50 protein-coding genes, 4 tRNA genes, 2 pseudogenes and 1 riboswitch are annotated in these 56,169 nt (G+C 66.8%); of the genes and pseudogenes, 37 read left to right on the top strand and 19 right to left on the bottom strand.

Features of this window, described 5'->3' with window-relative positions:
• Positions 1–43: 43 nt before the first annotated feature.
• Together htpX and OK17_RS04835 are read right to left on the bottom strand one after the other, a co-directional pair.
• The gene (gene htpX / locus OK17_RS04840) at positions 44–901 is read right to left on the bottom strand and encodes a zinc metalloprotease HtpX (RefSeq protein ID WP_232715771.1); all 858 of its coding nucleotides are present in this window, start codon (positions 899–901) and stop codon (positions 44–46) included.
• A gap of 203 nt (positions 902–1,104) precedes the next feature.
• Positions 1,105–1,596 carry a YajQ family cyclic di-GMP-binding protein gene (locus tag OK17_RS04835; RefSeq protein WP_005199629.1) on the bottom strand — a complete coding sequence of 164 codons (492 nt, stop codon included), beginning with the start codon at positions 1,594–1,596 and terminating at the stop codon, positions 1,105–1,107.
• A gap of 269 nt (positions 1,597–1,865) precedes the next feature.
• Between OK17_RS04835 and OK17_RS04830 the strand changes: the two genes are divergently transcribed.
• From OK17_RS04830 to OK17_RS04810, 5 genes are all read left to right on the top strand, one after another.
• Positions 1,866–1,946: transfer RNA gene (locus OK17_RS04830), tRNA-Tyr, on the top strand.
• Positions 1,947–2,065: 119 nt separating this feature from the next.
• Positions 2,066–2,138: transfer RNA gene (locus OK17_RS04825), tRNA-Thr, on the top strand.
• A gap of 21 nt (positions 2,139–2,159) precedes the next feature.
• Positions 2,160–2,233, top strand: a tRNA-Met gene (locus OK17_RS04820).
• 93 nt (positions 2,234–2,326) lie between these two features.
• A complete protein-coding gene (gene rpmG / locus OK17_RS04815; RefSeq protein ID WP_003929651.1) occupies positions 2,327–2,494 on the top strand; it encodes a 50S ribosomal protein L33 in 168 nt (55 codons plus the stop codon).
• A 237-nt stretch (positions 2,495–2,731) separates the two neighbouring features.
• The gene (locus OK17_RS04810; protein WP_232715772.1) at positions 2,732–3,829 is read left to right on the top strand and encodes a fused (3R)-hydroxyacyl-ACP dehydratase subunits HadA/HadB; all 1,098 of its coding nucleotides are present in this window, start codon (positions 2,732–2,734) and stop codon (positions 3,827–3,829) included.
• A 66-nt stretch (positions 3,830–3,895) separates the two neighbouring features.
• Here OK17_RS04810 and OK17_RS04805 read toward each other — a convergent pair whose 3' ends face one another.
• The 3 genes from OK17_RS04805 to OK17_RS04795 all read right to left on the bottom strand — a co-directional run bounded on the left by OK17_RS04805 (position 3,896) and on the right by OK17_RS04795 (position 7,743).
• The gene (locus tag OK17_RS04805) at positions 3,896–5,116 is read right to left on the bottom strand and encodes a cupin domain-containing protein (RefSeq protein WP_232715773.1); all 1,221 of its coding nucleotides are present in this window, start codon (positions 5,114–5,116) and stop codon (positions 3,896–3,898) included.
• 30 nt (positions 5,117–5,146) lie between these two features.
• Positions 5,147–5,968 (bottom strand): alpha/beta fold hydrolase, encoded by an 822-nt coding sequence (locus OK17_RS04800; RefSeq protein WP_461416822.1) that lies wholly within the window; start codon positions 5,966–5,968, stop codon positions 5,147–5,149.
• 119 nt (positions 5,969–6,087) lie between these two features.
• Positions 6,088–7,743 (bottom strand): sensor histidine kinase, encoded by a 1,656-nt coding sequence (locus OK17_RS04795; protein ID WP_461416826.1) that lies wholly within the window; start codon positions 7,741–7,743, stop codon positions 6,088–6,090.
• A 229-nt stretch (positions 7,744–7,972) separates the two neighbouring features.
• On the opposite strand from OK17_RS04795, the gene OK17_RS04790 reads away from it, so the two are divergent.
• Entirely contained in the window at positions 7,973–8,353 is a 381-nt protein-coding gene (locus OK17_RS04790; protein WP_232715775.1) for a response regulator transcription factor, read from the top strand.
• A gap of 8 nt (positions 8,354–8,361) precedes the next feature.
• Here the strand turns inward: OK17_RS04790 and OK17_RS04785 are convergent, their stop codons facing one another.
• Positions 8,362–9,015: a response regulator gene (locus tag OK17_RS04785; RefSeq protein ID WP_232715776.1), complete on the bottom strand. Its 654-nt coding sequence runs from the start codon at positions 9,013–9,015 to the stop codon at positions 8,362–8,364.
• Between the two features lie 390 nt (positions 9,016–9,405).
• Between OK17_RS04785 and OK17_RS04780 the strand changes: the two genes are divergently transcribed.
• The 12 genes from OK17_RS04780 (at position 9,406) to OK17_RS04725 (ending at position 20,475) form a co-directional block, all read left to right on the top strand.
• Positions 9,406–9,478 (top strand) — tRNA-Trp (locus tag OK17_RS04780).
• Between the two features lie 39 nt (positions 9,479–9,517).
• The gene (gene secE, locus OK17_RS04775; RefSeq protein ID WP_232715777.1) at positions 9,518–9,997 is read left to right on the top strand and encodes a preprotein translocase subunit SecE; all 480 of its coding nucleotides are present in this window, start codon (positions 9,518–9,520) and stop codon (positions 9,995–9,997) included.
• Between the two features lie 67 nt (positions 9,998–10,064).
• Complete coding sequence (gene nusG, locus OK17_RS04770) at positions 10,065–10,910, top strand: transcription termination/antitermination protein NusG (RefSeq protein ID WP_232715778.1); 846 nt, start codon at positions 10,065–10,067, stop codon at positions 10,908–10,910.
• Between the two features lie 97 nt (positions 10,911–11,007).
• Positions 11,008–11,442, top strand: a complete 435-nt coding sequence (gene rplK, locus OK17_RS04765) for a 50S ribosomal protein L11 (protein WP_005199637.1) — start codon at positions 11,008–11,010, stop codon at positions 11,440–11,442.
• Positions 11,443–11,542: 100 nt separating this feature from the next.
• On the top strand, positions 11,543–12,259 hold the full coding sequence (gene rplA, locus OK17_RS04760) for a 50S ribosomal protein L1 (protein WP_232715779.1): 717 nt from the start codon (positions 11,543–11,545) through the stop codon (positions 12,257–12,259).
• Between the two features lie 106 nt (positions 12,260–12,365).
• Positions 12,366–13,256: an ABC transporter substrate-binding protein gene (locus OK17_RS04755; RefSeq protein ID WP_461416821.1), complete on the top strand. Its 891-nt coding sequence runs from the start codon at positions 12,366–12,368 to the stop codon at positions 13,254–13,256.
• A 1-nt stretch (position 13,257) separates the two neighbouring features.
• Positions 13,258–14,280: a FecCD family ABC transporter permease gene (locus OK17_RS04750; protein ID WP_461416820.1), complete on the top strand. Its 1,023-nt coding sequence runs from the start codon at positions 13,258–13,260 to the stop codon at positions 14,278–14,280.
• On the top strand, positions 14,277–15,068 hold the full coding sequence (locus tag OK17_RS04745; protein WP_461416819.1) for an ABC transporter ATP-binding protein: 792 nt from the start codon (positions 14,277–14,279) through the stop codon (positions 15,066–15,068). Before OK17_RS04750 ends, OK17_RS04745 begins: the two co-directional genes overlap by 4 nt.
• Entirely contained in the window at positions 15,065–16,396 is a 1,332-nt protein-coding gene (locus OK17_RS04740; RefSeq protein WP_461416818.1) for a bifunctional adenosylcobinamide kinase/adenosylcobinamide-phosphate guanylyltransferase, read from the top strand. Before OK17_RS04745 ends, OK17_RS04740 begins: the two co-directional genes overlap by 4 nt.
• A 163-nt stretch (positions 16,397–16,559) precedes the next feature.
• Positions 16,560–18,047 carry an NAD-dependent succinate-semialdehyde dehydrogenase gene (locus OK17_RS04735; RefSeq protein ID WP_461416817.1) on the top strand — a complete coding sequence of 496 codons (1,488 nt, stop codon included), beginning with the start codon at positions 16,560–16,562 and terminating at the stop codon, positions 18,045–18,047.
• Positions 18,044–19,156 (top strand): phosphotransferase, encoded by a 1,113-nt coding sequence (locus OK17_RS04730; RefSeq protein ID WP_461416816.1) that lies wholly within the window; start codon positions 18,044–18,046, stop codon positions 19,154–19,156. The genes OK17_RS04735 and OK17_RS04730 overlap by 4 nt, the downstream gene beginning before the upstream one ends.
• Entirely contained in the window at positions 19,153–20,475 is a 1,323-nt protein-coding gene (locus tag OK17_RS04725) for an aspartate aminotransferase family protein (protein WP_232715787.1), read from the top strand. Before OK17_RS04730 ends, OK17_RS04725 begins: the two co-directional genes overlap by 4 nt.
• A gap of 73 nt (positions 20,476–20,548) precedes the next feature.
• On the opposite strand, the gene OK17_RS04720 is transcribed toward OK17_RS04725, so the two are convergent.
• A complete protein-coding gene (locus OK17_RS04720) occupies positions 20,549–21,244 on the bottom strand; it encodes a GntR family transcriptional regulator (protein WP_232715788.1) in 696 nt (231 codons plus the stop codon).
• A gap of 211 nt (positions 21,245–21,455) precedes the next feature.
• Between OK17_RS04720 and OK17_RS04715 the strand changes: the two genes are divergently transcribed.
• From OK17_RS04715 to OK17_RS04675, 9 genes are all read left to right on the top strand, one after another.
• Complete coding sequence (locus OK17_RS04715) at positions 21,456–22,964, top strand: sugar ABC transporter ATP-binding protein (RefSeq protein ID WP_461416815.1); 1,509 nt, start codon at positions 21,456–21,458, stop codon at positions 22,962–22,964.
• Positions 22,961–24,043, top strand: coding sequence for an ABC transporter permease (locus OK17_RS04710; RefSeq protein ID WP_232715789.1), 1,083 nt, complete (start codon positions 22,961–22,963; stop codon positions 24,041–24,043). The genes OK17_RS04715 and OK17_RS04710 overlap by 4 nt, the downstream gene beginning before the upstream one ends.
• Positions 24,043–25,014, top strand: a complete 972-nt coding sequence (locus tag OK17_RS04705) for an ABC transporter permease (protein ID WP_461416814.1) — start codon at positions 24,043–24,045, stop codon at positions 25,012–25,014. Before OK17_RS04710 ends, OK17_RS04705 begins: the two co-directional genes overlap by 1 nt.
• A gap of 133 nt (positions 25,015–25,147) precedes the next feature.
• Positions 25,148–26,380, top strand: a complete 1,233-nt coding sequence (locus tag OK17_RS04700) for a sugar ABC transporter substrate-binding protein (protein WP_461416813.1) — start codon at positions 25,148–25,150, stop codon at positions 26,378–26,380.
• A gap of 175 nt (positions 26,381–26,555) precedes the next feature.
• Positions 26,556–27,326: a 5-oxoprolinase subunit PxpA gene (locus OK17_RS04695; RefSeq protein ID WP_461416812.1), complete on the top strand. Its 771-nt coding sequence runs from the start codon at positions 26,556–26,558 to the stop codon at positions 27,324–27,326.
• Positions 27,323–28,249, top strand: a complete 927-nt coding sequence (locus OK17_RS04690; RefSeq protein ID WP_232715793.1) for a 5-oxoprolinase subunit B family protein — start codon at positions 27,323–27,325, stop codon at positions 28,247–28,249. Before OK17_RS04695 ends, OK17_RS04690 begins: the two co-directional genes overlap by 4 nt.
• Positions 28,246–29,214 (top strand): 5-oxoprolinase subunit C family protein, encoded by a 969-nt coding sequence (locus OK17_RS04685; protein WP_232715794.1) that lies wholly within the window; start codon positions 28,246–28,248, stop codon positions 29,212–29,214. Before OK17_RS04690 ends, OK17_RS04685 begins: the two co-directional genes overlap by 4 nt.
• Positions 29,215–29,242: 28 nt before the next feature.
• Positions 29,243–29,482 carry an acetyl-CoA carboxylase gene (locus tag OK17_RS04680; RefSeq protein ID WP_232715795.1) on the top strand — a complete coding sequence of 80 codons (240 nt, stop codon included), beginning with the start codon at positions 29,243–29,245 and terminating at the stop codon, positions 29,480–29,482.
• Positions 29,482–30,858, top strand: a complete 1,377-nt coding sequence (locus tag OK17_RS04675) for an acetyl-CoA carboxylase biotin carboxylase subunit (RefSeq protein ID WP_232715796.1) — start codon at positions 29,482–29,484, stop codon at positions 30,856–30,858. Before OK17_RS04680 ends, OK17_RS04675 begins: the two co-directional genes overlap by 1 nt.
• 138 nt (positions 30,859–30,996) lie before the next feature.
• Here OK17_RS04675 and OK17_RS04670 read toward each other — a convergent pair whose 3' ends face one another.
• Entirely contained in the window at positions 30,997–31,572 is a 576-nt protein-coding gene (locus OK17_RS04670; protein WP_461416811.1) for a TetR/AcrR family transcriptional regulator, read from the bottom strand.
• Positions 31,573–31,647: 75 nt separating this feature from the next.
• Between OK17_RS04670 and OK17_RS04665 the strand changes: the two genes are divergently transcribed.
• Positions 31,648–32,049, top strand: a complete 402-nt coding sequence (locus OK17_RS04665) for a VOC family protein (protein ID WP_232715798.1) — start codon at positions 31,648–31,650, stop codon at positions 32,047–32,049.
• A gap of 18 nt (positions 32,050–32,067) precedes the next feature.
• Here OK17_RS04665 and OK17_RS04660 read toward each other — a convergent pair whose 3' ends face one another.
• From OK17_RS04660 to OK17_RS04650, 3 genes are read right to left on the bottom strand one after another with little or no spacing between them, the layout of a single operon-like run.
• Positions 32,068–33,129: an ABC transporter substrate-binding protein gene (locus OK17_RS04660; protein WP_232715799.1), complete on the bottom strand. Its 1,062-nt coding sequence runs from the start codon at positions 33,127–33,129 to the stop codon at positions 32,068–32,070.
• Positions 33,129–33,953, bottom strand: coding sequence for an ABC transporter ATP-binding protein (locus tag OK17_RS04655; RefSeq protein WP_461416810.1), 825 nt, complete (start codon positions 33,951–33,953; stop codon positions 33,129–33,131). The genes OK17_RS04660 and OK17_RS04655 overlap by 1 nt, the downstream gene beginning before the upstream one ends.
• Positions 33,953–35,005: a FecCD family ABC transporter permease gene (locus OK17_RS04650; RefSeq protein ID WP_461416824.1), complete on the bottom strand. Its 1,053-nt coding sequence runs from the start codon at positions 35,003–35,005 to the stop codon at positions 33,953–33,955. The genes OK17_RS04655 and OK17_RS04650 overlap by 1 nt, the downstream gene beginning before the upstream one ends.
• Positions 35,006–35,077: 72 nt before the next feature.
• Positions 35,078–35,259, bottom strand: a riboswitch (cobalamin riboswitch).
• 133 nt (positions 35,260–35,392) lie between these two features.
• Between OK17_RS04650 and OK17_RS04645 the strand changes: the two genes are divergently transcribed.
• From OK17_RS04645 to OK17_RS04630, 4 genes are all read left to right on the top strand, one after another.
• Positions 35,393–36,346 (top strand): L-lactate dehydrogenase, encoded by a 954-nt coding sequence (locus OK17_RS04645; protein ID WP_232715801.1) that lies wholly within the window; start codon positions 35,393–35,395, stop codon positions 36,344–36,346.
• A gap of 179 nt (positions 36,347–36,525) precedes the next feature.
• The gene (locus tag OK17_RS04640; protein WP_232715802.1) at positions 36,526–36,798 is read left to right on the top strand and encodes an excalibur calcium-binding domain-containing protein; all 273 of its coding nucleotides are present in this window, start codon (positions 36,526–36,528) and stop codon (positions 36,796–36,798) included.
• A gap of 231 nt (positions 36,799–37,029) precedes the next feature.
• Positions 37,030–37,488, top strand: a complete 459-nt coding sequence (locus tag OK17_RS04635; protein ID WP_232715803.1) for a VOC family protein — start codon at positions 37,030–37,032, stop codon at positions 37,486–37,488.
• Between the two features lie 76 nt (positions 37,489–37,564).
• Positions 37,565–38,395 carry a DUF2786 domain-containing protein gene (locus OK17_RS04630; RefSeq protein WP_232715804.1) on the top strand — a complete coding sequence of 277 codons (831 nt, stop codon included), beginning with the start codon at positions 37,565–37,567 and terminating at the stop codon, positions 38,393–38,395.
• Between the two features lie 20 nt (positions 38,396–38,415).
• On the opposite strand, the gene OK17_RS04625 is transcribed toward OK17_RS04630, so the two are convergent.
• Positions 38,416–39,318, bottom strand: a complete 903-nt coding sequence (locus OK17_RS04625) for a hypothetical protein (protein ID WP_461416809.1) — start codon at positions 39,316–39,318, stop codon at positions 38,416–38,418.
• A gap of 48 nt (positions 39,319–39,366) precedes the next feature.
• Here OK17_RS04625 and OK17_RS04620 point away from each other — a divergent pair, with 48 nt between their 5' ends.
• Positions 39,367–39,885, top strand: a complete 519-nt coding sequence (locus OK17_RS04620; protein WP_461416808.1) for a TIGR04338 family metallohydrolase — start codon at positions 39,367–39,369, stop codon at positions 39,883–39,885.
• 3 nt (positions 39,886–39,888) lie between these two features.
• Here OK17_RS04620 and OK17_RS04615 read toward each other — a convergent pair whose 3' ends face one another.
• From OK17_RS04615 to OK17_RS04600, 4 genes are all read right to left on the bottom strand, one after another.
• A complete protein-coding gene (locus OK17_RS04615) occupies positions 39,889–41,166 on the bottom strand; it encodes an oxygenase MpaB family protein (protein ID WP_461416806.1) in 1,278 nt (425 codons plus the stop codon).
• A 197-nt stretch (positions 41,167–41,363) separates the two neighbouring features.
• On the bottom strand, positions 41,364–42,986 hold the full coding sequence (locus OK17_RS04610) for a purine-cytosine permease family protein (RefSeq protein ID WP_461416805.1): 1,623 nt from the start codon (positions 42,984–42,986) through the stop codon (positions 41,364–41,366).
• A 125-nt stretch (positions 42,987–43,111) separates the two neighbouring features.
• Positions 43,112–45,124, bottom strand: a complete 2,013-nt coding sequence (locus OK17_RS04605) for a hydantoinase B/oxoprolinase family protein (protein WP_461416803.1) — start codon at positions 45,122–45,124, stop codon at positions 43,112–43,114.
• 34 nt (positions 45,125–45,158) lie between these two features.
• On the bottom strand, positions 45,159–47,210 hold the full coding sequence (locus OK17_RS04600) for a hydantoinase/oxoprolinase family protein (protein WP_461416802.1): 2,052 nt from the start codon (positions 47,208–47,210) through the stop codon (positions 45,159–45,161).
• Positions 47,211–47,513: 303 nt separating this feature from the next.
• On the opposite strand from OK17_RS04600, the pseudogene OK17_RS04595 reads away from it, so the two are divergent.
• Positions 47,514–48,929 (top strand): annotated as a pseudogene (locus OK17_RS04595) (helix-turn-helix domain-containing protein); the annotation flags it as partial.
• 47 nt (positions 48,930–48,976) lie between these two features.
• Here the strand turns inward: OK17_RS04595 and OK17_RS04590 are convergent.
• The 3 genes from OK17_RS04590 to OK17_RS04580 all read right to left on the bottom strand — a co-directional run bounded on the left by OK17_RS04590 (position 48,977) and on the right by OK17_RS04580 (position 53,636).
• On the bottom strand, positions 48,977–50,107 hold the full coding sequence (locus OK17_RS04590) for a transporter substrate-binding protein (RefSeq protein ID WP_461416823.1): 1,131 nt from the start codon (positions 50,105–50,107) through the stop codon (positions 48,977–48,979).
• Between the two features lie 92 nt (positions 50,108–50,199).
• Entirely contained in the window at positions 50,200–52,224 is a 2,025-nt protein-coding gene (locus tag OK17_RS04585; RefSeq protein WP_461416801.1) for a CocE/NonD family hydrolase, read from the bottom strand.
• 224 nt (positions 52,225–52,448) lie between these two features.
• A complete protein-coding gene (locus OK17_RS04580) occupies positions 52,449–53,636 on the bottom strand; it encodes a glycoside hydrolase family 76 protein (protein WP_461416800.1) in 1,188 nt (395 codons plus the stop codon).
• A gap of 273 nt (positions 53,637–53,909) precedes the next feature.
• Between OK17_RS04580 and rplJ the strand changes: the two genes are divergently transcribed.
• From rplJ to OK17_RS04565, 3 genes and pseudogenes are all read left to right on the top strand, one after another.
• The gene (rplJ, locus tag OK17_RS04575; RefSeq protein WP_006865201.1) at positions 53,910–54,434 is read left to right on the top strand and encodes a 50S ribosomal protein L10; all 525 of its coding nucleotides are present in this window, start codon (positions 53,910–53,912) and stop codon (positions 54,432–54,434) included.
• 81 nt (positions 54,435–54,515) lie between these two features.
• Positions 54,516–54,905: a 50S ribosomal protein L7/L12 gene (gene rplL / locus OK17_RS04570; protein WP_006865200.1), complete on the top strand. Its 390-nt coding sequence runs from the start codon at positions 54,516–54,518 to the stop codon at positions 54,903–54,905.
• A gap of 201 nt (positions 54,906–55,106) precedes the next feature.
• Positions 55,107–56,100, top strand: a pseudogene (locus OK17_RS04565) (hypothetical protein).
• Positions 56,101–56,169: the final 69 nt, after the last annotated feature.

Raw genomic sequence — 56,169 nt, 5'->3', positions numbered from 1 at the left:
GAGTAGCGCCGACCGAGCGAAGCGAGGACGACGCGTATCGAGGTCAGCGCCCGTTGCGGGCCATCTCCTGAAGCCGCCGGATGCGTTCGGCGGTCGGCGGGTGGGTGGAGAACATCTTCGCCATGCGATCACCGGCGCGGAACGGGCTCTCGATCATCATGTGCGACTGCGCGGCGATGTCGGGCTGCGGCGGCAGCGGTGCGGCCTGGACGCCGCCGGAGATCTTCGCCAGGGCGGAGGCGAGTGCCAGGGGATCACCGGTCAGCTCGGCGCCCGACTGGTCGGCCTGGAATTCGCGTGACCGCGACACGGCCATCTTCACCAGCGTTGCCGAGATGGGTCCCAGGAATGCGATGAGGAGCATCGCGAGCGGATTGGGGCCGTTGCCGCGGCCGCCGAAGGCGCCCATGAACATCGCGAAGTTGGCCAGGCCGCTGATGACCGCGGCCATCGCGCCGGCGATGGAACTGATGAGGATGTCGCGGTTGTAGACGTGAGACAGCTCGTGACCCAGCACCGCACGCAGCTCCCGCTCGTCGAGCAGCTGCAGGATGCCCGTCGTGCAGCACACGGCGGCGTTCTTCGGGTTGCGGCCCGTCGCGAAGGCATTGGGGGACTCGGTGGGGGAGATGTAGAGGGCCGGCATCGGCTGGTGGGCGGCCGTGGCCAGTTCGCGCACGATCCGGTAGATGACGGGTGCCTGCAGTTCGGTGACGGGCTGGGCGTGCATCGCCTTCAGCGACATCTTGGCGCTGTTGAAGTACACGTAGGCGTTCATGCCCACGGCGACGATCACCGACCCCCAGAGGATCAGGGGACTCTGGAACAGCGCACCGATTCCGACGATGATCGCCGACATCACACCCAGCAGGGCTGCGGTCTTCAATCCGTTGAAATGCATCGGGGGTCCTCGTCTGTCGTGCGCCGAACCGGGGGATGAAGGCGCCTCGTTCAGTCAAACGACGCAATGTCCGTTTTGGTTTCCGACGGCCCGCGATGCGATCTTGCACACATCCATGGTCGTCGGGTGTCGTGCTCGATGGGGGTGAAGAGCTCTCATCCCCGCCCGGCTGGGATCGCGGGCGGGGATGAGAGTTGTGGAGGTCAGCGGTAGTTGACGAACTGCAGGGCGATTCCGAAGTCCTCGCCCTTGAGCAGGGAGATCACGGCCTGGAGGTCGTCGCGCTTCTTGCTCGAGACGCGCAGCTCGTCGCCCTGGATCTGCGCCTTGACGCCCTTCGGGCCCTCGTCGCGGATCTTCTTGGAGATCTTCTTCGCGTGCTCGGAGTCGATGCCCTGGACCAGCTTGCCGCTGATCTTGAAGGTCTTGCCGGACCCGACGACCTCACCGGCGTCAAATGCCTTCAGCGAGATGTCGCGGCGGATCAGCTTCTCCTTGAACACCTCGAGACCGGCCTGTGCGCGCTCCTCGGCGTCGGAGGTGATCACGATCGTCTCCTCGCCGGACCACTCGATACCGGTGTTTGTGCCGCGGAAGTCGTAGCGCTGCGACAGCTCCTTGGCAGCCTGGTTGAGGGCGTTGTCGACCTCCTGGCGGTCGACCTTGCTCACCACGTCGAACGATGAATCAGCCATGTCCGACAGGTTATGTCATCGCCTCAGGTGGACCGGGGGTGTGGCGGGGTTTCGACGTGGCTCAACCGACGAAGGGCGTGGCTCAACCGACGGAAGGGCGTGGCGCAACCGACGGAAGGACGCGGCTCAACCGATGGCGGTGCGACGGGGCCGGCCGGGAGCCGCCAAAACTGCCCCGCTGACCAGCCGGTTTGCATGCGGACGTATGGTTCGTTGTATTCTTCACCGCGTTGTTCGAACGACCGTCACGGCGGCCGTGGGAGCAGCACGGCAGGTTGCCCGAGCGGCCAAAGGGAGCGGATTGTAAATCCGTCGCGCAAGCTACATAGGTTCGAATCCTATACCTGCCACGAACGTGGTGAACGTTCATGAAAACTGCCTGACAGCGGGTCTCTGACCTGCGATTTGTCTAGCACGGACATGAGTGTGTAACCTCGTTAAGGCTCTCGAGCAGAAATGCCCGGGGCACGCCCCCTTAGCTCAGTCGGCAGAGCGTTTCCATGGTAAGGAAAAGGTCGACGGTTCGATTCCGTCAGGGGGCTCGCTGGACGACAAGTCCGCGGGGCGGTGTAGCTCAGCTGGTTAGAGCGCACGACTCATAATCGTGAGGTCGAGGGATCGAGTCCCTCCACCGCTACACATCGGGTCCGACCGGAACCGAGCGCAAGGGTCGCAAGCCCTGAGGGAACTGCCGAACCCGACCACGTACCACTCGAAAGAAGGCAATCAAGTGGCCTCCTCAACAGATGTTCGCCCCAAGATCACCTTGGCATGCGAGGTGTGCAAGCACCGTAACTACATCACCAAGAAGAACCGCCGCAACGATCCCGATCGCCTCGAGATCAAGAAGTTCTGCCCGAACTGCGGCAAGCATCAGGCGCACAAGGAATCGCGCTAGACGACGTCAGTCGGCGATTCCGGTACAAGAACCAGCACACGGGCTGCCTCTGAGAAGAGGCAGCTCGTTTTGCTTGTACCGGGCCAGGGGGTCGCCCGGCGCAGGATGTTCCGCACAACTCAATAAATCCAATCGAGACAACACGCGCAGCGCGGCGCGGGTGGGTCGTCGACTTTCGGCCCACGTAGTCCGGTCCGGGCCCCTCCCGGTCGGTCATGCGAAGGGAGCAGTAGTCAGATGTCAGACGCGAGTGGAACAGACCTCCGGGAGCGGATCGCCGAGTCGAAGAACGGCGGCGCCAAGCTCACCCCCGAGGAGATCGCCGCGCACACACAGTCGCTGGTCGGCTTCCACTACACCGTCGACGACTACTACGAGATCGGTCGCGAAGAGGTCCGCAAGCACGCGATGGCCGTGCAGGACGCGCACCCCACCCACTGGAGTGAGAAGGGCGCCCGCGAGTACGGCCACGAGACGCTGATCGCCGCACCCACCTACGTCTCCGTCCTCGGCATCATCGCCCAGCGCAAACTCTTCGAAGACGTGATCACCGGCTACGACATGTGGCAGATCATGCAGACCGACCAGCGTCTCGTCTACCACCAGCCGATGAAGGTCGGCGACCGCCTGATCTGCGACGTCTCCCTCGAGTCGTTCCGCCACGTCAGCAGCCCCGAGATGATCGACCTCATGGTCACCAAGAACGTCATCTGGAACCAGCACGACGAGCCGGTCATGACCACCTGGACCTCGCTGGCCGCACGCCCCGGTATGGACGTCGACCCCGAGCTCGAGGCCTCTCTCGATCACGTGATGATCAAGATCGACGCCATCGGCGATCCCGGGCACACCGTCGAGGCCAAGGCCGGTCGCTACGACCTGCCCGATCCGACCCAGAGTCCCGGTGCGTACGCCGCGGTGAACTTCGACACCCTGTCCGTAGGGCAGGAACTGTCGCCGAAGCGGTATTTCCTCACGCGCGGCAATCTGTCGAACTATGCCGGCGTCGCCGGCGACCCGAACCCGATCCACTTCTCCGACCACGTGATCAACGCGGCCGGGATGGACAACGTGGTCGCCCACGGCATGCAGACGATGGGCCTCGGCGCGAGCTTCGTGTCGGAGTTCATCGGCGACCCGGCCGCTTTCTGCGAGTACAGCGTCCGCTTCACCAGCCCCGTGTACGTCCCGGCCGACGACAGCGCCGCCGTCGACTTCACCGGCAAGGTCAAGTCGCTCGACCCGGAGACCCGCCGCGGCACCATCGCGATCACCGCGAAGCAGGGCGACCGCCGGATCTTCGGCCGCGCCACCGTGGTCGTCCAGTTCAACTGACGCACCGAACAGACAACGACGGCGACGACCATTGTGGTCGTCGCCGTCGTCGTTCCACCTGTTCCCTCATCGCAGGGGAGTGATCCCCTGCGCACCCCTCGGGAACGTGGCCAGGGTGACCTCGTCGATGTTGAGGTGCTGCGCCAGCAGCTTCGGCGGTACGTGGCTCAGCCACTGGGCCAGTGACACCTCCTCGTACTTGTCGGCGCGGAACACCTCGAGGAACTGCAGCACCTCGTCCCCGGTGTTCTCGACGTAGTGGCCGTAGTTGCGTCGGACGACCCCGACGTCGCCGGCCCGGAAGTCGGTGGTGTTGGCGTGCGGGCCGGTGTTGAACACCGTCATCCGGCCCTGGCCCCGCAGGTAGTACTGCCACTCGTCGGCATTCGGATGCCAGTGCAGTTCGCGCATGGACCCTGGTTCGATGCTCACCAGTGCGGCCGCGACCGTGTTCGACACCGGGAAGTTGGTGCTGTCGGCGATCTGGATGCTGCCGCCGCTGTTCTCGACGACCGGCTTGGTCCGCGACAACCGGAAGATGACCGGTTCGCTCGCGCCCCACTCGACTCCGGCGGCGTCCTGGTCGGCCGCGAGATCGCCGGGTTCGTCGCCGGGGAAGATCCACAGGTTGTGCAGCGGGATGTCGTCGAAGACTTCTTGCGCGACACCGAAGTTCTTGGCCAGCACCTCCGGTGGGGTGTGTGCGAACCAGTCGGTGAGCAGCAGCGTGTTGCTCTCCGACTGCTCGCCGTCGTCGAAGGCCAGGACGAACTCGCCGCCGTCGGGCCCGAGGCCCTGCAGTGAATGAGGCGTGCCGGCCGGGAAGTACCAGAGATCGCCTTCCTCGACGTCCTCGACGCTGGGCTTGCCGGACCTGCCGAGGGTCGTGACACGGACCTTGCCGCGGGTCATGACCGCCCACTCGGAGGTCTGGTGCCAGTGCAGTTCGCGGATGCCGCCCGGCTCGAGATACATGTTGACCCCGGCGATCTCGTCGGAGATCGCGAAGTCCTGCTGTGTGAGTTCGCGAGCCCAGCCGCCGGCCTGGATGCGTCGCGACGAGATGTTGAACGACGACCAGAAGAAGGGCTGCGTGCTGACATCCGTCGCGGGCGGGTCCATCTGGTCGGCGAACTGGCTGTCGATCGCCGGATTCCGGGGACCGCGCATCTCGGTGCTGCGCGGGTGGTCGACGGTGTTGATGCTGCCCTCCGGTGGCAGGTCCGGATTGCCGACGGTGGGGGTCTCGTGGCCGATGGTCGCGGTGGTGTTGTTCGGCGAGTTCATTGATCTGCTCCCGGGGTGGATACGGCGGGCTCAGCCGGCGATGAACTCGAGGATGTCGGAGTCGAGCTCGTGCTGGTAGTCGCCATAGATGCCATGCGGCGCACCGGGGTACACCTTCAGGGTGCCCTCGGCGACCAGCTTGATCGCCTTTTCTGCAGCGGCCGCGATCGGCACGATCTGATCGTCGTCGCCCTGGGCGATGAAGATCGGCACGTCCAGCGCCTTCAGGTCCTCGGTCTGATCGGTCTCGGAGAACGCCTTGACGCAGTCGTAGACGGCGGAGAGGTTGGCCATCATGCCCTGCCGCCAGAAGTCGTCCTTGGCGCCCTGGGACACGTTGGCGCCCTCGCGGTTCGCGCCGTAGAACGGCTCGGCGAGTTCCTTCCAGAACTGGGACCGGTCGGCCAGCACGTTGGCGCGGATCTCGTCGAAGGCCTCGACGGGAGTTCCCTCCGGGTTGTCCGGTGTCCGGAGCATCAGCGGCGGGATGGCGCCTGCGGTGATGACCTTGGCGACGCGACCCTTGCCGTACTTCGCCGCGTACCGCACCACCTCGCCACCACCGGTGGAGTGGCCGACCACCACGAGGTCGCGGAGATCGAGCGCCTCGACGAGTTCGGAGAGGTCCCGGGCGTAGGTGTCGATGTCGTGGCCGACAGCGGTCTTCGACGACCGGCCGTGTCCGCGACGGTCGTGGGCGATCGCCCGGTACCCCGCGTCGCTGAGCAGCTTGAGCTCGACCTGCCAGGCGTCGGACGACAGCGGCCAGCCATGGCTGAGCAGCACGGGCTGCCCGCTGCCCTGCTCCGTGTAGTAGATCTCGGTTCCGTCGGCGGTGGTGATGTACGGCATCGGATTCCTCCTGGGTGAGTGCTTGTTTCGGTGATCTCAAGACTCGTCCGATGCGACGCCGATGTCGTCGATGCTGGCGGCCAACCCGGCCGGAGGCTGGCGGGAGGCCCCTCTACCGGCTAGCCGGTAGTCGAGGTCTCGGTGAGCGGGATGCGCGCCCGCACCGTGGTGCCCTCACCCGGCGGGCTGTCGATGACGAGTTCGCCCTCGACCGCCTCCACCCGGTCGCGGAGACCGAGGAGCCCGGAACCCTGGTCGGGTAGGGCGCCGCCGATGCCGTCGTCGGTCACCGACAGAGTCAGGGTGTCCTCGTCGACGTGTGCCGAGATGACCACCTCGGATGCCTCGGCATACTTCGCGGTGTTCGTGAGTGATTCGGCCACAACGTAATACGCGGTCACCTCGACCGTCTTCGGCATCCGTCCGAGGTCGGTTGCCTGCAGTGCCACCGGCACCGACGACCTTCTGGCCAAGGTTTTCAACGCCGGCCCGAGTCCGCCGCGGGAGAGGATCGCGGGATGGATTCCCCGGGACAGCTCCTGGAGGTCCCGATGGATGTGTGCGAGGGAGTCGACGACGGTGTCGAGCCGATCCCGTACGTCGGTCTGGTCGTCGGGAACCGCGGCCTGTAGGGCGCGGATGTCGAGCCCGAGGGACACGATGCGCTGCTGTGCACCGTCGTGGAGGTCGCGCTCGATGGTGCGTCGGGCCTGATCGGCGGCGGCGATGACGCGGGCGCGCGAACGGGTCAGCGCCGCCCGCGCCTCGCTGTTGTAGATCGCCGTCGCCACCAGATCGGCGAAATCGCCGAGCCGCAAACGCAACTCCGACGGCACGGATCGGTGGGCGGTGCCGATGATGACTGCGCCCCACGGACGTTCGTCGACGGTGATCGGCGCGCCCACCCCGGTACGGAGACCGCGGGGTTCGAGACGGTCGGCGATGGGGCCGTCGGCTGACGAGTAGTCGAGGACCGACATCTCGCCGGTATCGGCGACGAGGGTGGAGACGTTGGTGCCGCCGAGGGGCAGTCGTTCTCCGACGGCAAGGGTCAGATCTGACGAATCATCGCGCGTGGCAAGGACTTCGCACTGTGTGTCATCGACGAATCGAATGACCGTGACGTGTTCGACGCCCAGCTCGTCGGCGAGCTCGGCGGCGACGATCCCGCAGACCTCACCGGGTTCGGCGCGTGAGGCGACCGCGGTGGCGACCCGCCGCAGGGCCACCTGCTGGCGGGCGAGCGTGATTGTCCGGTCGTTGAGTGCCTGGCGGTCGAGAGCGGCGGCGAGGAGTGCTTCGAGGCTGGGCACCATGCGCGTGACGCGACGCCGGTCGGCGGGGTCGAGGTCGGCCGGCACCAGCAGGGCACCGACCGAGCGTCCGCGGTCGAGCAGAGCGATGCGCTGCTGCCCCGGACCCGGTGTGGTGTCGGGGTCGTCGAGAACAGCTCCCGGTGCCGGCAGGTCGAGCACCTGGGTCAGGCGAGCACTCGCCGCGGTCAACGCCTCCGGCAGATCCACGGCGCGCAGCACGGTCCGGGCGAGATCGGCGGACAGATTCGCCTCGCGGCGACGCTGATCGGACTCGAGCGCGTGCAGGCGCGCCTGCCCGACGAGGGCGTTGGCGAGCAGCGCGAGGACCAGGAAGACGACGACCGCGGGGGCGGCACTGTCGGTGCTCTGGCTGGCGTGGAACCACGCATAGGCCGCGGCACTGGCCACCGAGGTGCCCACCGCGAGGGGAAAGCCCCAACGGGCGGACACCACCAGCACGCCGAACAGGAAGACGGCGCCGAAGGCGTTCTGCGGGAGGATCTCTCTGAGGACCTGCACCACGACGACCTCGACGGCGATCAGCACGAGCGCGGTCGCCACGCCCCACTGCCAGGGCGGCGACGTCGGCCGGAGCACCACCGCGACGACCCGGTCCCTCAGCGGACCGCGGTCGTTCTTCCAGCTAGCGGGAATGCCTCGCCCTGCTGCTTCTGACACGCTAGTCAGTATGGAACCCACCCGCCTGCGCTGCCTGATAGTCGACGACAGTGCCGACTTCCGGGCCTCGCTGCGCGGAACGCTCGAAGCCGGCGGGATCACGGTGGTCGGGTCGGCCTCGACGCTCGACGACGCGGTCCGCGAATCGCGATCGACGCGACCCGACGTCGCGCTCGTCGACATCGATCTGGGGGAGGAGAACGGCTTCGCCGTCGTCGAGGCCCTCCACGATTCGGGTCTCGATCCGGCGCCCGCGGTGGTGCTGGTGTCGACCCACGACGAGGAGGAGTTCGCCGACCTCATCGACCTCAGCGCTGCTGTCGGCTTCGTGCCGAAGTTCGGTTTGTCCGCGGACCGGGTGCGCAAGGTGTTGGCCGCAACTGCTCCCTGAACGGTCAGTCAGGTCGTGGCGTCGAGGAACAGGATCACCGCGCGGACCCGGCGGTGATCGTCGGCGGTCTCGGCGAGGTCGAGTTTGGTCAGGATCGATCGGACGTGTTTCTCAACCGTGCCCTCGGTGATCCACAGCCGGCGCCCGATGCCCGCGTTGGAAAGCCCCTCGGCCATCAGCGTCAACACCTCGCGTTCGCGTGCGCTGAGCTGTTCGAGCGGGTCGTTTCGGCGCCGTGCGGCAACGAGCTCCTGGACCAGCGCGGGGTCCATCACCGACGCGCCGGCGGCGATGCGCTGCACGGTCTCGACGAACTCCGCGACGTCGGTGACGCGGCTTTTCAGCAGGTAGCCGACGCCGCGGCCGCCGTCGAGCAGTTCGAGTGCGTGGTCGACGTCGACGTGCGCGGAGAGCAGCAGGATCGCGACGTCGGGGTAGTCGCGTCGGATGCGCAGGGCGGCGTCGAGGCCTTCGGCGGTGTGGGTCGGGGGCATGCGGATGTCGACGACCGCGATGTCTGGGCGGTGCTCGGCCACGAGGGCGAGCAGCCCGTCGGCGTCGCCCGCCTGCCCGACCACGTCGATGCCTGCGGACGTGAGCAGACTCGCGAGCCCTTCCCGGAGCAGGACGTCGTCGTCGGCGAGCGTCAGGCGCAGGGGCATGTCGGCACCATGCTTCCGTCTGTGATGTCGGACGTGAGCCACTCGTGTCGTGCCGATCCGGACACGACAAGGGAACTCTACCGTGACGTCCGCGCTGTTTTCGCAGGTCGGAGCATGAAGTCGTCCGCTCGGTCGGTGAGTGCCGACCGCGAGGAACGCCATCGCGGGCTGTCGTCGGATGCGCAGCGTGTACGGTCGTCGAGGGAGCACGTGGAGCGCGTTTTGGGTCCACAGCCCCGGTGATCTACACTGAAGTGTCTGATTGATTCAGACTTGCGCGCTACCCATAGGGTGGCGCGTTGGTTTTGTCGGCGATGAAACGCTGGCACCGGTCGTGAGGCCGGGATTCGATGAGATGGCAGCGGAACCACTCCGGTGGGGACGTCGCAAAGGGGCGTAGCTCAATTGGCAGAGCAGCGGTCTCCAAAACCGCAGGTTGCAGGTTCAAGTCCTGTCGCCCCTGCCCTGGTGAAGGGCACACGTTGACGAGAGGACCGCGAAGTTGAGCAAGCGAGACCGGGCTGCCCGCGCCAAAGAAGCCGCTGAGGGTTCTGCGGCCGATTCGGCTGCGGCTGAGCTCGACGGTCGCGACGAGGCCACCGGCGGTTCGGACGACGAGACGTCGACCGGCGCCGCCAAGGAGCTGCGTCCGTCCGGCAAGCGCTCGGCTCGTGGTCGTCGCTCGTCAACCGGTGCATCCGGAACCGACGGAGACACCGACTCCGCCACGGGGTCGGCAGTAGCCGTCAAGGAACGCAAGAAGAAGAAAAAGGCCTCTGCTGAGGAGAGTCGGAATCCGTTCGTTCGGATCTGGCTGTTCCTCACGCAGGTCGTCGCCGAGCTGAAGAAGGTCATCTGGCCGACGCGGCGCGAGATGATCACGTACACGATCGTCGTGCTCGTGTTCGTCATCGTGATGACCGCGTTCATCTCCGGCCTCGACCTGGCCTTTGCCAAGGGCGTCCTCTGGTTGTTCGGCTGACCCACGCGGTGGGTGGCCGGGCGAGCGGGAGCCGACCGGAGATGAACCATAAGGAGCGTGGGCTGCAGTGAGCACCCCGGAGAACGAACTCGCATCGACCGACGCCGTCGACGTGGCTGATGCCGACGTCGACGCGGCCGTGACCGACGAGGTCGACGAGGCTGCAGTCGACGAGGCCGGTGACACCGACGTCGAGGCGGCCGCCGAGGGCGACGAAGCTCCCGCGACCGACGTCGACTCCGAGGACGCCGACGAGACCCCTGCCGAAGAGGCCCCTGAAGAAGAGGTCGACCCGGTCGAGGAGCTGCGCAAGCAGCTGCGTCGCGCCCCCGGTGACTGGTACGTGATCCACAGCTACGCCGGTTACGAGAACAAGGTGAAGGCCAACCTCGAGACCCGCGTGCAGAACCTCGATGTCGGCGACTACATCTTCCAGGTCGAGGTTCCGACCGAAGAGGTCACCGAGATCAAGAACGGCCAGCCCAAGAAGGTGAACCGCAAGGTCCTGCCGGGCTACATCCTGGTTCGCATGGAGCTCAACGACGAGTCGTGGGGCGCCGTGCGCAACACCCCGGGTGTCACCGGGTTCGTCGGGATGACCAGCAAGCCGTCGCCGCTGTCGCTCAACGAGGTGCTGCAGTTCCTGATGCCGCGCGCCGAGGCGAAGAAGACCCCCGCCAAGGGTGGTTCGGGCGCCGAGGGTGTCGAGGCCGCAGCTGCCGCCGCGTCGAACGTCATCGAGGTCGACTTCGAGGTCGGCGAATCGGTCACCGTCATGGACGGCCCGTTCGCGACGCTGCCCGCGTCGATCAGCGAGGTCAACGCCGAGCAGCGCAAGGTCAAGGTGCTCGTGTCGATCTTCGGTCGCGAGACCCCGGTCGAGCTCGGGTTCAACCAGGTCGAGAAGATCTGACGGCGGCCGCTCGAGTAGCGGTTGCAGATCAGATAAACACAGACTTTCACGTCTCCAGCGGGCGTGAATTCGCAAGGAAACAAGCAAGGACAAAAAGATGCCTCCCAAGAAGAAGAAGCTCGCCGGGATCATCAAGCTCCAGATCCAGGCAGGCGCGGCCAACCCGGCCCCGCCCGTGGGTCCGGCGCTCGGTCAGCACGGCGTGAACATCATGGAGTTCTGCAAGGCGTACAACGCCGCGACGGAGTCGCAGCGCGGCAACGTCATCCCGGTGGAGATCTTCGTGTACGAAGATCGTTCCTTCGACTTCAAGTTGAAGACCCCGCCGGCAGCGAAGCTCCTGCTCAAGGCCGCAGGCCTGCAGAAGGGCTCCGGCGAGCCCCACACCAAGAAGGTCGGCAAGGTGAGCATGGACCAGGTCCGTGAGATCGCCAAGACCAAGGCCGAAGACCTGAACGCCAACGACATCGACCAGGCCGCGAAGATCATCGCCGGTACTGCTCGGTCAATGGGCATCACGGTCGAGGGCTAGACCCCAGAACAGGGTCAGACCTACACAGTCATCTCGTGGGAGGGCCGGCTCGGCCCGCACCACACACCCCGCCGACTCAGTGCGGAGAAGGAACAGAGCAATGAGCAAGAAGAGCAAGGCCTACGCGGCCGCGGCCGAGAAGGTCGACAAGTCCAAGCTGTACAGCCCGCTGGAGGCTGTGGAGCTGGCGAAGGAAACCTCGTCGAAGAACACCGACGCGACCGTCGAGGTTGCGATCCGGCTGGGCGTCGACCCCCGTAAGGCAGACCAGATGGTTCGAGGCACCGTCAACCTGCCGCACGGCACGGGTAAGACCGCCCGCGTGATCGTGTTCGCCGCCGGCGACAAGGCCGCCGAGGCCAGCGCCGCCGGTGCCGACGAGGTCGGCGCCGAGGACCTGATCGAGCGTATCCAGGGCGGTTGGCTGGACTTCGACGCCGCGATCGCCACCCCGGATCAGATGGCCAAGGTCGGCCGCATCGCGCGTGTCCTCGGACCGCGTGGCCTGATGCCGAACCCGAAGACGGGCACCGTGACCACCGATGTCACCAAGGCCGTCAACGACATCAAGGGCGGCAAGATCAACTTCCGCGTCGACAAGGCAGCCAACCTGCACTTCGTCATCGGCAAGGCTTCGTTCGACCCGGCCAAGCTGGCCGAGAACTACGGTGCCGCGTACGACGAGATCATGCGTGCGAAGCCGTCGGCAGCCAAGGGCCGCTACATCAAGAAGGTCACCGTCTCGACCACCACGGGCCCGGGCATCCCGGTCGACCCGGCGGTCAGCCGCAACTTCGCCGAAGCTCCCCAGGCCTGATCCTGGCGCTCGCGCGTAACTAGAGACACCCACGAGGGGCCTGGCAGTCGATGCCGGGCCCCTCGTTCTCTGTCTACTCAGTTCTTCCATCGGAGGTCAGTGGCTCGTGGTGAGAATCCGTCTCGGAACCCGTCGTCGTGGTGCAGCGGTCGCTGCCGCGGTGCTGTCGATGCTGATGGTGGTCGCCGGCTGTGGCCCGGCCGGGAACGAGAGCAAGGCTTCCGGCACCCCCTCGACAATCGTGTCGCTCAGCCCCACGACCACCGAGATGCTCTTCGCCGTCGGCGCGGGTGACCAGGTGGTCGCCGTCGACGATCAGTCCGACTTCCCGGCCGAGGCGCCGCGGACCACACTGTCGGGTTACACCCCGAACCTCGAGGCCATCCTCGCCTACGACCCCGACCTCGTCGTCCTCACCGACGACAACAACGACATCATCGCCGGTCTCGACCGCGTGGGCGTCGAGGTGCTGCAGATCCCGGCCGCGAAGAACCTCGACGAGACCTATGCGCAGATCCAGCAGGTCGGCAGTGCCACCGGCCATGCTCGGGAAGCCGACGAACTCGTCACCTCGATGCGCGCCGAGATTGAGCAGATCGTCCGCACCGTCCCGCTGCGCGAGGTGCCGCTGACCTACTTCCACGAGCTCGACGACACGTACTACACGGTCACCGACGACACCTACCTCGGCCAGATCTACGGCCTGCTCGGTCTGCGGTCGATCGCGACGGGCCAGAACGGTTATCCGCAGCTGTCGCCCGAGTACATCCTCGAGCGCGACCCCGAAGTGATCTTCCTCGCCGATTCCCAGTGCTGTGGGGTCACACCGGAGAAGGTCGCCGCGCGTGCCGGCTGGGGTGACCTGCGTGCCGTGGCGAACCGGCAGATCCACGTCCTCGACGAGGACATCGCCAGCCGCTGGGGTCCGCGCGTCGTCGACCTGGTCCGCGACGTCGCGCAGATCGTCTCCGGCGTCGACGGACAGCCCACGAACTGAGATGTCGAGCCGTCACGTCGGGGCCATCTGCGGGGCCGTCGCAGCACTGCTGGGCGCATGCTTGCTCGCAGTTCTCGTCGGCCCGGCCGGGCTGACCCCGAAGGGCGTACTTCTCGACCTCCTCGACCGAATCCCGTTCGTCGACATCGAGTCCGGGCTCACCCCGCGCCAGCAGACGATCCTCTGGGAGGTGCGGATGCCGCGGGTGGCGCTGGGAGCGCTGGTCGGTGCGATGCTCGCCGTCGCGGGTGCCGCCTACCAGGGCGTCTTCCGCAACCCGCTCGCCGACCCGTACCTCCTCGGTGTCTCCAGCGGTGCGGGACTCGGCGCGACCGTCGCGATCGTCCTGGGCGGCGCGGCGGGCACGGTCGGCCTGCCGCCCGCGGCGTTCCTCGGTGGCATCCTGGCCGTGGCCGCGACCTACGCGCTGGGCCGGACCGTCGGCGGTGGCCGCACCGAGGTGGTGATCATCCTCGCCGGGGTCGCGGTCGCCGCGTTCGCCAACGCCATCCAGACCTTCCTCATGCAGCAGCACGACGAAACCCTGCGCCAGGTGTACAACTGGATGCTCGGCCGCCTGGCCACCGACGGCTGGTCCGAGGTCGTCACCGTGCTGCCGTACGTGCTCGCCTGCGTGGCCGTCATCGTGCTGTTCGGGCGCACACTCGACGTCATGGCGGTCGGCGACATCGAGGCGTCGAGTCTGGGGATTCGACCCGAGCGGGTCCGCCTGCTGCTGGTCTGCGTCGCGACGCTCGGCACTGCGGCCGTGGTCTCGGTGAGCGGTCTGATCGGCTTTGTCGGCATCGTGATCCCGCACGCGGTGCGGCTCCTCGTCGGCCCGGGGCATCGGTTGCTGCTGCCGTTGTCGTTGCTGGTGGGCGCGGCCTTCCTGGTGCTCGCGGACGTGGTGGCACGGACCGCGATGTCGCCTTCGGAGTTGCCGATCGGCGTGGTCACCGCGGCCATCGGTGCACCCTTCTTCCTCGTCGTCCTCCGACGCAGCGGACGGAGCGTCGCATGACCGCCTCGATCATCTGTCGCGGTGTCTGCGCGTCCCGTGGGGGAGTGGAGGTCCTCCACGACGTCGACCTCGAGATCGGGTCCGGCACCTGGGTTTCGCTCGTCGGGCCGAACGGTTCGGGGAAGACGACGCTCCTGCATGCCCTCGCCGGGCTGGTGGCCTCGACGGGGCAAGTCGATGTCGCGGGCGTCGACCCGGGGCGTGCGCGCCGTCGCGAGATCGCCCGCGCCGTGGCGCTGATGCCGCAGCGGCCGATCGTCCCGGAGGGCACGTCGGTACGCGAGCTCATCGGCCTCGGCCGCACCCCGCACATCACCCGGTTCGGCAGCGAGACCCGCTCGGACCGTGAGGTCGTCGACGATGTCATCGAGCGGCTCGACCTCGAGGAGTTCGCCAACCGTTTCGCGTCGGCTCTGTCGGGTGGTGAGCTGCAGCGGGTGGTGCTCGCCCGTGCGCTGGCCCAACAGCCGCGCGTGTTGCTCCTCGACGAGCCGACCAGCGCCCTCGACATCGGCCATCAGCAGCAGGTGCTCGACCTCGTCGACTCCATGCGTCGGGCCAGCGAACTGACCGTGATCGCTGCGATGCACGACCTGACGTCGGCGGCACAGTACGGACAACGTCTCGTACTGCTCGACCGGGGACGCATCGTCGCCGACGGGCCGCCCGCCGAAGTGCTCACCGCCGAACGACTCCGGGACGTCTACGCCGCGAAGGTCGAGGTGCTCGACCGCCGTGACGGCCCGGCGGTGCTGCCGGTGCGAGATCCGGGGCCCGACGAACGATGAAGGTCACGCTGCTCGGCACCGGAGCCGCCGACGGTTGGCCGAATGCGTTCTGCCGCTGCACTTCATGTGCCGATGCGCGGCGCCTGCGCGACTTCCGTGCCCAGACGGCGGCGCTCGTCGACGGCGCGCTGATGCTCGACTTCGGTTCCGACGCGCCCGGTGCTGCTGTCCGCCAGGGTGTTTCGCTCGCCGACGTGCGGCAGGTGTTGATCACCCATGCGCACGCCGATCATCTTGCACCGCAGACGTTGTTGTTCCGGTCGTGGGTCGAGGGTGCCGGTGACCTGGAATTGATCGGTCCGGCCGACGCACTCGACCAGTGTCGTCCGTGGGTCGGGCCCGACGCCGCGGTGCGATTCACGCCGGTCGTCGCGGGTGATCGGGTTTCCGCCGGCGATTTCGACGTGCGTGTACTCCCTGCCCGGCACAAGGTCTTTCGCGATGGTGACGCGGTGCTCTATGACGTCACCGGCCCCGGCGGTACAAGACTTCTGTGGGCAACGGATACCGGTGTGTGGCCGTCTGATTGGTACGCGGCGGTCGCGGGCGTCAGGTTCGACGCGGTCTTCCTCGAAGAGACCTTCGGTGATCGCGAGGATCTCTCCGATGGCCATCTGGGGCTGGCCGGTTTCGGGACGATGGTCGAGGGGCTGCGCGAGGTCGGCGCAATAGTCGACGCCACCGATGTCGTCGCCGTGCATCTGGGACACCACAATCCGTCGGTGGCGGTGCTACGCGAGCGGCTCCGGCATCTGGGTGCGCGGCCGGGACGAGACGGGGAGGTACTCGACCTGGGCAAACCCGTGCAGCGTCGGACCTTCATCACCGGCGGCGCGAGGTCGGGGAAGTCGCGATACGCCGAAAGGATGCTGGGCGGCGTCGATGACGTCGTCTACGTTGCCGCGGGAGGTCCGCGGACCGGCGATCCCGACTGGGACCGGCGCGTCGAACTCCATCGCGAGCGCCGGCCCGCGTCGTGGACGACGGTCGAGGACGCCGATGTCGCGGGCGTCCTGAGGTCAGCACGTCGCCCGGTCCTCGTCGACTGTCTCGGCACCTGGCTGGCCGCTCGGATCGATCGCCACGATGCCTGGGACAGTGGCGGACTCGACGCCGTGCGGTCGGATGTCGACGACCTGCTCGACGCCTGGCGGACCTGCTCTGTGCCGGTCATCGCGGTCAGCAACGAGGTCGGCAGCGGTGTCGTCCCGGCAACCGCATCGGGCCGGTTGTTCCGCGACGAACTCGGCCGGCTCAATGCCGGGATAGCAGAACTCTCGGATCAGGTCGTGCTCATGGTCGCCGGGCTGGCGATCACCATCCGCTGAACCGGAGTTCCGCACAATCGCCACTTCCGGGGAGATGCTGGCTGGAACACGCACCTTGAGGCGAAATCACACTCTGTCGGCCTCAACACCACTTGGGCGACCTTTGTCGTCCGGCGCGCGCATTCCCTGACTCTGGAGTACTGTTCGATTAACAGTTGCACTGTTGAACAGTAGGAGAGAGGCGCAGATGGTGGGTTGGGCGAGCAGTGAGCTGCTCAGGAATCTCGAGACGGGCATCCATGTGGGGAGCTGGCGCGACCCGGAAGAGGCCCGCACGCTGGCGGTGAGATCGCCGGTGACGGGCGAGGAGATCGTGGCCGTCGCCGACGCGGGTGAAGCGGATGCTCTGGCTGCGCTCGACGTGGCGACCGCCGCGCTGGACGACTGGTCGGCGACGAGTCCGGCCCGACGCGCGGACATCTTGATGGCCGCCCACGCGCGAATTCTCGAGGTCGCCGACGAACTCGCGGTCATCATCTGTGCCGAAACGGGGAAGGTCCTGGCGGAGGCCAAGGGTGAAGTCGCCTACGGCGCACAGTATCTCCGGTGGTATGCGGAGGAGGCTGTACGCCTGGGCGGCCGGATCACGACGGCGCCGGACGGAAACTCCGACATCGTCGTCGAGTCCCGGCCGGTCGGCCCCTGCCTGCTGATCACGCCGTGGAACTTCCCGTTCGCCATGGTCGCCCGGAAGGTCGCGCCCGCGCTGGCGGCCGGGAACACCGTGATCATCAAGCCTTCCGAGCTCACCCCGCTGGCGGCTTATGCCCTGGTGCAGGTGCTCCTGGAGGTCGGCGTCCCGGCGGGCGTCGTCTCGCTGCTCACCACCAGCAGGCCGGCCGAGATCAGCGGTCCGCTGCTCGCCGACGCGCGTCTCCGGAAGGTCTCCTTCACGGGTTCGACAGGTGTCGGCCGTCATCTGCACGAACTGGCCTCGGCACATTTCGCCAAGACCTCACTGGAACTCGGCGGAGACGCACCGTTTGTGGTCTTCGACGACGCCGACGTCGACCGGGCGGTCGAGGGGATCATGCTCGCCAAGTTCCGCAACTCCGGACAGGCGTGTGTCGCGGCCAACCGGATCTACCTGCAGCGGGGCATCGCCGACGCCGTCCTCACGAAGCTCACCGAGAAGGTCGGTGCGCTGACGGTGGCCGACGGCTTCGACGAGGGTGCCGATGTGGGCGCGGTCATCGACGCGCGCGCGCAGGCCAAGTGCGCCCAGATCGTCGAGACCGCCGTTGCCGCGGGCGGAACGGTGTTGGCCCGCAGCGCGGTTCCCGACACCGGCTGCTTCGTACCCGCGACGCTGGTTGCCGGTGTGCCTCTCGATTCACCACTGCGTGACCAGGAGATCTTCGGTCCGGTGGCGATCGTCAGCGTCTTCGACGACGAGAAGGAGGCGGTGGCCGCGGCCAACGACACCTCCTATGGGCTGGCCTCCTACGTCTTCACCGCCGACCTGGATCGGGCGAACCGCGTGGCGCGGTCGATCGACGCGGGCATGGTCGGCATCAACACCGGCCTGATCTCCAACGTCGCAGCGCCTTTCGGCGGGGTCAAGGCCTCCGGTCTCGGCCGTGAAGGAGCCGCCGAGGGCATCGAGGAGTACCTGATCCTGCGTTACGTGAACGTGGTTCGCAGCCGATGATCGACGACACCCTGAGCTTCTTCGACCAGGTCCTCGTCGAGACCGCGATCGCCGCACCGCAGGTGCCGGTCGACCGCGCGCTCGTCGAGCGATTGCTGTCCGAGAACTATGGACTGCGCGGCGAACTGGAACCGGTCGCCACCGAGAAGGACGACACCTTCCGGTTGCGCGCCGACCGCGATTACCTCGTGAAGTGTTCGCCCGCCACCGAGGACCCACAGCTCGTGGAGCTGCAGACCGCGGCCATGGTCCACCTCGAGACCACGTGTCCCGATCTCCCTGCGCAACGGGTGATCACCACCCTCGACGGTGCCCGCGAGGTGGTCATCGAAGGGACCCGGCCGTATCCGCGGATTCTGCGAGTACTCAGCTATGTGCCCGGAAATCTGCTCAAGGATGGTGCCCACACCGCCGAGCACTGGTCGCTCGCAGGCTCCATGCTGGGTCGGTTGACCGTCGCCATGGCGGGATTCGCCCATCCGCGTGACGACCGCAAGCTGTTGTGGGACATGGGCAACTTCCACAAGGTGCCCGAGTTGTTGACCTTCGTCGACGACGATTCGTCCCGCGCGCTGGCGGATGGTGTCTACGGGGACTACCTCGATGTCGTCGTGCCTCGATTGGCGGGCCTCGAACGGCAGGTCATCCACGGTGACTTCAGTCCGTACAACGTGGTCGTCGACCCGGGGAACCCCGGATTCGTCACGGGTGTCATCGATTTCGGTGACGTCGTGCGCACCAGCGTCGTCTTCGACGTCGCAGTGGGCATGGCCAATCTGATCGGTGTCGACGAGGCCGACCCGTGGGGGAACGCGCTGACGTTCCTCGAGGGTTACCTCCGCACGCGGCCGCTGAGCGAGGCCGATGTCGAGATCCTGCGCGAGATCGCACTCGGCCGGCTTCTCCTCCGAGCGCTGGTCGTGTGCTGGCGCGCTCAGGGCGATCCCGAGCGTCACGCCTACCTCGTCACCCACGCCGCCCGCGACTGGACGTCGCTGCGGCGCGCATACGAGGACGACGCCGAAGGCGTGCGCAGCCGCCTCCGCGTCGCCGCCACGAAACCGCAACCGTCCCAGACCGAAGCACCTGAAGGAGCACACCAGCGATGAGCAGGCCTGTCATGGTCAACGCCTACGACCCCGCCGACGCCGAGCGCGTCGAGCCCCGGACACGGCAACTGATCGAACGCCGAGAAGGCGTCCTCGGGCCGGGATACCGGCTGTTCTACCGCGAGCCGCTCGCGGTGGTGCGCGGCGAGGGTTCTCACCTCTTCGACGCCGACGGCAACGACTACCTCGACGTCTACAACAATGTGCCGAGCGTGGGTCACAGCCACCCGCATGTCGTGGCTGCCGTCCACGAGCAGATGCAGCGACTGAACACCAACACGCGATACGTTCAGGAATCCCTCGTCGCCTACGCCGAACGGCTCGTCGCGACCTTTCCGGACGAGCTCGACCGTGTCACGTTCGCCTGCACCGGGTCGGAGGCGAACGACCTCGCGCTGCGGGTTGCCCGGTACTACACCGGGAATCACGGCGTGATCGTCACCGAGGGGGCCTACCACGGGCTGACCTCGGAGGTGGCGGCGTTCTCGCCGTCGCTGGGCACCGGCTCCCCGCTGGGATCCCACGTCCGGACCATCAAGGCGCCCGATGTGCGGAAGGCCGATGGCTCGCTCGACGACTACATGCGGGACGAGATCCGTTCCGCCATCGCCGATCTACAACGCCACGGCTACGGCCTCGCGGCATTCTTCGCCGACGGCATCTTCTCCAGTGATGGCGTCTTCTCCGACCCGGCCGGTTTCCTCAAGCCGATCCTGGACGAGGTCCACCGCGCGGGTGGACTGTACGTCGCCGACGAGGTGCAGCCCGGTTTCGGCCGCCTCGGCGAATCGTGGTGGGGATTCCAGCGTCACGGCATCGTGCCCGACATCGTTACCATCGGCAAGCCGATGGGCAACGGAATCCCGGTGTCGGCTGCCATCTTCCGGGCCGAGGTGACCGAGGAGTTCGGCCGCAACGTGCGCTACTTCAACACATTCGGCGGGAGTTCGGTGCCGATCGCGGCCGCGAACGCGGTGCTCGACGTGATCGAGTCCGAGGGCCTGCAGGACCGCGCACGAACGGTCGGTGCGGCGCTGCGCGCCGGGATCGAAGACATCCTGAAGCCCTTCGATTCCGTCACCGACGTGCGTGGCATCGGCTACTTCCTCGGCGTGGAGATCTCCGACGCCGACGGTGGTCCGGACCCCGCGAAGGCAGCCGATCTCGTCAACGAACTGCGGCAACGACGCGTGCTGATCTCGGCGAGCGGGCCTGACGGCAACGTGCTGAAGATCCGTCCGCCACTGGCCTTCTCGTCCGCCGATGCCGATCGGTTCCTGACCGAACTGGCCGCGGCGAGCGGTGCTCTGAACAGCTGAGAGGCTCGGCTCGGCCGGCGGCGATCCCGCCGGCCGAGTAGGTCCGAGTAGTCACTGGGCGACCCGGGCCGCCTCACTTACCCGCGGAACTCTCCCGGGCCCGGCGTTTGCGGATGGCTTCACGGACCTCGTCGCGAGTGAGGAGCACGGTGTCGCCGACGACCTCGGCGGCGCGTTCCGGATTCCGGGATTCGAGGGCCTTCACGATCGCCTCGTGTTCGGCGCGCAGTTTGTCGTGGTCCTCGTACTCGCGCTCCTCGATCGAGAGCAGGAACGCGAAGAAGCGGATCTGGCGGAGCAGCTGTTCGAAGACGGAGGCGAGAAAAGCGTTGTCCAGCAGTGCAACCACCGACTGGTGGACCTTGAGGTCCTTCTCGACGATGAGGTCGGGATCGTGCTTGGAGAGAACGGCGGCGAACTCGTCGAACGCCTTCCGCACCCCGGCGAGGTCCACGTCGTCGGCGACCTGACGGGCGCCGAGGGTCTCGAGGTGGAACCGCGCGGCGAAGAGGTCCAGGATCTCCTCGTCGGTCGGATCCCAGACCTGCATCCCGCGGCGGGGATGGGGCCGGAGGAGTCCGGTGGCCTCGAGCAGGCGCACCGCTTCGCGCATCGTGTTGCGGGAGATCCCGAGGTCGCGGGACAGGGTGCTCTCGTTGATGCGGTCGCCGGGAAGCAATGCGCCCTTGAGGATCATGTCCTGGAGTCCGTCGGCGACCTGCTGGGGCGTCGTGGTGCGTTGTAGCGTCACGAAGTCTGAGAGATCCATGCCGCTAAGATAACCGAATTGTTCAACAGTGGGGCGGTAGAACGCGAGCCCCGGGGAGGCGAGTCGGGCTCGACCACGGGAGGTGGCGGCAAAACTCGTAACACGGCTGAAACATGAAAAGTACGCGAGAGAAAACATTCACTGCTTCACTGTTCAACAGAAAGACAGTTCAGCAATGGGGTTGTCCGGCATGACGGAGTGTGAGGATCGAATGGGATACATCAGGATCGAGGGGGTCGAGAAGTCCTTCGGCGCGACGCGGGCTCTGGCCGGTGTCGATCTCTCCCTCGCGCAGGGGGAGGTGCACGGGCTCCTCGGTGAGAACGGTGCAGGGAAGTCCACCCTCATGAAGGTGCTTGCCGGTGTCGTCACGCCGGACGCGGGCAGCGTCAGCATCGACGGCGCAACACTGGAACTCGGCCGTCCGCAGGCCTCGCGCGCCGCCGGCCTCGGCATCGCGTACCAGGAGCTGAGCTCGCCGGGAAACGTCGACGTCGCGACCAAGCTGTGCTGGCCGAAGCTCCCGCGGGGCTGGTCGGGGCTCGTCAGCCACACGAAGATACGTGAACGGGCCGGCGAGATCCTCGCCCGATTCCGCCTCGAATCCGTCGATCCGGCACTGCTGATCGCCGACGCCGACCTCGCCACCCGGCAGCGCGTCGAGATCGTCGCCGCGATGGCCCGAGACCCCAAACTTCTGGTGCTCGACGAGCCGACGGGCGCTCTGCCCGACACGGATTGGCTCTTCGACGCGGTGCGACGCCTGGCCGCCGACGGGACCGCCGTCATCTACATCAGCCACAAGCTCCCGGAGATCGAGGAGATCTGCGACCGGGGGACCGTCCTGCGCAGCGGACGCACCGTCGGCACCTTCGAACGCGGGTCGGTCAACGAGACCGAACTCGTGGAGATGATGATCGGCCGATCCTTCGAGCAGAGCTTCCCGCCCCGACACGCCGGGGCGGAGTCGGCCGAGAACGTCGTGACGGTGACACAGCTTGCCGCAGGCGACCGTCTGCGCCAAGCGGATCTGACGGTGCGCCGCGGCGAGATCGTCGGGCTCGCCGGACTCGAGGGGCAGGGGCAGAAGGACCTGGTCTATGCGCTGCACGGACAGGTCCGCACTCTCGGCGGGTCGATCGACGTCGACCGTGGCGACGCCGCGGTCTCCACCTCACTCGTCCCCGAGGAGCGCAAGACCGAGGCGCTGTTCGCCGAGATGACCTCCGAGTTCAACCTGACAGTTGCGAGCATGGGCGCGTTCTCGGCAGGCCCGGTCATCAACCGGTCGCGCGAGCAGTCGGTCGCACTCGAGGCCGCGCAGCGGGTGAACCTCCCCGAACCGATGCTCGCCAAGCAGATCTCGACGCTCTCGGGTGGCAACCAGCAGAAGGTCATCTTCGGCCGGGCGGTCGCGCGTGATCCCGCCTGCCTGCTGCTGTTCGATCCCACGCGCGGTGTCGACGCGGCGACCAAGTTCGAGATCTACGAGATGACAAGAGAATTCGCCAATCGCGGACGCGGCGTGCTCGTGTACTCGACCGAGATCCCCGAGCTCGTCGGCCTGTGTGACCGCGTCTACGTCGTCGCCGGTGGACGCATCGTCAGCGAGCTGGTGGGTGAGGAGATCAGCGAGACCGCGGTCATGAGTGCAGCGCTGGCCTGGAAGGACCCGGTGTCGAAGGACTCGGGGTCGGGAGCAGAGAAGGAATCGGCATGAACACCGATGTGCTGAAGCAATTGTGGGGCCGCTGGTCGGTGACCCTGCCCGCCGTGGGGATCTTCGCCGTGGTCTACGGCGTCCTGCTCATGGTGTCGCCGCAGGAGGGCACCAGTTATTCGTTCGGGAACTTCATGGCGCTGGTGGCGCCGTTGGCGCTCGCCGCCGCCGGCACCACCGTCGTGTTGCTCACCGGCGGTTTCGATCTGTCGGTGGCGGGCGTGATCTCGTTGACCAACGTCGTCTGTGCAACGCAGATGTCGGGGGCCTCGTCGCCGTGGCTGATCGTCGCATTCGTCCTGGGCATCGGCATGGTGTCCGGCGCGATCAACGGGCTGCTCGTCGTGTTCTTCGGTTTGCAGTCACTCGCGGTCAGCCTCGGTGTCCACATCGTGCTCACCGGTCTCGCGCTGGTCGTCCTGCCCGCGCCGGGCGGCACCATCCCCACCGAATTCACGATGTTCGTCCAGAAGAGCGTGGGCGGCGCCATCCCGATGTCGCTTATCATCCTCCTCGTGGTCGCGATCGGGTGGCTGGTCTTCCGCAACACTCGAACCGGAATCGCCGTCGTCGCCCTCGGCGGCGATCGTGAGGCCACGCGACTGTCGGGTGTGCCGGTGCGCGCGGCCGAGTTCAGCGCCTGGGTCCTGGCCGGTCTCCTGTACGGCCTCGCCGGTGCGATGCTCGCGGGTACGACTGCGACCGGAAACCCCGCGGCGGGAACGCCGTTCCAGCTGACCGCGTTCGCCGCCATGGCGCTGGGCCTGGTCAGTTTCAAGGGCGGCCGCGGCAGCGTCATCGCCGCGATGTTCGGAGCCGCGACCCTCATGGCCATCCCGAAGGTGCTCTTCGGCCTCGGTGTCGAGGACTTCTGGGTCGGCGCGTGCCAGGGAATCGTCATCATCCTGGCTCTCGCGATCCCGCTGACGGCCCGCTTCCTGACCACGCGCCGACGACCGCTATCGGTCGGACCAGAGGCATCCCAGACCGGGACGACCGTCGAATCAGATCCGGTGACCGAGGACGCGGCCGAGCCCGCCCTCACCGGCACCGGCACCCGAAAGGAGGTGCGGAGCTGATGGTCGCAACGATCGCGAACGCGGGTTCGCCCGTCAAGGAGCGTCTGCGCAGCCAGACCGCCATCGTGTGGGTGCTGCTGCTCGCGGCGATCCCGTTGTCCCGCCTGGCCAGTGAGAACTTCCCGTCCTGGTCGCTGGTCGACGGCACGCTCGTCCTGAGCCTGTTCCTCGTCCTGGTCGCCTTCGGCCAGGGTCTGGTGATCCTCACCGGTGGCATCGACCTCTCGCTCGCCACCATCGTCACCCTGGGGGCCTATCTCACCGGAAGGCTTGCCTCCGACGGGATGCCGCTCCCGTTGGCGATCCTGCTCACCCTGCTGGGCTGTGCCGTGGTCGGCGTGGTCAACGGCCTGCTGGTCGGCAAGGCGGGATTCCCCGCCTTCATCGTGACCCTCGCGACGGGCTCGATCGTCGCAGCGCTGTTGCTCGGAGTGAGTCGCGGTGCTCCCGCGCAGCAGTCCCCGTCCCAGCTGTCGTCGTGGTTCGGCAACTCGTCGATCCTCGGCATCAGCACGCCCATCTGGATGCTCCTGGTCGTCTGCCTGCTCGGCTGGGCGATCCAGCACCGTTCGGTGCTCGGCCGCCGGGCCTTCGCGGTCGGCGGAAGTCCCACCGCCGCAAAGCTGTCGGGCATCCCGGTGATCAGCACCTACGTGATGACCTACGCGGTGGCGGCCATCGCATACGGTCTCGCCGGTATCGCGCTGCTCGGTTACTCCTCGGGCGCCGACCTGAGTATCGGCAACAACTGGCTGCTGCCGAGCATCACGGCGGTCGTCGTCGGCGGATCGTCGATCCGCGGCGGCGCGGGGGCGTTCATCGGCACCGTCGGCGGCGCGATCCTGATCACGTTGCTGGGCACCGACATCAGCGCCGCGGGACTCGCCGAGGGATGGAAGCAGGTGCTCTACGGCCTGATCATCATCGCCGCTCTGCTCGGAAACCGGGTCTTCCAATCCGGTCGGCGCTGAGAGGTTTTCGACTGGGCGGCCCTTCGTGGCTCGTCGCTATCGCTCCTCACACCTCAGGGAGCGGCGGCTGCGTCTCTCCTCGCACCTCACGGAGCGAGAACAAACGAATGACACATCGAGAGAAAGAAGAACGATGAAGTTGCACATGCGGAAGGTGGCAGCTGCCGCCGTGGCTGCGCTGACGTGCTTCGGCGTCGCTGCCTGTGGCGGCGGCGACGACGGTGGCAAGGAGAAGGTCTTCCTGAACCTCTCCTACAGCGGAAACAACTGGCAGGACGAGGCGGCCAACCTGGCGATGGCCGTCGCGACCTCGCCGGAGTACGCCGAGAAGTACACGGTCCAGAAGCAGATCTCGGGGACCGACGTCCAGAAGCAGATCTCCGACATCCAGTCGATGATCTCCTCGGGCGCCAAGCTCATCGTGTCCTACCCGCTGTCGCCCACTGCGCTGGATCCGGTTGTCGCACAGGGCTGCGCCCAGGGTGTGACCTTCGTCTTCTACGACTCCACGGTCAACGCCCCGTGCGCCTACAACGTCGCGTTCATTACCGGCCCCCGCGTCGATGACAAGACCAAGCCGTTCTTCGGTGCCCAGACCGCCGAGGCGCTCGTCGACCTGCTCGACGGCAAGGGCAAGATCTTCATGAACCGCGGCGTCGCCGGCACCGCCACCGATACCGTGCACTACGAGACCGCCAAGGCCGTGTTCGACCGGTACCCGGGCATCCAGGTCATCTCCGAATACCACGGCGACTGGAACTCCTCGGTCAGCCAGCAGCAGACGGCCAAGGCGCTCGCCGCGCATCCCGACGTCGACGGTGTGTGGTCGCAGGACGGCGAGGCAGGCGTGGTGAAGGCACTGCAGGCCGCAGGCAAGCGTGTCCCGGTCACCGGTGAGTCGAGCAACTACTTCGTGAAGGAACTCGGCGCGGGCTGGCCCGGCGTCGCCTCCGGTTCGGCACCCGCACAGGGCGCCGTGGCCATGAAGGTCGGCCTCCACATCCTCGAGAACGGCGCCGAGGGCGTGCCGAACAACATCGAGATGCCGATGCCGTGGACCACCACCGAGACCGCGAAGGAATGCCCGGGCACCACCTTCGAGGACGGCTGCAACTACTTCAAGGGCGTCGACGACAGCTTCGTCACCATCATCTTCAACCAGGACCTGTTGCCGGAGGCCACGATCGACGCCGCTCGGACCGGTGACCCGTTCCCGACCGTGCAGCCGCTGCCGGACATGAACGAGTTCGCCCAGCCGGAGAGCCGTCGCATCTACACCCGCGGCGCCTGCGACGAGGGCTGGACCCCCGGACCGGTCGAGGTCGGCCAGACCCCCAAGGGTCTGAACGGCTGCGTCCAGAAGTAGGACCTGCACGCCGGGTGGCGGGGGTTCCGACCCCCCCTGGGGCCTCCGTCCCCGGCGTGCTCGACGGCCCACGCGGCCGGGGTGTGGGCCGTCGATGGCCCCCTGTCGACGGCCCACACCCGAACAAACGAGAAACTCCACAACCCCCTGTACGACACCCAGATAGGAACCCGTGATGACACTGTCGATCGATCTCAATGCCGACGCCGGGGAGAGCTTCGGTCGGTGGAAGCTCGGGAACGACGAGGAGCTGTTCGCTGTCGTCTCGACGGTCAACATCGCCTGCGGCTATCATGCCGGCGACCCGGTCAACATGCGCAAGGCCGTGGTGGGCGCGCGCGACGCCGACTGCGCGATCGGCGCACATCCCGGTTACCCGGACCTGCTGGGTTTCGGTCGTCGGGCGATCCCGGCGAAGCTGACCGACACCGTCGACTACGTGCTGTACCAGGTGGGTGCGCTCGCGGCGATCGCCGCGGACGAGGGGGTGACGCTGTCCCACGTGAAGCCACACGGTTCGCTGATGGGCACGACCGTGCGTGACGCGGAGCTCGCCGTCGCCATGGCTCGCGCGATCCAGAGTGTGCAGACCGGGATTCCGCTGGTCATGTCGCCGGGTCCCGCCATGGACGCAGTGGTGCGGGCCGGCCTTCCGGTGACCCCGGAGAACGCCGCCGACCTGGACTTCGACGACAACGGTTTCAATGTCATCGAACCCGTTCCGGCGGAGAAGGATCCGGAAGCGGTCGCGGCACGCGCGCTCCAGATGGCGCACGGGTCCGTCGACACCGTCAGCGGCGCGACGATCGCCATGCCGGTGACGTCGATCTGCATCCACGGTGATCGCCCGAACGCCGTCGCAGTCGCCGCTGCGGTTCGTCGTCGACTCGAGGCCGAAGGCGTCGCGGTGCGCCCGGTCGAGCGTCGGGCTGGGCGGTCGGCATGACCAGCCCGACCCTGACACCCCAGTACTTCGCCCTCCCCGGCGGCGCACGACTCAGCTTCGGCGGCGACGAGTTCGTCTTCGTCGAGCTCTCCGAGGCCATGGATCTCGGCGTGGCGCTGCAGGTTCAGTCGATCGTGGCCGCGATCGTGTCGCTCGATATCGACGGTGTCGTAGACATCGTCCCGGCGCACGTCAGCTACATGATCCGCGTGCGGCCCGAGGACCTCGACCCGCGGGACCTCATCCCGACCCTCATCGCCGCGCATCAGAAGGTGGCGGTCGCCGGTGGTGGCCGGTCCGCGCCGCCGATCGCGACCTCGATCGTCGAGATCCCGGTCTTCTACGACGATCCCTGGACCAACGAGGTGACCGCACGCTTTCGTGACCGGCACCCGTCGCCGGAGGAGACCGATGTCGAATTCACCGCGCGGGTCAACGGTTTCGACTCCGCCGACGAACTGATCGCGGCGCACTCGGCGAATCCGTTCATCGCGACCTTCAACAACTTCATCCCCGGCAACGCCGAGTGCGTGCAGTTGGTACCGCAGGAGATGCAGATCCAGGTTCCCAAATACCTGAGTCCGCGGACCCAGACGCCGGCGCGCGCGGTCGGGCACGGCGGAAACCAGATGAACATCTACCCGGTCGAGTCCCCGGGCGGGTTCCAGCTTCTCGGACGGTCGGCACTGCCGGTCGTCGACCTGTCTATGACGCGTCCCGGATTCACCGAGTCGCCGGTGCTGTTGCCGGCACCGACGCTGGTCAAGTTCACGCCGGTCGACGAGTCGGGATACGACGAGGTCGTCACCGCGTTCGAAGCGGGCACCTACGAGATCAACCGTGCCGCCATCGAATTCGACCTCCAGGCGTTCACCGCCGACCCGCTCGGTTACACCCGTTCCCTGGTAGGAGAACTGCGATGATCACGATCATCAAGCCCGGACTGCAGACCACCGTCCAGGACCTGGGTCGTCCCGGCAAGCTCACGCTGGCGATGCCGCCGGCCGGGGCATTGGACCAGTTCGCGCACCGCGTCGCAAACGCCCTGGTGGGTAACGGTCCGGACGCGGCGACACTCGAGGCCGCGCTGATGGGACCCACTCTCGTCTCCGACACCGGTTGCATCGTGGCGGTCACCGGAGCGGACGTCGACCTGATCATCGACGGCGTGGTGCACCCGTCGTGGACTGCGGTATGGCTTCCGGCCGGTTCCGAACTCAAGCTCGGCGCCCTTCGAAGCGGTGCCCGTGCCTACATCGCGTTCGCCGGGGGCATCGATGTGCCGGTCGTGATGGGCAGCCGATCCACCTACATGCTCTCGGGCATCGGCGGTTTCGAGGGACGTGCCCTGCGCGCGAAGGACGTCCTGCCCATCGGGCGGCGTACGCGCGCCGTCGAGGAGGGGCGAAGGCTCCCGGTCCGTCACCGGCCGACTCCCTCGTCGTCGATCGAAGCGCGTATCGTCCTGGGGCTGGCTGCCTATCGATTCACCCCGGAATCGTTGCAGGCCTTCACCGAACGCGAGTACCAGTTGTCGCCGGAGTCGAACCGGACGGGTTACCGATTCGTCGGCGAGCCCCTCGAGTTCGTCGAACGGGAGGCGCCGTTCGGGGCCGGGGACAACCCGAGCAACGTCGTCTCGCTGGGTTATCCGCTCGGCTCGATCCAGGTGCCGAACGGATCGGAACCCATCTGTCTTCTGCGCGATGCCGTGACCGGTGGTGGATTCGTCACCCTTGGGACGGTGATCTCGGCCGACCTCGACCTCCTCGCGCAGGCCAAGGCTCCCGACCGGGTGAAGTTCACCGCCGTCGACATCGATACGGCCCTCAAGCTCCGCCACGAACGCACCGAACACATCCACAACGCCGTCGCCGCCATCGCGTGACGCTGCCCCCGACCGAAGGAGTACGCACATGACCGAGATGTTGAGCCCCACCCCCGGATTGTTCTGGCACCGGCCCGATCCCGACAGCGAACCGTTCTGCAAGCCCGGCGACACCGTCGAGGTCGGACAGCAGATCGGCGTCGTCGAGGTGATGAAGATGTTCGCGCCCATCGAGGCCGAGGTCGCCGGGGTGTTCACCGGATACGCGGTGGACAACGGGGCGCAGGTCGACGCCGGGCAGGTCATCGCCACCTTCGAGGGTTCCTGATGTCTGCGGTGACCGGCGCACCGTCGCGGCGGGTTCTCATCGCCAACCGCGGTGAGATCGCCGTCCGCATCATCCGCGCCTGCCACGACCTGGGCTGGACCGCCATCGCGGTCCACTCCGACGTGGATGCCGACAGCCTGCACGTCCGCCTGGCCGACGAGGCCGTCGAGATCGGGCCGGCGGCCGCGTCCGACAGCTATCTGCGGGTCGAGGCGATTCTCGAGGCGGCGGCGCAGACGGGTGCCGAGGCAATCCACCCGGGCTACGGATTCCTCTCGGAGAACGCCGAGTTCGCGCAGGCCGTGATCGACGCCGGACTCCGGTGGGTGGGTCCGTCACCGCAGGTCATCTCGATGATGGGTGACAAGGAGACGGCTCGACGCACGGCCCGGGCGGCCGGTGTCCCGGTCGTCCCGGGCAGCGACCTGCTCGCCGATGCCGATGCCGCGCTCCGCGCGGCGGACGAGGTCGGGTATCCGGTCCTCGTCAAGGCGCGAGCCGGGGGTGGCGGCAAGGGAATCCGCGCTGCGGCCGGTCCCGACGAACTCGTCGAACAGTTCGCCGAGGCCCGGCGCGAGGTGATGGGTGCCTTCGGCGACGATGGCCTCTACCTCGAGCGTTCACTGCCGCGGGTGCGCCACGTCGAGGTGCAGGTCCTCGGTGACTCGCACGGCAACGTGGTGCATCTCTTCGAGCGTGAGTGCTCGCTACAGCGTCGTCGGCAGAAGGTCGTCGAGGAGGCTCCCGCTCCGACACTCGATCGCGAGGTCGCCGCGGCGATGCACGCGTCGGCCGTCGCGCTGGCCGCCGAGGTCGGTTACACCTCGGCGGGCACCGTCGAGTTCCTGGTGGACCCGGCAGGTGAGTACTACTTCATCGAGATGAACACCCGCATCCAGGTGGAACACGGTGTGACCGAGGAACTCACGGGTGTCGACCTGGTGGCCGAGCAGTTGCGGATCGCCTTCGGCGATCCGATCGGCGTCAAGCAGGACGAGATCGTCGCCCGCGGCGCGGTCATCGAGCTCCGTCTCAACGCCGAGAACCCGAGGTTCCACTTCTTCGGGTCACCGGGAACCGTTGCGGGGTGCACCTTCCCGGCCGGACCGGGTGTGCGCGTCGACACCGGGGTGGTGTCCGGGTCGGTGATCCAGCCGCACTACGACTCGATGGTCGCCAAGATCGTGGTCGCCGGCGCCGACCGGGAGCAGGCGATCGCCCGCGCAGCCCGGGCCGTCGGCGAGACCCACTGGGACGGACCGATCACCACGCTCGGTTTCCTCGACGCGGTGCTGGCGACCGACTGGTACCGAAGCGCGGACTTCCACACCGGCACGATCGACGAGACCCTGCCGGAGCTGCTCGGGTCTTTGTAGGCCGCAGCGCGACCGCCTCGACGGCTCCCAGTGGTGACACTCAGGACTTTTCCCCGTCCTCCGACGGGTGACGGCCCGGCGCCCCGTGGCGGGGCTACCCTCGCCGCGCCCTGATCGGCGGCGCCCATCGCGTCCGGCTCAGCCGAGCACGGTGTCGACGAGCAGGTCGAGTGCGCGATGCGCACGCTCGGGAGCATCCGGGTTCGACGACTGCGCCAGCCACAGCGCGGCCTCGTTCATCGCGCCCGACAGTTGGGCGGTGAGGGGATCGAGAAGATCGGGGTCGGTGCCGACCGACGCGAGGGCCTCCCGCAGGTGGACGGCGGAGTTCTCGGCGTCCATCTGCCGCCACTTGTCCCACCCGAACACTGCCGGCCCGTCGACGAGGAGTACTCGGACCGATGGCTCGGCGGTGATCGCGTCCAGGAAGCCGTGGCATCCGGCCCGCAGCTGTGTCCGCGGGTCGTCGCCTGCGGCTTCGGCGGCTTCGACGACGGAGGCGGCGACCGCGGCTTGGAGGTCCGCCGCGACGGCCCCGAAAAGTCCTGCCTTGCTGCGGTAGTGGTGATACACCGCGCCGCGGGTGACGCCGGCGGATTCGGCGACGTCGTCGAGCGAGACGCCGCCGAATCCGCGGGTGCCGAACAACTCGGTCGCGATCTCGCGGATGTGGCGGGAAGTGGCCGCGGCGGTAGCCGCAGAGGCACGGGGCATGTGGGGCTTCCTTTACGTACGGAGCGTATGTATATTTACAGGCGTTACATACTCATCGTACGTAAAGGGCAGAACATGAACGCCACCAGTTTCTATCCCGTCCTCATGTCCGGCGACGTCGTATCCGCGGCCGACTTCTACCGCACCCACATCGGGTTCCAGACCACCTTCGAGGCCGACTGGTACATCAGCCTGCGGCTCGGTGCCTTCGAACTGGCCCTCGTCGACGCCGCTCATCCGACGATTCCGGAGGGATTCCGGGCGACGCCCCGCGGCGTCATCGTGAATCTCGAGGTCGACGACGTCGACGCGGTCCACGCCCGCATGGTCGATGCCGGGGTCGAACCGGTTCGTGCGCTGCGCAACGAGGGCTTCGGTCAGCGCCACTTCATCGTCGAGGCGCCCGATGGGGTGTTGTTGGACGTCATCACACCCATCGTGCCGAGTGCCGACTATGCGGACGCCTACGTCGGCTGACCGTGGCGGTCCGAGGCCTCAGTCCAGCCAGTTGTTGCCGCCCAGGCGCAACTGCTTGACGTCCAACGCCGAGGTGATGCCGGACTCCGGTGCGAGATCGTGCTTTTCGAGGACTGCGCGCAGGATCTCGGCCGCGTCGATGTTGAGCGGGCTCGAGACCCACATCGCGTAGGGGAGATTCACGAACCGGTTCTCACGTACCGCTTTCAGGTGGCGACTGGCCGGATTGGTGCGCAGGGCGTCGATCTTCTGTTCCACCGACTGCCCGGGGTAGTCGACGAACACGATCAGATCCGGGTCGGCGGTGGTGATCCGTTCCCAGCTGACCGCGGTCCAGGTGTCCTTGACGTCTTCGGTCGCGTTGCGGGCGCCCGCCGCGTCGATGATGCCCTGCGGACCACCGAAGGAGCCCGACGAGAAGATGGAATCGGAGACGCTGTCGAACACGAAGACCGTCGGCTTGGTCGCCGGTTTCGGTGCAGCACGGAGCTTCTCGAGGCGACCGGAGATGTCGTCGGCGACCGCCGCACCTTGCTCGGGATGGCCGGTGATGGTGCCGATGTTGCGCAGGTCGGTGTCGAGCGCGACCCAGGGGTCCATCGTGCCGCGCTGTGCCTGTCCGTCGACCTGACGGCAGGCCTCGGACAGCTGGTAGACGTCGATCCCGTGGGAGGCCAGGATCTCGGGAGTGATCCCGCGGGATTCACTCATGCCGTAGTTGTAGCCGGCGTAGAGGACCTCGGGTTTGGCGCCGACGATGTTCTCGAGCGTCGGCTGTTCGGTGGCGACCTCGTTCAGGGTGTCGACCTGCGGCCCGTATTCGAGCCGGAGGACGTCCTTGTCACGGGCGAGTGAGCTGACCGCGACCATTTTGTCGCGTGCACCCGTCGCGAGCGCGATCGCGATCATCCCGCCGTCGTTGACGAACAGGCGATCGAGGGGCTGGTCGAAGGTGACCTCGGCGCCGCAGTTGGTGACGGTGACGCTGTCGGTAGCGGCGACGCCGGAGTCGGCGCCGCAACCCGCCGCGGTGCCTAGGACGAGAGCGAGCGCGGCGGATCGGGTGATGGTGTGTCTCATCAATTTTCCTTGGTGGTGTAGGCCTGCGGTGCAGGTGAGGTGGGGGAGTCGAGGAGGAGATGCGCGAGGCCGGTCGCGGGATGCGGCACGACGGTGCCGGACACGTCGAAGACCGACGCCAGCAGATCGGGGGTCAGCACCTCGACCGGCGGGCCGTGTGCGGTGATGCCGCCGTCGGAGACAACCGCGACGGCGTCGAAATGGCGGAGGACGAGGTCGAGGTCGTGCATGGCGGCGATGACCGTCGCCTCGAGGTCGTCGAGGATCTGCATCAGCCGCAGCCGCCAGGCCGCGTCGAGGTGGTTCGTCGGCTCGTCGAGCACGAGAATCGGGGTCTGCTGTGCGATCGCGCGTGCGAGGACGACCCGGTGCCGCTCGCCGCCGGACAGCTGCGTGCACGAGCGGTGCTCCCAGCCGCCCAGTCCGACCTGCGCCAGGGCCGACCGGATGATCTCGTCGTCGTCGGAATTGCGCGTCGCCCATGCAGATCGGTACGGCGTGCGTCCCAGCCCCACGGCTTCTGCGACCGTGAGTTCGGCCGACGGGTGTTCATCCTGACCGACGACGGCGATCGACAACGCGCGACGCCGCGCCGGAAGGCGACCGAGATCGTCGTCGGCCAGTCGGATACGCCCGGACGACGGTTGTTCGAGACCGCACAGGGTTCGGAGCAACGTGCTCTTGCCCGTCCCGTTGGGGCCGACGATGGCGAGCCGGGTTCCGGCCGGGACGTCGAGGTCCACCCCGCGCAGGATCGTACGGGCGCCGCGACGACAGCTGAGGCCCGTCGCGCGCAACGACATCGAGCGTGAGTCGGCGGGCATCAGGATCCGCCGCCGAACACGTACTGACGGCGTCCCATCAGGAACAGGAAGATCGGTGCGCCGATGAGTCCGGTCACGATGCCCAACGGCATCTCGCGCGGCGCCGCGGCCACTCGCGAGATGACATCGACCCACACCAGGAACAGCGCGCCGCCGCAGACCGCGACGGGAATCATCGCCCGGTGCGTCGCACCCACCAGCAGGCGTGCAGCGTGGGGAACGATCAAGCCGACGAACCCGATCCCGCCCGCGACCGCGACCAGGACGCCGACCAGGATTCCCTGGACCGCGAACAACGCGTTTCGCATGGCGCGCACGGGAACCCCGAGGGACGTCGCGGTGTCGGTCCCGGCTGCGTAGGCGTCGAGCCAGGAGTGGATCGCGAGCATGCCGAACACCGTGACCACGACGACGACCCCCGCGATCTGTACTTTGGCCCAGGTCGCGCCGGCGACGCTGCCCAGCATCCAGAACATCACGTTGTCGGCGGCGTGCGGGTCGGCAGCGGTGAAGACCAGAAGGGAAGACATCGCCATGAACGCCGACGACAGCACCACTCCGGAGAGGATCAGGCGCAGGGCAGTCAGTCCGCCCTGCGCCCGGGCTACGGCATAGACCGTGACCGAGGCCGCGAGCGCGCCGATCAGCGCGCCGCCGGACAGCGCCCAGACACCCAGCGCAGCAAACGATCCGAGAGTGATGACCGCCGTCGCGCCGACCGCGGCGCCGGCCGACACGCCCAGCAGGTACGGCTCGGCGAGTGGGTTGCGGACCAGGGCCTGCATGACGGCGCCGGCGAGGGCCAGGCCTGCGCCGACGATCGCCGCGAGTATCGAACGCGGTAATCGGAGATCCCAGATGATCACGGCGTGGGCGGCGTCGAGATCATCGCCTTGCAGGCGTCCGGCGACGGTTCGCCAGACGTCACCGATGGGGATCGTCTCGGCGCCGAAAGCAGTGGCGACCGCGACGCTCACCAGCGTGAGCGCGAGAAGAATCAGGGCAAGAGGCAACGACGGAAGTCGCCGTACCGACGTGTCGGTGGCGATCATCGTCGTGCCGTCGGGAGGACGGGACACGTGTGGAACTGCCTTCGGTCTGGGCATCTGTGCGCGAGATGCCGGGTGGACTCGACGAGAACGGCAGGTATTCGGACTCGGGTTCATCCGAACCCGACGCCTTCCCGGGTTGCCCCAGTGGCTTGCTGTCGGGTCCGTCCCCCATACCGCTGCGCGCCAGTCCTGGATTCGCACCAGGTTCCCTGGCACCCGCGTGTGCAGGTGCGACCGCTCTCTGGAGGTGAGGCTAGCAACACTCTCGTGGAGATTGCGCCATCGCCCGGTTGGCCGAACCGGGCGCGCGACGTCGGGAGGTCTTACGCTGGGTGCCGACAGTGCCGCGCAACAGTCGCGAATCGAACCGAGGCGGACGGTGATCCGATGGACGGACGACCCACGAAACTTGCCATCATCGGCGCGGGCGCGGTGGGCACCGCGATCGCCTACTCGGCACTGATCCGGGGAGTGGCGCGGACCGTCGCCCTCCTGGACATCAAGGCGCCGAAGGTCACCGCCGAAGTTCTCGACCTCTCGCACGGGCTGGAGTTCGTGCCCCGTGCCGACATCCTCGGATCCGACGACGTGTCGGTGTGCGCCGACGCCGACGTCGTCGTGTTCACCGCCGGAGCCAAACAGAAGCCGGGACAGTCGCGTCTCGAATTGGCCGAGGCCACAATCGGTTTGACCCGATCGATCCTGCCCGGTGTGCTCGAGGTCGCGCCCTATGCGATCTATCTCATGGTGACCAACCCGGTCGACGTCGTCACCTATGCCGCGCAGCGGATCACCGGTCTGCCGTCGAATCAGCTGTTCGGTTCCGGAACCGTTCTCGACTCGTCGCGGCTGCGGTTCCTCATCGCGCAGCACTGTGGGGTGGCGGTCCAGAGTGTGCATTCCTATATCGTCGGCGAACACGGGGACAGTGAGATCCCGTTGTGGTCGTCGGCGACGATCGGCGGGGTGCCACTGACGTCGTGGAAGCCGCTGCCTGGACGTCCGGAGATGGATGCCGTTGCGCGCGAACGTATCCGGAACGAGGTCGTGCATGCGGCCTACGCGATCATCGAGGGCAAGGGTGCCACCAACTACGCCATCGGCCTCGCTGCCACGCGGATTGTCGAAGCCGTTCTGAACGACGAGCATCGTGTCCTGCCGGTCTCGACGGTCGCCTCCGGCTTCTCCGGACTCGAGGATGTATGCCTGTCCCTGCCGACCGTCGTCGACCGCGGAGGTGCGCAGACGCGCCTCGAGGTGCCGCTGTCGTCGGACGAGGAGGCGGGCCTGCTCGCATCGGCGGAGACGCTGCGCGCAATGCAGTCGCGATTCGGGTTGTAGGGCACGATCGTCACTTCCGGCAATGATTCGCTGATTCCGTTCAGCGCTGGCCTTCGGAGGCGGCGATCGTCCTCGAGTCACTGTCCCTCAGGCGGACCAATCTCACTCCAGGATGCGGATGTCGACGCCACGTCGGGGTAGTTTCACCTGGTCACATCGGTGTGAGAGAAGGTTCGACGATGAGTGGTTCGCGCAAGACGGTTCTGGGGTTTGTCGCTGCGGCGTCGATGGCGATCGCACCGCTGATGGCGGCGGCACCCGCCTCGGCTGCGACCGACTACGCCAACTGCAAGGCGCTCAACGCCGACTACCCACACGGTGTCGGACAGCCGGGCGCCGTCGACTCGACAACGAGCACCCCGGTCACGAACTTCACCGTCGACCAGGCCCTTTACGACGCCAACGACGAGAGCGATCGCGACAACGACGGCATCGCCTGCGAGAAGCGCTGACCGCGAGTCACACTGCACCTTCGGCCGGACCTTCACCACGATCATCGGCTGCAGCCCGTCCGGCTACCGTCGGCACGTCTCCCCGGTGCCTGTGCCGGGACGCTTCGTGCGGCGCTGGACGATACCGACCGGGCCGACCGAGCCGCGTGAATTCGACCCGCTCGCTTCGCTCCCGGCGTCGAGCAATTCCGGGGAAGCGCCCGTCGGCGCCGCAGTCGTATCGTCGGGCTCATGATCACCGGAATTGCCATCCACTCCATCTACGTCCTCGACCAGGACGCGGCGCTCGAATTCTACGTCGGCGAGCTCGGGTTCACCGTCGACACCGACGTCGACATGGGATTCATGCGGTGGCTGACGGTCGCACCACCCGGGCAGCCGGACCGTCTCATCCTCCTCGAGAGGCCCGGGCCTCCATCGCTTTCCGACGACGCTGTGGCCAAGGTCCGCGAACTGGTCACGCAGGGCGCGATGCCGGTCACGATCTTCTCGACCGACGACTGCCGGGGTACGCACGCTGCCCTCGTCGCGAAGGGCGTCGAGTTAACCCAGGACCCCGAGGAACAGCCGTACGGGATCGACTGCGCCTTCCGCGACCCGTTCGGGAACAACCTCCGGATGACGCAGCGTGCCACCCAGGAGCGGCCCGTGGGCAAGGACGACGTCGCCCGCTGGTCGCCCGAGAGCTGAGGGGTCTCCGACCTGGCCTTCCCGGCTCGTCCGCGGTCCGATGGAACCGATCGGGCGCGCCGATAGTCTGAACTACATGCGCGACGACAAGCTGCTCACCCGGATCTCCGCCCTCCTGCGACAGGCGGAGAACACCGACAACGAGCATGAGGCCGAGACGTTCATGCAGGCCGCACAGCGCCTCGCCACGGCGTCGTCGATCGATCTCGCCGTGGCCCGCGCGCACGATCCGGCCGCGCGCAGGAAGGTCACCCCGATCTCCCGGCAGATCAAGATCGGCGAGCCGGGCAAGCGTGGCCTGCGCACCTACGTGCAACTGTTCGTGGCGATCACCATGGCGAACGACGTGACAGTAGACGTCGCCAGCAACTCGACTTTCGTCCTCGCCTACGGCTACGAGGCCGACATCGACGCCTGCGAGGCGCTGTACACGTCGCTGATCATCCAGATGGTCGCCGCCAGCGATGCCTACCTGCGGTCGGGGGCGTACAAGGGGGAGACCTTCGCGCGCGTCGTCACGAAGGGCAGCGGCTGGCAGGCGCGCCGGGTGATCGAGGAGAAGCCGCTGTCGCCGATCACCGCGCGCCTCAACTTCCAGTCGGCCTTCGCCGAACGCATCGGCAAACGTCTCAGCGAGGCCCGCGATGCTGCCCGCGAAGAAGCACTCGACGCCGAACAAAAGTCCGGTGAAGCCGAACGTTCGACGGCGCTGGCTCTGCGCAACAAGGAACTCGAGGTCACCGATTTCTACAAGACCGAGTCCACCGCGCGCGGCACGTGGCGACCGTCGAGTGCGTCGGCCGGCTACTCGGAGGCCGCCCGACAGGCAGGGGACCGGGCGGGACGTCGGGCCAAGATCGGTGCCGACCGCGAGTTCGGCGGCGCGCGAGGCGCTCTCGAGGCGTGAACAGCGGTCGGTCGCTGGGCTCAGTCGGTTCGGTCGTACCAGGCGACTGACGGGGTCGGCGTGAACGGAGTGGGGGTCCCGGCCCAGCGCCGCACCCAAGTGCCGACCCGTCCGGGGTCGGTGGCCACGCCATGCACGACGATGGCGGTGACCACCAGGATCGCGGCGAACACGAACAGCCAGCTGATCGCGACGAAAACGACGCCGAGAGTGCCGAAGTAGCGGATCGTGCCCGACGCCAGCGTGGGCAGGGCGATTCGGCTCCCGGCCAGCAGCGCCGTGATCAGCAGACCCGTACCCACACCGTTGAGCGCGAGAAGCCGCAGCGGCACCTGCGTGGACACCAACAGTTGCGGGATCGCGGTGAAGGTTGCCGACCAGATCGCCACCGTCACTCCGAAGATCAGCACGATGCCGAGCAGACCGCTGCCGCCGAGGTGGATGCCGAAGAGCGTCTCGGCGTGGAGGCCGGTCGACAACCCCTGAGCAGTGACCGCGGTGGGGATGAGGAACAGCACGATCACCCAACGCCAGAAGGCGCGCCACTGCAGTTTGGTGACGCCCCAGATCGCGACATACATTCGGCCGAGTGCACGTGACAGGGAGGTGGCGCCGGCGATGGTCATGAGTGCGCCGATGACCCCGAAGGTGGCGAAGGACTGCGGATTGTCCACCGAGGTGTGGTCGAGCCTGCTCACCGGGATGCCGAGTCCGCTCAACGCATCGTCGACGACGTCGCTCCCCGGAAGGGTGAGCAGCAGGATGACGATGGGCAGGATCGAGGTGAACGCCTGGGCGGCGAGGGTCATCGCGCGGTCGGTGACGTCGCCGCGCGCGATGTCGGTGAGGATGCGCAGGCTCAGCGTCGCGCCGGGCATTCGCAGCACACGTTCGCCGATCGCGTGCAGGTCGGGACGGCGCATGAAGACTCCCCTCGGGTACAGCGGACCCTCATCATCATTGGTGATGCCGTGAGTCCGCGTGACACCGGGCGTGCTCGGTACTACGACGCCGAGCGTCTCGTCTTCCGGCTCTTCGACACCGCGTCGTCGTCGCGCACCGTACAACTGGCCGGGACCGAACTCACCCTGCCCGCCGAGGCGCGATTCGCGTCCATCGATGCGGTGCGCGACTACGTGCGGCGCGTGCGCGAACTGCCGAGTGTGCGGTCGCGGTTCCCGCGTGCCGCCGAGCCGGTATCGGTACGTGAACGCCGCGGTCAGGGTTCGGCGCACTACGCACGGTCGACGACGGCCACCGGTGACAGGTTGGTGAGCGCGGAGATCGCGATCCCGTCATCGGCGGAGGGCAGGTGGGCGCTACGAGAACTCGTGGTTCTGCACGAGCTGGCCCACCACCTCGACGACTCCAAAGGCCCCGGACACGGACGTGGTTTCGTGCTCACCCTCATCGAACTCGTGGGCCTGGTCCTCGGGCCCGAGGCGGCGTTCGTCTTCCGCGTGGTGCTGGCCGATTCGGGGATCGGCTGAAATTCAGTGCCCGGTTATCTTCTTCGCCGAATGTCCGATGGTCGCCTCGCCGCCGGTCATGATGCGCATGAACTCTTGCTGTTCTGCGGCTCCGCGGATCGCGGCCCGCTCACGTCCGCCCGGCCGTTGTGCCTGCACTGAGCGGATGATGTTCACCGGGAACCGGATCACCGGATACCACGGCGGGACGAAGGGAAGTCCGAGCGTGCGCATCGCTGCCGGGCCGAGGAAGCCGCTGGTGACCGAAAGATGTTGCGATCGTGCGATCTTGCGGCGCAACTTCGGGAACCTCGAATAGTTCCACTGCAACGGATCATCGGCCATCGGCACCGAGAGCTGCTTGGTTGTCTCGTCGGGTGTCGAGAGGACATACGAGGTGTGGTGGAGTACGCGGAGCGCATCGCGAAAGCTGGTGGGCAGGAACTCGTCCTGCACGCCGAGCAACCAACCGGCATATCGGGTGAGGTGTGCGACGGCGTCGTATTCGCTGGGGCGGTTGACAAGTCCCATCATGACCACGCCGAGGCTCGGCGAGACGAGTGCCCCGACGAGCGTCGCGGCCATGTCGGTCTGGTTGATGGGCAGTCCCCAGGCGTCGGAATCCCAGTCGGGGAGCGCAGCGACGTGGCGCCGGACCATCGCATGGATCAGACGGACCCGCAGCGTCGACTGGTAGCCGACTCCCTGTGGCAGCAAACCGTTTTCGGTGATGACGTCGGTCGCCCACTGGGTGGTCTCGGCGAACCGTGTGTTGGAGCCCTTCTCGAGGGCGCCGGTGCGCAACAGCGTCTGATTGAAGCCGGCGAACTGGTAACCACCCAGCAGTGCGACGTCGCGTGCGACGTACAGGCCGTCGGCGCCGCCGCTGCGCATCACGCGCGCGCCCTGTTCGATCAGACCCCGGTCAACCCAGTCGGGGGCGGTCTCCACCTCGACGAAGAACTCGCGCAGTGGGGCCGGGGCGTCGTCGATCGAGTCGATCCCGTTCACCAGAGCCCGCTCGAAGAGCGGACGCGCCTGAGCCATCCCGGCGGTGTGCATCCACTCGACCAGACGGTCCGCCGGTTCGTCGCCGACCGTCAGGAGTTCGCCGAGGTGACGGAAGAGTTCGCGGCCGGGTTTGCGCAGGCCCAGCAGGGGGCCGACGAGTCGCAGGCCGATCGGGATCTTGCACGGACCGTCCGGGTGGCGTGACGGGATCTCGGTGGTGGCGGTGGTCTGCGCCGTCGGGCCAGGGTGTGCCGTCCGCGGTGTCGCGGACGCGATCGGTGAAATGGTCATCGACGGGCACTCCTGATCGCTGAGTTTGGACACATGCGTTACCAAAAACGCTAGGCCGATGGGCGCGAGGTGTCAATGAGACGAATATAAACCTTCGTCCAAAATCGCTGTTCACCGGTTCCTCCATCGTCCATCGGCTCACGACGAAGCCGTCCCGGGTGGGTCACCCGGGACGGCTCTCGACGCGAAGGAAAGATTCAGCTCAGACGATGCGCGGCCGCCTCGCGGTCGGCGGCACGCTGGAACTCGAGGTCGTCGGACGCACACGCCAGGCAGATCGGTGCGTGATCGGCCGACGGGTCACGATCCATCTCGTAGGCGATGTAGCTGTCCTCGCATCGGTGGCAGCGGATCCTTGCCTCCCACATGTCATCGACCTCCGAACGCGGATCGTGGGGCCGCTCCATGGTGAACCATCCGTCGCGGTAGAAGGCGAGAGCAACCGCATAGATGGCGCCGGCCACGAGGAAGGCGACCGGCGGTGCCCAGAGAGAACCGGTGCTGCCGCCGAAGAGGACGAGTGCGATGCCGATGACCGACGACGTCGCCCACGCTCCGACACCGGCCGGGTTGACCGCCGGTACGCGGCCCGGCCGGAACTCGAGCGAGTCGGCGGGCATCTTTCGAAGGCGCATCCAGCCGATGTGGGTCAGCGCGATCGCGACCCACCCGACGATGAGCACGCCCTGGTACTGCAGCGACGTGGTGATCCAGGACAGCACGTTGGTGAGCATCATGAGGTACACGATCACGGCAACCACACCCACCCAGAAGGTGCGGGGCATCGAGAACTTCACGGTGCGGGCGAAGAAGTTCTGGAAGTTGGTCGAGGCCAGGTAGAAGTTGCCGCTGTTGACGCGTGTCTGGCTGACGACGACCCAGAGCAGGCCCCAGATCCCCATCATGCCGACGACGCCGAGAATGGCCGACTCCTCCGAGAGCGGGCCGGCGATCGTGATCGTCTGCGCCAGGAACATGCCGACCGCCGCATTGACGAGCAGCGTGACGATGTAGAAGGGCGTCCCGAAGGACACGCGGGCGTTGAACGTGGCGTCCTGCGGGCGGCCGAAACGTGCGTAGTCCCAAGCCATCATCGTGACGACCCAGACACCCATGTAGATGACGAACGAGAACCACCAGCCCGGGACCCCGAGGTCGGCGGCGGCCTCCGGCTCGTAGGTCAGCCATTCGTTGCTGTATCCGTACTCGACGATCGCCCACACAACCGAGCCGACGAGGCCGAGGACGTACAAGGGCAGCAGCACCCCGTTGAGTCTGTCGAGCCACGTTGCGACACCGCGCCACGCAAGAGGTGCCTGGTATGCCACGACGACGAACGCCCAGAACGCCATGGGAAGGCCGCCGAAGTATGCATGTAGCGCAGACGCGACGATCGCGCCCTCGGCCACGACGTAGTAGGCAATTGTGATGCCGAAAAGTGCTGCGGCGAACGCCGATCCGGCACGTCCGAAGACGACGCGCGAGAACAATGAAACGCTCGTACCGGTCTGATTGGCGAACTTGGCCGCCACCGAGTTGATGGCGCCGTATGCGAGCACCGAGAGTCCGATGCCGATGAGGGCGTCGGTCGCGCCGACCGAGAGCGAGACCGTCGCGCCGACGACGACGAAGAACATGGCGGACATCAGTCCGAACCAGGCCATCGACACCGACGATCGCGATGTCCGCCATGACGGCGGCACGATGTGCATCGAATAGTCCTCGGCGGCAGCTCGTGCGAGCACCTGGGGGTCGTCGGTGTAGCTGACCTCGAGTGCGGGCACACCGCCCGGCTTTGAGGAGGAGATCTCCAGAGTCATGTTGTCTTCCTTGTCCAGGATCGATGGGAGGAACAGAACAGCGGCGGGTGAGTGGCGTCGTTGCCACCACCCGCCGCTGGGTGTTGTTCTGTCGGAGAGGGTTTGTCGGCGTACCGCCAGGCCGTCTAGACGGCGGCGGGCTCCGAGACGGTCAGGGTTCCGGGCACGAAGTCGATGGTCGGATCATCGGTCCAGTGGACGATTGTGCGTCGGTGCAACATCTTCCGGAACTGTGCCGTGGTGTTCTCCAGGACTTCACCGCTGCCCCAGTCGAGGATCACGCCGAACTGGCGCACGCAGTCCATCTCGTTGATCAGGCCGGTGCGGTACTCCTCGGACACTTCCTGAGGATCACGTTCGATCCATGAATGACGATTCGTGCGGATGAACTCGCGCGCGGCAAGCGTTGCCTCGAGATCTATCTCGTAGAGGAAGATCTCGGGATCGATGGCCTTGATGACGACGCCGTAGTCCTTCTCGGCTCGCGCGATGGTGACGTAGCCGTCGATCACGTCTTCGAGCACCGCGTCGACGTCACGTTGCAGCGGATCGCCGAGGCCACCCCCGCCGGCCGAGGGCCGGGTGAACTCGTCGCCCGACTTGATCGGCTCCGCGGCGAAGATCGAACCCAGGTAGCGCTCGTTCTCGGTGCCCTTGTTGAGCCAGACGCCATGCGGGATCGACGGGAGGCCGCCCCAGAGTCCCCAGGTCACCGATCGTTCCCGGTCGCAGCAGTAGGACATGACGGTGTTGTCACTCGCCCAGAGCTTTCCGCCCTTCTCCGCGCCGAGACCGCCCCGGAACTTACCCGGGCCACCTGAGTCCGGGACGAGGTCGTGGCATGACGTCAACACCGGGGCAAGGCGTTCCTGGCCCTCGAAAGGCTGTGTGCCGTACTGGACTCCGAAGACTGCGGCGGATGCGTTGTAACCGTCGGCGCCGTTGCGGGCGCCCCAGCCACCCATCATCCAGTCGTACCACATGAAGTTCGGGTTGCCCTCGCCTCGCTGATCGCGGCCACCCACCAGGAGGTACTCGAGGTTGAACGTGCACGCCATCGCGCGTTCGGGCTGGATGTCCGACCAGATATCGAAGACCGAGCTCATGATCTTCTCGAACGGTCCCGAACAGAAACCGGCGCACGGTGACGGCCAGTCGGCGTTGACCACCGAGCCGAGCGGTCCGAGGTCGGCCGTCACCACCCGGTAGAAGCCGGAGTTGAGCGGGATGTCGGGGAACTGCATCTTGGTTCCGGCCACGATGCCGGCGAAGGAGCCGCCGAATCCGGCGTTGAGCATCGACGAGATCGAGGCGTGGGACTCGCTGAGGTCGTAGTGGACGGTGTCCCCGGAGATCGTCATACGCGTCTTGATCGGGATGAGCCCCTCGCCGCGTGCCGGATCCTGATCGATGTAATCCTCTGTGTACCAGACACCGTCGGGAAGGGCGGCGATCTTGGCTCGCGTCAGATCCTCGACGTAGTCCTGGACCTCGGCCATCGCGGTCTTGATGGTCTCGACGCCGTATTTGTCACACAGCCGCTGGATCTCGCGCTCGGCGACGCGGGTCGCCTCGGCCTGGGCCTGCATGTCGCCGATGATGTCGCGCGGGTTGCGGGTGTTCTTCGCGATCAGGTACGCGACGTCCTCGAGGAACTCGTCTTTGCTCCACAGGCGGGTCGGAGGAATTCGCAGACCCTCACCCATGTGGTCGAGCGCCTTGACGTTGAACGAGCCGGGGGTCGCGCCGCCCACATCCGCCCAGTGGCCGTTGGCCTGTGCGTAGCCGAGCAGCTCGCCGTCGTAATAGATGGGGCGGATGATCCGGGTGTCGTTGAAGTGGCTGCCGCCCTCGTAGACATCGTTGATGACGAAGACGTCGCCGGGGTGGATGTCCCCTTGGAACTGCCGGATGACGGCTTTGGCCGTGTAGTGGAGCGTGCCGACATGCGCGGCGATGTCGCCGGTGCCCTGCATGACGGTGTTGCCCTCGGTGTCGCACAGAGCGGAGGAGAAGTCGCGCGAGTAGATGACGAATGAATAGCAGGTGCGGAGGATCTGCTCGGCCATCTGGTCGACGGTGTTGATGAAGGCGTTCTTCAGCACCTCGAAGGTGACCGGGTCCAGAGTTGTTGCCATGTCTGGTTTTTCCTTGTCTGTCAGATGTGGTTGATCACGCGGTCGTGGTGAGGAGGAGGTTGCCCCACTCGTCGACCCGGGCAGAGGTCTTCGGCGGGACCACGGTGGTGGAATCGAGCTGGTCGACGATGCAGGGGCCGGCCAGCACCGCTCCGGGCGGCAGGGTCGCACGGTCGTACACGGGGGTGGCGAGTCGCGCGACCTCGTCGGGGAACAGCACCTGCCGCACTTCCAGCGGCTCGGGGACGAAGGTCGCGGGATCGATCAGCTCGGCGGGGGTGACGTCCATCCGAGGCGTGAGACCGATGGCGCGCAACGAGATCCGGTAGATCTCGACGCCGGTGTCCTCGGCCGCGAAATTGTGCTCCTTGAGGTGGGTCGCGTGGAAGGTCGCGACGACCTCGTCGAGGCTCGTCAGCGGCATGGACACGGGCACCGCGATTGCTCGCCACTGACCCTCGTACCGCATGTCGAGGTAGTACTCGAAGAGCATGTCCTCGGGATCGACGTGTTCGGCGGCCAGGCGTGCCCGACCCTCTTCCTGCAGCTCGGCGAAAGTGGCTGTCAGATGATCGAGATCAGCGCCGGCGGCGTCGGCGAGATACATCCGGGTGATGTCGTGCTGGATGTCGACGAGCATGCAGCCCATGGCGGAGGTGACGCCCGGATGCGGCGGGATGATGACCGTCGGGATCCCCAGGTCCTTGGCGAGGTATGCGGCATGCAGGGGACCGGCGCCGCCGAATCCGACCAGCGCGAAGTCACGGGGATCGTGTCCCTTGCGAATGGAGATCAGGCGGATCGCGTCGGCCATGTTGGCGTTGGCGACCTTGATGATCGACTGGGCGGCGGTGTCGACGTCCAAGCCGAGCGGTTCGGCGACCTTCTCCAGTGCATATCGGGCCTGCGACTCGTCAAGCTCCTTGACTCCGCCGGCCAGCTTCTTCCCGACGGTGCCGAGGATCAGGTTCGCGTCGGTGTTGGTCGCGAGCTCACCGTTGCCGCCGTAGCAGGCCGGGCCCGGGTCGGAGCCCGCGGACTGCGGACCGTTGCGCAGTGAACCGGCGTCGTCGAGCCAGGCGATCGAACCGCCACCGGCGCCGATGGTGAGCACCTCGATGCTGGGGAAGCAGATGGGATGGCCGAAGGCCACGCTCCACATGTTGGTGGTGGCCAGCACCCCGTTGTCGGTCAGCGACACATCGGTTGACGTGCCACCCATGTCGAAGCCGATCGAGTTCTCGAAACCACAGGTACGGGCGATGTGCCTGCTCGCGATCGCGCCGGCCGCGATACCGGAGGCGGCCAGACGCGCGCCGTACTTCTCGGCCATCGCCGGGGTCATGACGCCACCACCCGAATGGAGCAGCAGGACGTCGTTCTCGTAGCCGGCCTCCGCCAGTCGCCCTTCGAGTGTCCGCGCGTAGGGGCCGATGATCGGGACGAGGGCCGCGTTCGCGACCGTCGTGGAGAATCGTTCGTACTCGAAGATCTCGGGCAGGACGTCACTCGACGTGGTGATCGACACCCCGGGAAGCTCCTCGGCGAGGATCTCCGCCATGCGGTTCTCGTGGGCCGGATTGGTGAACGAGTTCACGAAACACACAGCGACGGTTTCGATCTCGCGACGCCGCAGGATGCGGGCCACGTCACGGGCGCCTTCCTCATCGAGCGGTTCGAGAACCGTGCCGTCGTAACCGATCCTCTCCTTGACGGTCAGCCGATGACGCCGCGACACCACCGGCGGTGCGACCTCCTCGTACGGATCCCAGGATTCGCGATCGCCGCGCCGGATCTCGATGACGTCGCGGAATCCTTCGGTCGTGACCAGTGCGACCTTCGGGAACCTGCGGGTGATGAGTGCGTTCGTGGCGATTGTCGTTCCGTGCGAGAAGAACTCGACGTCCTCCCAACTCACCCCGGCCTGCTCCATGCCCGCAAGAACGCCTTCGATCGGGTTGTTCTGCGTCGGGTACTTGGCGGTGACGATCGTTCCGTCCGATTGCTGGATGAAGACGTCGGTGAACGTGCCACCGATGTCGACGGCAGTCCGTACCTTGTCGGTACGAATGATGGCTTCGGTCATGAGAGATTCCTCGTGCGTCGGCGGTATGGGGACGGCTACAACGAAACTCGCGATCAGACCGCCGGACAATTGGTTGAATTGCCAGGACCGGCGTTGTGCTCACTGGACGTTGACACGCGAGCCTCGAGCGCGATACGCCGTCACCTGCGGAAACCGTCGACATAGGCCGGTAACGCGTTTGTGTCCGACATCCGCCGGAAACGTTCCGTCACCCAAAGGAAACGTGGCTGCGGATTCTCCTCCGGTGGTGAGAATCCCTGTGAGCGCCGATAATCGACACATCACGACTGATGAGGGGGTCCGATGGCGACGGTTGGCGACGTCGCCGATCGACTTGGGTTGCTGACGCTGACGCCGGGGCCCGCCGAGCGGACGAGGCAACTTCGGGTTGCCGGCGCCGTGGAGATCGGGATCGTGCCGTTGTCGGCGGTACAGACCTCGGACGTCGTCTGCGTGACCGGGGTGGGGTGGGCCGCGACGGGGAAACCGGAGTCATTCGCAGCCGTCATCCGGGAACGCGGTGTCCCCGCCGTCGTCGTGGACACCGACGACGACAACCTGTCTGCCGAGTTCGTCTCGGCGTGTGTTCGGCACGGCGTCCCGATCTACATGCTCCCGCGGGCGCGATCATTCGCCGACCTGCGGGCGTTCGTCACCCCGCATGCGCCGCCGGGTGATACCGACTCCGAACCCGGGCGGGTCTCGTCGGTGATCGATGTGCTCGCGGACTTCCACCGCAAGTCCGGGGTCGCCGGTGCCGTGGTGTTGCGCGGAGCGATCATCGATGCGGTGTCGTCCGCGGTCGACCTGGACCTGATCACGAAGACACTTGCGCTGACTCCTGTTGCTCTGCACGCGATCCCGGGAACTGTCGCGGCCCTGCACATCGCCCTGCCCAGATCGGGGGCCGCACTGACGCTCGCGAACCCCAACAGAAGGGCGCTCGAGTCGACGCGGGTCCGCAAGCTGGCCAACGACGCCGACTCGGCAGTGCAACTGTTGACCGCACAACGGACGATGCGGAAACCGCTCGAGGACGCTCTCATACGCGAGCTGATCGATGCACGGATTCCGGCGTCGGCAATGGACCCCTGGGTGGAATCCTTCGGCTTCGTGTCCGGTGATCGTGTCCGCGCGGTTGCCGTGACGGTGGGTCCCGGCAGTGACACGACCCCGACGGATGTGGTCGACGCGCTCCATGATCTCGGCGCCTGCAGTGGATTGGCGACCGTGGTCGCGGCCCGCGACGCAGTGGTCTTCGCCCTGATCAAAACGGGCACTGAGAAGGAGCCGAATCCGCTGTCTCGCAGTGACTTCGATGTTCAACTCGCGACCTTTGAGCGAATGTTCCTGGCGCGGCACACCGAACTCTCGATGGGCGGCAGTTCATACGTCATTCGCAGCAGCGACGACCTGATGCGGGGACTCATCAATGCACGACAAATGGCTGAGAGGCATTCGCGTGCCCAGGAACCGGGGGCGTCTGCGACCACGTTGCCGGTGCCGCTGGCGGCAAACCTTCTGGCAGGTGTCCCCGAAAGGGCTCAGGCGCTACATGAATCGTTGCTGGGCCCGGTCCTCGCCTACGACCGGGAGAAGGACACCAGCCTGCTCGCCACCCTCACGACCTTCTTCGCGCTCGACTGCCACTCGGGTGCGACTGCCAACGAACTGGGTATCCACATCAACACGTTGAGGTATCGGCTGTCCCGTATCGAGAAGCTCACCGGGCGGAGCCTCGCGTCGATGGTGGACCGGACCGACTACTACCTCGCCCTATGCGTCGGCGCGAGACGATCTGCGCCCGGCGAGACGACCGTCGGGGGCTCGTTCCCCGACCACCAGGGATCGGGTAGTCGTGCGGCGAACTCGTTGATGACCTCGTATCGCCTGTCGACGGCCCGCCCCACATACGACGGGTGAGCGCTGTAGTGGTTCGCCCGGAAGTAGAAAGGCGACCCCTCCGGATTCGACTCGAACCTGACACCGATGAGTGAGCGCGTCAGATCGTCGACGTCGAGTGAGCCCGACTGTTCGGCGGCCAGTGCGAGAGCATGAACGGCGTTGAACGCCCCTACCTGTGCGGAGTGACTCCAGCATTGACCACGGAGCTTCCGGAGGTCATGGCGATACGACTCGTTGACCGGGGAGGACAGATCGGAGAAGTACGTCGCGACCATGTAGTGACCGTTGCTGACCTCGGACGGCATGTGGGCGAGATCGACTTCGGTGGTGACGGTGGCGGCGATCGGCATCGAGTCCGGTCTCAGGCCCGCCACGTGGTATTGCGCGTAGAACGCAGTCGTGGAGTCGGTGCCGACGAGGTTGCAGATGACGACGGAGGGTTGCTGGATACGGATGTCGTCGATGAGGGACTCGAATCGGGTCTCGCCCAGGGGGGCGTACCGGTCACCGACGATGTCGATGCCGACCTGCCCGGACAGTCTGCGGATCGCTTCGGAGAGCACTCGGGGATAGATGTAATCCGATCCGACCACGTACACCCGCCGGCCCAGCGTCTCGGCGACCCAGGTCAGGTAGTCGGCGATGTACTGGTTGGGTGCGGCGCCGCAGTAGAAGATGCGGGAGTCGGTCTCCTCGCCCTCGAAATAGGTGGGATACATCAGCAGTGATGCGTTCTCGTGGATGGCGGGGGTCAGCGCGAGACGAGCTGCCGAGGTGTAGCCGCCGACGATGGCGTCCACGTTCTCGGCCCGGCACAGATGATCGACGCCCCGGGCCGTCGACGATACCTCGGAATGGTCATCGTAGATCGCGACCTCGATATCAGAGCCGAGAACGCCTCCGCGAGCATTGATCTGGGCAACCGCCAGCATCGCACCGTCGAGGATCGACTGCTCCATCTCGGCCTGGGCGCCCGACAACGAGTAGAGCATGCCGAGTTTCACGTCGGTTCCCGATCCGCGCGATCTGTGTGCATGGATGTCACTATGCCAGCTGGGACGCCCGTCGGCTCGGGGGAGAGGGGCTAGTGCAAACCCTCCCCGGCGAGGAGCGTGAGGTAGCTCGGATGCTCGGGGTCGAGGACAAGGCGCTGTTTACGGCCGCGGGCCTTGATCAGATCGGGCACCACGGTGAGGTAGCGGGGGAGGCTCGCCGCGTAGACGTCGACGCGCAGGCGGTGGCCCGGCTGCAGGACCGCGTCGGTCGGGACCAGGTCGACGTCGATGCGAACGGGCTCGTCGGCGGGCACGGGGAGCTTGCGCTTGCGGGACAGGTAGTGATGCGCCGAGAGCAGGCTGCCGTCGGACGCGTAGGTCGACTTGCTGCGGTCCAGCGCACGATTCGACGCCGAGAGGGCGCCGTTGGTGAGCACCGTCGACGTGCCGTCGGGCGCGACGTCGTTCACGGTCACCGCCCAGATCGCCTCATGGGCGGTGGTGGCCACGTTGAGTCGCAGGTTCATCGCGCCACTGATCGGCGTGGCCTCGGTGACCGGTGCGGTGGTGAACGACAGTGCGCCACGCTCCTGGAAGCGTGCGTCCTTCGCGTAGTCGGCGCCGAGGATCATGGTGGCGCCGGCGGTCACCTGGGTCATGTCGCGGGATCGGAGTCCGCGGGCGTCGGGTCGGACGTGGAGGGACGAGACACCCTGTGCGGGAGTCGAACCCAACGTCCCGTCGTGTACGGCATGGTCGGCGGTCGACGAGGCGTCGGGCGTCAGGTACAGCCGCTTCGGCGCGACGCCCGGGCGCGGGAAGTTCTGTCCGGCGGTCCAGGCACCGCCCTGCTGCAGCATGGTGACCGGCCCGTAGAACTCGATGCCGTTGCGGTGTCCCTTGAGCCAGCGGTCGAACCACGCGCGTTCGAGGACGTCGAGACGCGGCGGCGCGAACTTGCCGCCATACCCCGAACCGACGTCGAGGTGATAGCCGTCGCCGACGATCATCTGCTTGCGGCCGGGCTCCATGTTCAACCGCTCGTAGACGCCGGTTGCGCTGCGGCCGAACAGATCATGCCAGGCGCCGACGGTGAACGTGGGGGCCTCGATACGGTCGACGATCGGGTCGCGCTCGTCGAAGTACGGGTCGTCGAAGATGCGTGGGTCGCGGGCGGTGAGGAAACCCCAGAGCAGCGAGGGGATCTCGGTGGCCGGCGACTTCACCCGGTCGATGGCCCACTTCAAGGCGTGACCGCTGGTGATGTCCCGAATGATGTTGGCAGGGTTGGGAACCCACTTGAGCATGTTCACCGCCGACAACCACACCGGGATGAACGCCGACGGCATGCCGCCGGTGATGTAGATGTCGCGCACGATGTCGTCGCAACCCTCCACGGCGAACACGGCTTTCAGCTGCGGCGGGCGCTTGTCGGCGGCCTGCAGCGAGTTGATCGCCGAATACGACCAGCCGGCCAGGCCGACGGTGCCGTCGCACCATTCCTGCTCGCTGACCCAGTCGATGATCTCGACCGAGTCCTCCTGCTCGCGCGGGCCGAGGATCTGCCACTTGCCGTGGCTGGCACCGGTACCGCGCACATCGACGACGACCTGCACATAACCACTGCGCACCAGGTTTCGGTTGATGCCGAAGACGTCGAAGACGCCACCCGACAGCGTCTGGGTGAGAGTGGTTAGGCCCTCGAGCGCGGTGCCGGTCGCATCGATCGACGCCGACGCGGTGTGCAGCGCCTTGCCGAGCACGGGGGCGTGCAGCGCCTGGTCGATGAAGTCGATGGCGGCCCGGTTGTACGGGTTGATGTTGACGATCGCGGGGTAGGGGGTGAGCACCGTCTGCCCGAACCGGTTGGCCGGGCGGATCACGGTGGCGCGCAGAACGACCCCGTCGCTCATGGTGATCGAGACGTCGCGGTCGATGACGACACGCGGGTACAGCTGCTTGCCGTCGACCTGCTCGCGCCAGCGGATGCCGTCGGCGCCTCCGGTCGGGTCGCCGAGGGGGAGGGTGCCGAAGTGGGGTGCTTCCGAGGGACGTCGCGACGGCGAGGGGACCGGCCGCGTACGGCGTTCCGCGGGATCCAACTGATACGTCATAGTGCACCACCCTGCCTGGGGTGAGAGGTGTCGCACCGGGAGTGCTGCTGGTCGAGATGGCCGGGTGGACACCGACACCCCTTCGTGTCGGTCGTGGGCGCCGGACCCGCTCCGCTGGCGGCGGAAATCAGTGTGTTCCAGGTCACCTCACGCGTTCGCTGAAGAATAGCTCAGCGCCGGTATCGGATGGCTAACCGGGCGGCGTCGGTTTGGACATCGGAGGTCTACGGCCGGTCACATTCCGGTAGCGACAGGTCGATCGCCGCTGCCGCCTCGAGGGCCATCCACGCCGACAGCTGCACCGACAGGTCGCGTTCGGGTACCTCCGAGGGCATCACCGCACCCGCCACGAACTGGGCTTTCTTGCCCGCGGCAGTGGGTGCGACGGCCCGGCTGCGCCAGTCGCTGCCGAACACGACGCGGCCGCGGACCTCGGTGTGGTTCGACCACGCCGCATCGGCACTCGAGGTCACGATCCGGGCTGCCCGGGCACGCAGTTCATCCGAACCGTCGACATCCGGGAGGTCGGTGGCGATGAGCCCGAGGTAGCGGGCGAGCACCCCGTGGAACAGGCCGCCGTCGCCACCGCCGCCGCCGTTGATCACCCCGTCGGTGCACGAATGCTTCTCGACGGCACCGAGGAGGCGGGCCAGGCGGTCCAGATGCCGCTGGTCACCGGTTGCGCGGAAAGCCTCGAGCTCGGCGCCGAGAACGACGCCCTGGCAGTAGGTGTAGGTGCCGGTCTCGGCCTTCAGCGAACCGTCGGGCTGCTTCTTCAGGCCGTCGATGACCAGGTGCGTCTTCGGGTCGATGAGGTTGGCGTCCATCCAATCGCACATCGCCACAGCACGTTCGACGTGACCGGTACGGGCGACCAGGATTGCAGCGGGGCCGTTCGCCGGGGCGTTGAAGAACTGGTCGGTCGTGCGCCAGGGGATGCCGCCGCCGTCCTCGGGAACCCACGCGTCGAGCATCCGTCGCGTCAGGACCTCCAGGCCCCGCCGGTGGTCGAGGTCGAGGTGGCGGTCGGCGCGTTCGATCGCCAACCCCAGCCAGGCCATGTCGTCGTAATAGTTGTTCGTCCACCGCCCGAGGTTGCGGACCTTGATCCCGCGCAGCACCCGGTTCGCGTCGTCGGCGACATCGGGATCGAAGGAACGGTCGCCGTATCCCGAGCCCTCGGGTCGGTGGATCGCGGCGTCGACGAGCAGGTCGACGAGATGCGCATGCCACCAGTAATGCCAGGATCCGAGATGTGCCGCGACGAACCCGATGGGCCACGCGACCGCCGCCGTGCGCGTCGCCGGCAGCCAGAAGGCCCGCTGCAGGTGCCGCGCAGTGACGGCGTCCATGGCGGCCTGCGCACGCTCGTTGGGGTCGTGCACGTCGGTCGATTTGGTTTGTTCCCCCACAAGGACGTAGCCTAGTCGTCGGTGTGATGCACAACCGTGCGTCGTATCGGTTCAACCAGAGACCGTTGGTCGTCGGGAACTCCCGAACGAAGGCGCGACAGAGTCGCCGGCCCACGCAGGATGAACGAGGAATGTGGTCCCACACATCAGTGTGCGTCTTCACGCCCCGTGCCTGCGTGCCGGGGCGTTTGTCATTTCCGCCGTCGATCGCCTCCACGGCCCGTCGCTCAGTTGAACCCGACCAACTCAAGTGACGAGGAGAGGAGGCGAAGTATGGCCAAGTCCGAAAAGGTCGCCGCTGTTGCGGAGATCGCAGAGCAGTTCAAGGGCTCCACGGCGGCAGTGGTCACGGAATACCGTGGACTCACCGTCACCCAGATCTCCCAGCTGCGACGTTCCCTCGGTGAGGGTGCAACCTACTCCGTCGCCAAGAACACCCTGGTGAAGCGTGCCGCAGCTGATGCGGGCGTGGAAGGGCTCGACGAGCTGTTCACCGGTCCGACCGCCATCGCCTTCATCGAAGGTGAGCCGGTTGTGGCCGCGAAGGCGATCAAGACGTTCGCCAAGGACAACAAGGCTCTGGTCATCAAGGGCGGGTACATGGACGGCCGCGCGCTGTCCGTTGCCGAGATCGAGCAGATCGCCGACCTTGAGACCCGTGAGGTCTTGCTGGCCAAGCTCGCCGGCGCCATGAAGGGCAACTTGGCTAAGGCAGCCGGACTGTTCAACCAGCCGGCATCGCAGGTCGCGCGTCTCGCAGCGGCCCTGCAGGAGAAGAAGAACGAAGCCGGCGAATAACTCGCCGCACCAAAGCCAGTCCCCGGACCGTACGGGGATGCACACCAACCCCGTACGGGGACTTACAGGAAGGACGCCACCATGGCGAAGCTCACCGCTGACGAGCTCATCGAGCAGTTCAAGGAACTGACCCTGCTGGAGCTCAGCGATTTCGTGAAGAAGTTCGAAGAGGTCTTCGAGGTCACCGCGGCCGCTCCGGTCGCCGTTGCCGCTGCAGGCGCACCGGCTGCCGGTGGCGCCGAGGCTGCTGCCGAGCAGGACGAGTTCGACGTCATCCTCGAGGGTGCCGGCGACAAGAAGATCCAGGTCATCAAGGTCGTCCGCGAGGTCGTCTCGGGTCTGGGCCTGAAGGAAGCCAAGGACCTCGTCGAGGGTGCTCCGAAGGCTCTCCTGGAGAAGGTCGACAAGGAGGCCGCCGAGGCTGCCAAGGCCAAGCTCGAAGAGGCCGGCGCCAAGGTTTCCGTCAAGTAAGACTCTCTTACTCGACTCCACGAGCCCGGGACAGCGTTTGCTGTCCCGGGTTCGTTGTCGTTCGGCCTGGATTGATGTCGCACGCGACGTCAATCCGGCCGGGCGAGCTCGGCTGAGTGTGCGTCGCCGGGTTGACGTCGCATGCGACTTCAATCGGGGTCGACTGCGCGGGCCGAGGCATCGCGGCCGGTTCGATGTCGGATGAAACCTAGTCGGCCGCATGTGCGTCCAAAACACGTGACCGAGTTTCCCGTGGAGCGGTTCCCGACTGATCGATACGGCCTCATCCGTCGCGAGGCCACCCTGCGCGTGGGCATCGGCGACGACACCGTCGCCGGAGCGTTACGTCGCGGCCGTCTGCTGCGGCTCGCTCCAGGCGTCTGGGTGGCCGCGAGCCCGGATTTCGAGGGTGCCGATGGTGCCGATCGTCTCTACCGCCACCGATCGATCGCGGTCGCCTCCTCTGCACGCGATCGGGGCACCTCCACGTTGAGTCATGAGTCCGCGGCAACGGTCCTCGGTCTGGAGACACTGCACCCGGATCGCGAGCACGTCCATCTCACCAAGCCCTCGCGAGGCGGAGGGTTCATACGCGGTCACCGCCACGTCCACAACGGCCCGCTGACGTCCGCAGACATCGTGAGGGTGGACGGGGTGGCGGTCACCCGTCTGGAACGAACAGCCGTCGACATCGCGATGGCCGGCGATTTCGAGCAGGCGCTCGTCGTCTTCGACCGTGCTCTCGCGATGGACGCAGATGTCGAGGTGATGAGAGATCTGCTCGACGCCCGAGCGGGGTGGCCGAACGTGGGTACCGCTCGTCGCGCTCTCACCTTCGCTGACGCCCGGTCGGAGAGCGTCGGGGAATCGTGGAGTCGCGCGCAGATGATCGCGGCCGGACTGCCGCTGCCTCGTCTCCAGCACACGTTCCAGATCCCCGATGGGGAAGCGAGGTCGGACTTCGACTGGGACGGCCGAGTCGTCGGTGAGTTCGACGGCCTGTAGAAGTATGGTCGGCTGCTGCGCCGGGGGAGACGGCGGCCGCAGCGTTGATCCGCGAGAAGACGCGAGAGGACGCGCTCCGGGCGCAAGGGGAATCATCGTGATCCGCTGGACCTGGTCCACTCTGGAACGCGGAGAGTTGGTCGAATCGATTCGGCCTTGGTTGGTGACTGCCGGACTCCTGGCGGCCTGACCGGACCGTACTTCTGGGGATGGTTGGCGCCGCCGTCTCCCAGAGTGAAGTCGCGCGCGACTTCACTCT

This window comes from Gordonia sp. GN26 (assembly GCF_054823965.1).
The sequence above is the reverse complement of the archived record's forward strand: the minus strand, read 5'-3'. Positions and strand labels throughout refer to the sequence as shown.

Excerpts from the sequence above, each read along its gene's own strand:
- htpX (WP_232715771.1), bottom strand. The coding sequence starts at position 901 with ATGCATTTCAACGGATTGAAGACCGCAGCCCTGCTGGGTGTGATGTCG.
- OK17_RS04835 (WP_005199629.1), bottom strand. The coding sequence starts at position 1,596 with ATGGCTGATTCATCGTTCGACGTGGTGAGCAAGGTCGACCGCCAGGAG.
- OK17_RS04810 (WP_232715772.1), top strand. The coding sequence starts at position 2,732 with ATGTCAGACGCGAGTGGAACAGACCTCCGGGAGCGGATCGCCGAGTCG.
- OK17_RS04805 (WP_232715773.1), bottom strand. The coding sequence starts at position 5,116 with ATGAACTCGCCGAACAACACCACCGCGACCATCGGCCACGAGACCCCC.
- OK17_RS04800 (WP_461416822.1), bottom strand. The coding sequence starts at position 5,968 with ATGCCGTACATCACCACCGCCGACGGAACCGAGATCTACTACACGGAG.
- OK17_RS04790 (WP_232715775.1), top strand. The coding sequence starts at position 7,973 with ATGGAACCCACCCGCCTGCGCTGCCTGATAGTCGACGACAGTGCCGAC.
- OK17_RS04785 (WP_232715776.1), bottom strand. The coding sequence starts at position 9,015 with ATGCCCCTGCGCCTGACGCTCGCCGACGACGACGTCCTGCTCCGGGAA.
- rplK (WP_005199637.1), top strand. The coding sequence starts at position 11,008 with ATGCCTCCCAAGAAGAAGAAGCTCGCCGGGATCATCAAGCTCCAGATC.
- rplA (WP_232715779.1), top strand. The coding sequence starts at position 11,543 with ATGAGCAAGAAGAGCAAGGCCTACGCGGCCGCGGCCGAGAAGGTCGAC.
- OK17_RS04750 (WP_461416820.1), top strand. The coding sequence starts at position 13,258 with ATGTCGAGCCGTCACGTCGGGGCCATCTGCGGGGCCGTCGCAGCACTG.
- OK17_RS04745 (WP_461416819.1), top strand. The coding sequence starts at position 14,277 with ATGACCGCCTCGATCATCTGTCGCGGTGTCTGCGCGTCCCGTGGGGGA.
- OK17_RS04740 (WP_461416818.1), top strand. The coding sequence starts at position 15,065 with ATGAAGGTCACGCTGCTCGGCACCGGAGCCGCCGACGGTTGGCCGAAT.
- OK17_RS04730 (WP_461416816.1), top strand. The coding sequence starts at position 18,044 with ATGATCGACGACACCCTGAGCTTCTTCGACCAGGTCCTCGTCGAGACC.
- OK17_RS04725 (WP_232715787.1), top strand. The coding sequence starts at position 19,153 with ATGAGCAGGCCTGTCATGGTCAACGCCTACGACCCCGCCGACGCCGAG.
- OK17_RS04720 (WP_232715788.1), bottom strand. The coding sequence starts at position 21,244 with ATGGATCTCTCAGACTTCGTGACGCTACAACGCACCACGACGCCCCAG.
- OK17_RS04715 (WP_461416815.1), top strand. The coding sequence starts at position 21,456 with ATGGGATACATCAGGATCGAGGGGGTCGAGAAGTCCTTCGGCGCGACG.
- OK17_RS04710 (WP_232715789.1), top strand. The coding sequence starts at position 22,961 with ATGAACACCGATGTGCTGAAGCAATTGTGGGGCCGCTGGTCGGTGACC.
- OK17_RS04705 (WP_461416814.1), top strand. The coding sequence starts at position 24,043 with ATGGTCGCAACGATCGCGAACGCGGGTTCGCCCGTCAAGGAGCGTCTG.
- OK17_RS04700 (WP_461416813.1), top strand. The coding sequence starts at position 25,148 with ATGAAGTTGCACATGCGGAAGGTGGCAGCTGCCGCCGTGGCTGCGCTG.
- OK17_RS04695 (WP_461416812.1), top strand. The coding sequence starts at position 26,556 with ATGACACTGTCGATCGATCTCAATGCCGACGCCGGGGAGAGCTTCGGT.
- OK17_RS04690 (WP_232715793.1), top strand. The coding sequence starts at position 27,323 with ATGACCAGCCCGACCCTGACACCCCAGTACTTCGCCCTCCCCGGCGGC.
- OK17_RS04685 (WP_232715794.1), top strand. The coding sequence starts at position 28,246 with ATGATCACGATCATCAAGCCCGGACTGCAGACCACCGTCCAGGACCTG.
- OK17_RS04680 (WP_232715795.1), top strand. The coding sequence starts at position 29,243 with ATGACCGAGATGTTGAGCCCCACCCCCGGATTGTTCTGGCACCGGCCC.
- OK17_RS04675 (WP_232715796.1), top strand. The coding sequence starts at position 29,482 with ATGTCTGCGGTGACCGGCGCACCGTCGCGGCGGGTTCTCATCGCCAAC.
- OK17_RS04670 (WP_461416811.1), bottom strand. The coding sequence starts at position 31,572 with ATGCCCCGTGCCTCTGCGGCTACCGCCGCGGCCACTTCCCGCCACATC.
- OK17_RS04665 (WP_232715798.1), top strand. The coding sequence starts at position 31,648 with ATGAACGCCACCAGTTTCTATCCCGTCCTCATGTCCGGCGACGTCGTA.
- OK17_RS04660 (WP_232715799.1), bottom strand. The coding sequence starts at position 33,129 with ATGAGACACACCATCACCCGATCCGCCGCGCTCGCTCTCGTCCTAGGC.
- OK17_RS04655 (WP_461416810.1), bottom strand. The coding sequence starts at position 33,953 with ATGCCCGCCGACTCACGCTCGATGTCGTTGCGCGCGACGGGCCTCAGC.
- OK17_RS04650 (WP_461416824.1), bottom strand. The coding sequence starts at position 35,005 with ATGATCGCCACCGACACGTCGGTACGGCGACTTCCGTCGTTGCCTCTT.
- OK17_RS04645 (WP_232715801.1), top strand. The coding sequence starts at position 35,393 with ATGGACGGACGACCCACGAAACTTGCCATCATCGGCGCGGGCGCGGTG.
- OK17_RS04640 (WP_232715802.1), top strand. The coding sequence starts at position 36,526 with ATGAGTGGTTCGCGCAAGACGGTTCTGGGGTTTGTCGCTGCGGCGTCG.
- OK17_RS04635 (WP_232715803.1), top strand. The coding sequence starts at position 37,030 with ATGATCACCGGAATTGCCATCCACTCCATCTACGTCCTCGACCAGGAC.
- OK17_RS04630 (WP_232715804.1), top strand. The coding sequence starts at position 37,565 with ATGCGCGACGACAAGCTGCTCACCCGGATCTCCGCCCTCCTGCGACAG.
- OK17_RS04625 (WP_461416809.1), bottom strand. The coding sequence starts at position 39,318 with ATGCGCCGTCCCGACCTGCACGCGATCGGCGAACGTGTGCTGCGAATG.
- OK17_RS04615 (WP_461416806.1), bottom strand. The coding sequence starts at position 41,166 with ATGACCATTTCACCGATCGCGTCCGCGACACCGCGGACGGCACACCCT.
- OK17_RS04610 (WP_461416805.1), bottom strand. The coding sequence starts at position 42,986 with ATGACTCTGGAGATCTCCTCCTCAAAGCCGGGCGGTGTGCCCGCACTC.
- OK17_RS04605 (WP_461416803.1), bottom strand. The coding sequence starts at position 45,124 with ATGGCAACAACTCTGGACCCGGTCACCTTCGAGGTGCTGAAGAACGCC.
- OK17_RS04600 (WP_461416802.1), bottom strand. The coding sequence starts at position 47,210 with ATGACCGAAGCCATCATTCGTACCGACAAGGTACGGACTGCCGTCGAC.
- OK17_RS04590 (WP_461416823.1), bottom strand. The coding sequence starts at position 50,107 with ATGCTCTACTCGTTGTCGGGCGCCCAGGCCGAGATGGAGCAGTCGATC.
- OK17_RS04585 (WP_461416801.1), bottom strand. The coding sequence starts at position 52,224 with ATGACGTATCAGTTGGATCCCGCGGAACGCCGTACGCGGCCGGTCCCC.
- rplJ (WP_006865201.1), top strand. The coding sequence starts at position 53,910 with ATGGCCAAGTCCGAAAAGGTCGCCGCTGTTGCGGAGATCGCAGAGCAG.
- rplL (WP_006865200.1), top strand. The coding sequence starts at position 54,516 with ATGGCGAAGCTCACCGCTGACGAGCTCATCGAGCAGTTCAAGGAACTG.